The sequence below is a fragment of the Saccharopolyspora shandongensis genome, assembly GCF_900106995.1.
Taxonomy (GTDB): Bacteria; Actinomycetota; Actinomycetes; order Mycobacteriales; family Pseudonocardiaceae; genus Saccharopolyspora; species Saccharopolyspora shandongensis.
Genome location: NZ_FNOK01000015.1, coordinates 1 through 55,854, shown reverse-complemented (window position 1 = coordinate 55,854; position 55,854 = coordinate 1). Strand labels below are relative to the sequence as shown.

The window sequence follows — 55,854 nt, the reverse complement described above, 5'->3', positions numbered from 1 at the left end:
AGTTCCGGCGCCAGCCGCATCGAGTCGCGCAGCCGGAAGCCGAGCACGTCGCGGTAGAACCGCAGCGCCGCCTCGTCGTCGTGGGTGGACAGCACCACGTGTCCGAGGCCCTGCTCCTCGGTGACGAACCGGTGCCCGTACGGGCTGACCACGCGGCGGTGCTGCAGCGCCACCCCGTGGAAGACCTCCAGCCCGTTGCCGGACGGGTCGTTGAAGCTGATCAGCCCGTTGACCCGGCGGTCGGCGAGCTCGTCGGCCGTGCCTTCCTTGTACGGCACGCCCGCGCTCTCCAGCCGGGCCCGGATCTCGTCCAGCTCCCCGGAGTTGGCGACCTCCCAGCCGGACGCGGCGAGCCGGTCCTGCTCGCCGGGCAGGATCACCAGGCGTGCCGGGAAGTCGTCCATCCGCAGGTACAGCGCTTCCGGGTCGCCTCCGGTGCCTTCGATCATGCCGAGCACCTTCAGGCCGAACACCCGCCACGCCTCGACGTCGGTCGCCTCGATGCGCAAGTAGCCGAGCGAACGAATGCCCACGGCGGGCCTCCTATTGATCGTCTTGATCTTGGCTTGCGTAGCAGTGCAGGTGGCGGCCCCCTGCGGGAATTACGGCCGCCTTCTCACATGAACCAGGTCCCTCAAGTCAGTCGAGCAGGAAATCCTTGGCGATCCGGTTGAATTCGGCGAACTTCTCCAGCTGCGCCCAGTGCCCGCAGCGGCCGAACACGTGCAGCTGCGCGCGCGGGATCAGCTTCAGCGCGACCAGCGCGCCGTCCAGCGGGTTGACCCGGTCCTCGCGACCCCAGATCAGCAGGACGCGCTGCCGCAGGCGGTACGCCTCGCGCCACAGCATGCCTTCCTCGAAGGTGTCCGGGTGCATGAACGACGCGCCCATCGCCCGCATCGCGGCCAGCGATTCGGGGGTCGAGGCGGCGGCGTAGCGCTCGTCGATGAGCTCGTCGGTGATCAGCGACTGGTCGTAGACCATGATCCGCAGGAAGTCGGCGAGCTTCTCCTTGCTGGGGCCCGGCGGCGCGCCGAAGGCGCTGAGCTTGCGGACGCCTTCGGTCGGGTCCGGCGCGAACGCGTTCAGGCTCAGCCCGCCGGGGCCCATCAGCACCAACCGCCCGGCGCGGTCCGGGTGGTTCAGCGCGAAGCGCACCGCCGTGCCGCCGCCCAGCGAGTTGCCCAGCAGGTGGGCGCGCTCGATGCCGAGCTCGTCGAGCAGCTCCAGCAGCGCGGTCGCGCTGTGCGTGAAGTACTGGCCGTGCTCGGTCGGCTTGTCGGAGCGGCCGAAACCTGGCTGGTCGACGGCGATGGCGTGGAAGTCCTCGGCGAAGACACCGATGTTGCGGGAGAAGTTGCTCCACGAGGATGCCCCCGGTCCCCCGCCGTGCAACATGACCACTGTGGACGCCGAAGGATCGCCGGCCTCGTGGTAGTGCAGGGTCAGCCCGGACGGCAGCTTCGCGGTCCGGCTCGTCGTGTCGAAATCGACCGTCATACCATGGAGTCCTTCACTGGGATGCCGAATTCTCCGGAACCGAACATCAGGTAGGCGCGCTCCAGGTCGTTGGCGGCGTGCACCCGGCCCGCGTGCGCGTCGCGCCAGAACCGCTGGATCGGCGTGCCCGACCACAGCGCCCGCCCACCGGAGTTCTCGAAGAGCCTGTCGATCGCCGAGATCGAACGCGCTGTGCCGCGCACCTGGTCGCGCCGCGCCCGCAGCCGCAGCGACATCGGGACCTCCTCACCTGCCTGCACCAGCGCGTACTCCTCGGCGAGGTTGGTCGTCAGCTGCAGCCACGCCGCGTCGATCTCGCTGGCCGCCTCCGCGATCCGCACCTTCGCGAACGGGTCCTCCTTGGCCTTCTCCCCCGCGTACGCCGCCCGCACCCGCTTGGCCTGGTGCGCCACGTGCGCGTCGTAGGCGCCTTGGGCCATGCCGATGATCGGGGCGGTGATGGTCGACGGATGCACCGTGCCCCAGGGGAGCTTGTACAGCGGCGCGGTGTTGACCTCGTGTCCCGGGCATTGCGTCTTGGACATCGACACGAAGCTCAGCGCCCGGTGCCGCGGGACGAAGACGTCCTCCACGACGATGTCGTTGCTGCCGGTGCCGCGCAGGCCGACGGTGTCCCACACGTCTTCGATCCGGTAGTCGCCGAGCGGCAGCAGGTACGTGCAGAAGTCCACCGGCTTGCCGTCATCGCCCAGCACCGGCCCGCCGAGGAACACCCACGACGCGTGGTCGCAGCCGGAGGAGAAGCTCCACTTCCCGCTGAGCCGGTAGCCGCCGTCGACGATGGTCGCCCGGCCCATCGGCGCGTACGACGAGGAGACCCGCGTCGCCGGGTCGTCGCCCCAGACTTCGTCCTGGGCCTGCTCCGGGAACAGCGCGAGGTGCCACGGGTGCACGCCGAGGATCGACGCCACCCAGCCAGTCGAGCCGCACGCGCTGCCGATGAGCCGGACCGCGCCGTAGAAGTCCAGCGGATCGGCCTCGTATCCGCCGTAGCGCTCCGGTTGCAGCAGCGCGAAGAAACCCGCCTCCTGCAGGGCCGCGATGGTCTCGTCCGGGATCTTCCGGCCGTCCTCGGCCTTCTGCGCGCGGTCCCGCAGGACCGGCAGGAGTTCCCGCACCCGTTCGACGACTGCTCGACTGTCCTTCATCGGCCGCTCCCGTTTCCCGAGTAACCACAGGCTAGAACATGTTCTTATTCGTGTCGATCACGCTGGAGTTCGAGCGCGATGTCGATGAGCTGGTCCTCCTGACCGCCGACGAGCTTGCGCTCGCCCGCGCGCACCAGCAGCGCCGCCTCGCTGACGCCGTAGCGCTCGGCCTGCCGGGCGGCGTGCTTGAGGAAGCTGGAGTACACCCCGGCGTAGCCCATCATCAGCGCGGAGCGGTCCAGCAGGCATTCCTCGGGCATCGCCGGGCGCACCACGTCCTCGGCCGCGTCGGCGATGGCGAAGAAGTCGATCCCGGTGCGGATGCCGAGCTTGTCGCACACGCCGACGAACGCCTCCACCGGAGTGTTCCCCGCCCCGGCGCCGAAACGCCTTGCGCTGCCGTCGATCTGCACCGCGCCGGCCCGCGCCGCGGCGACGGAGTTGGCGACGGCGACGCCGAGGTTCTCGTGCCCGTGGAAGCCGACCTGCGCCTCGCCGCCGACCTCCGCGACGAGCGCCGACACCCGCTCGGCCACCTGCTCCAGCACCAGCGCGCCCGCCGAGTCGACGACGTAGACGCACTGGCAGCCCGCGTCGACCATGATCCGCGCCTGCTTCGCCAGCGACTCCGGCGGCTGGGAGTGCGCCATCATCAGGAATCCGACGGTCTCCAGGCCCAGCTCGCGCGCCAGGCCGAAGTGCTGCTCCGACACGTCGGCTTCGGTGCAGTGCGTGGCGATCCGGCACACCGAGGCGCCGTTGTCGCGGGCGATGACGATGTCGTCGGTGACGCCGACGCCCGGCAGCATCAGCACGGCGATCTTGGCGTTGCGCGCCGTCTCGGCGGCGATGGTGATGAGTTCCTGTTCGGGCGTATGGGAAAACCCGTAGTTGAACGACGAGCCGCCCAGCCCGTCGCCATGGGTCACCTCGATGACCGGCACGCCCGCGCCGTCCAGCGCGGTGACGATGTCGCGCACCTCCGCCTTGGTGAACTGGTGGCGCTTGTGGTGCGATCCGTCGCGCAGCGAGGTGTCGGTGATCCGCACGTCCAGGGCGTCGGAGTAGGTGTTCGGCAGGCCGGTCATGCCAGTTCCGCCTCTCCGCGTTTCACAGTTGTGGTTGCGTCCGGCTCGATCTCGCGTTTCGCGGTTTCTTGTGGCCGGTTTGCGTCACGTTCCCCTGAGGTGCGGTTGAGGAGGACTGGGGTTGACACAGGACTACTCATGCCACTGCCTCCTTGCTGACCAATTGCTCGCCCACCCGCACCGCGGCGGCGGTCATGATGTCCAGGTTCCCGGAGTAGGGCGGCAGGAAGTCGCCCGCGCCCTCGACTTCGACGAAGATCGCCGCGCGCGCCATGCCACCGGTGGCCGGCGACGGCGGGTCGAACTGCGGCTCGGCCAGCAGCCGGTAGCCGGGCACGTACTCGGCGATCTCGGCGGCCATCTTGGTGATCGACGCGCCGATCGCGTCGGTGTCGGCATCGGCCGGGATGGCGCAGAAGATCGTGTCGCGCATGATCACCGGCGGGTCGGCCGGGTTCAGCACGATGATCGCCTTGCCGCGCTCCGCGCCGCCCAGCACCTCGATGCCGGTGCTGGTGGTGCGGGTGAACTCGTCGATGTTGGCGCGGGTGCCCGGCCCGGCCGACACCGACGCGACCGACGCGACGATCTCGGCGTAGGCGACCGGCACCACGCGCGACACCGCGTGCACCATCGGGATGGTGGCCTGGCCGCCGCAGGTGATCAGGTTCAGGTTCGGCGCGTCCAGGTGCTCGTCGAGGTTCACCGGCGGCACCACGTAGGGCCCGACGGCGGCGGGCGTGAGGTCGATGGCCCGGATGCCCGCCTCGGCGTAGCGGGGCGCGTTGGCCCGGTGCACCTTCGCCGAGGTGGCTTCGAAGACCACGTCCGGGCGGTGGTTCTCCAGCAGCCAGTCCACGCCGTCCGCGCTCGCCGCGACCCCGAGGTCCGCCGCCCGGCGCAGCCCCGCGCTGGCCGGGTCGATGCCGATCATCCACCGGGGTTCGAGGTGCGCGGAGCGGCTCAGCTTGTGCAGCAAGTCGGTGCCGATGTTGCCGGATCCGACGATCGCCGCGGTCGCCTTGCGCATTCCGCCTCCTTTCTGCAGGTCAGTTGCCGTGAGTGCACGATCCGGTTCTTACCGGTCTTCGCGCTCACGACCCGAACGACACCGACACGGAGCCCAGCTCGGCTCCGCCGCACCGGAAGTCGGCACGGAACTCGTCACCGGGTGACACGTCGATCGCGCGGGTGCAGGAGCCGGGCAGCACGACGTTCCCGGCCCGCAGCCGCACCCCGAAGGCGGCGACCTTCCGCGCCAGCCAGGCGACGGCGGTGGCGGGGTTGCCCAGCACCGCGTCGGACCGGCCGTGCTCGATGGCCTCGCCGTTGCGCCACAGCACTGCGCCGATCCGTTTCAGGTCAACGGAATTCGGGTCGATCCGCGCCGCGCCGAGCGCGAAGCCCGCCGAGGACGCGTTGTCCGCGATCGTGTCCACGAGGCTGATCCGCCAGTCCGCGATCCGGCTGTCGATCAGCTCGATCGCCGGCACCAGCGCCTCGGTCCCGGCCAGCACGTCGGCCTCGGTGCACGCCGCGGGCAGGTCCGCGCCCAGCAGGAACCCGACCTCCACCTCCACCCGCGGCACGCAGTACCGCCGCGGGTCGACCGGTTCGCCCTCGGGCAGCCGCATGCTCGCCAGCAGGTGCCCGTAGTCGGGCTCGGACACGCCCATCATCTGCTGCATGACCGGCGAGGTCAGCCCGACCTTGTGGCCGATGACCGGCTCGTCGCGCCGGCGCACGTTCAGCAGCTGGATCTCGTAGGCATCGACGGCGTCCAGCCGCGGGATCGTCTCCACCAGCGGCGGTATCGGCGCGCGATCGCGCTCGGCGTCCCAAAGCCGCTGCGCCACCTCGGCGCGCGCGTCAGCTGCCAGCATCCGTTCACCCCTTCGCCGAGTTGAGTCCGGCCCGGCGGCCGGAGAACACGCAGTCGGCCAGCGACAGCCCGCTGATGTAGGACTCCGAGCACACGCCGACCGCCGAGCGACCGGCCGCGTACAGGCCGGGAACGGTGCCGCCGTGCTCGTCCCGCACCTGCCCGGTGCCCTCGTCGACGAGCAGCCCGCCGAGGGTGAGCATCGGGCACGGATAGGCCAGGCTCGGCCGGATCGAGACGTCCAGCAGCGCGAACGGCGGCCGGTCCAGGACCCGGACGAACTCCGCTGGCTTACCCGCCGGATCGGGTTTCCCTTCGCTCGCGGCCATGTTGTGGCTGTCCACTGTGTCCCGGAGTCCCGCCGCGTCGACACCGGCCGCGCGGGCGGCCGATTCGAGCGTGTCGCCGGTCGCAGCGGTCGAGAGCAGGTAGTGCGCTTGCAGCCGCTGGAACCACACCGTCTGGCTGCGCAGCTGCTGCTTGGCGAGCCGGCTCAACCGCTGGTCGATCAGCAGCCAGCCGCGCCCGCCGTGCCGCTCGACGAGCGCCTGCCCGTGCGCGGCGCCGTAACGGGATTCGTCGCCGATCCGCCGGCCGTCCTGGTCGACGAGGACGCCGCTGAGCATCGCGCTGGGCGGGCTGATGAACCGCCACGCCGACACTCGGTCCAGCTTGCCGAGCGCGCCGCCGACGTCCTGCCCGAGCCGGATGCCGCTGCCGTCGTCGCCCTGCGTGCCCAGCGGCAGTCCGCCCCGGTACGCGGGCGCGAAACGCCGCATCATCTCCCGGTTGGCCACGAATCCGCCCGCGGCCAGCACCACCGCCCGGTCCGCGTGGATCCGCACGGCTTCGCCGCGCCGCTCCAGCCGCTCGACCCGGCCGTGCAGCAGCCGCGCCAGTTTCGGCACGTACAGCCCGGGTTTCGCCGCCACGCGGCTCAACGCCCGGTGCACGCGGCGAGCACCTCCGCCGACGCGCTCGCAGTCGACAGCGCAGACCCGGCCATCGGCGTCCAGCACCAGCCTGCGCGCACGGGTCTCGGTGAGCACCTGGACCCCGGCCCGGCGCACGGCTTCCGCCAGCGCCGCGAACAGCACTTTCCCCGACGTGCCGCGGCCTTTCGTGCGGTGACCGCGCGGGGCGGGCGCGGCGACGTCCCGGAAACCGCCCGCCGCCTCGCTGCCGGAGTAGTAGAGGTAGTGCCGGTTGCTCGGGTACGACGTCTTGTACGGGCAGAGGCTTCCCTCGAACGGGACGCCCTGCTGCTCCAACCAGGTGATCATGTCGGCGCTGGACTCGCAGAAGCGGCGGAGCGTGTCCGCGCCGACCGCGTCGCCGACCTCTTCCCGCAGGTATGCGTACATCGCCTCGGGCGTGTCCGGCACACCGGCCGCGCGCTGCTGCCGGGTGCCGCCGCCGGCGTAGACGACGCCGCCGGACAGGGCGCTCGCACCGCCGCCGCCGAACCGGTCGATCAGCACGACGCGGGCGCCCGCGCGGGCCGCTTCGAGCGCGGCGCAGGCCCCGGCGACGCCGAAGCCGACGATCACCACATCGGCGTGCAACGCGCTGCGCTGGACCATCGCACCCCTCACCAGTTTGAAACAGGTTCTCTTCGCTACTTCATCGAGGCAAGTGCTCGTTTTCTGGCTACACCATAGCGCCACTGGCGCAGAAATCTATAACATGTTTCAGTATTGACCGCGAGGTTGGCGCGAGGGAGGTGCGATGACCGCAGGGACACCCGATGGCCGCTCCGAGTTCGACGTCGTCGTGGTCGGCAGCGGCGCCGCCGGGATGACGGCGGCGCTCACGGCGGCCCGGCAGGGACTCGACACCGTGCTGGTCGAGAAGGCGGCGAAGTTCGGCGGCTCCACAGCCCGCTCCGGCGGCGGCGTGTGGGTGCCGAACAACCACGTGCTCGCCGAGGCGGGCATCACCGACACCCCAGAAGCCGCAAGCACCTACCTCGCCCACATCGTCGGCGACGCGGTCGACGCCGAACGGCAGGCCGCCTTCCTGGCGGCCGGGCCGCGGATGCTCGCCGAGGTCCTGCCGAGCACGCCGTTGCGCATGCGGTGGGTGCCCGAATACGCGGACTACTACCCGGAAGCCCCCGGCGGCCGGGTGCGCGGGCGATCCATCGAGGCCGCGCCGCTGGACGGCCGAGTCCTCGGCGATCTGCTCGCCGATCTCGAACCCGGCTACGGCAAGGCCCCGGCGAACCTGGTCATCACGCAGGCCGACTTCCGGTGGCTGAACCTGCTCGCCCGCCACCCGCGCGGCCCGCTGCGCGCCCTGCGGGTGGGCACGCGCTGGCTGCTCGCCCGGATCCGCGGGCAGCGCCTGCTCGCGCTCGGCCAAGCGCTGTCCGCGGGCCTGCGGGTCGCGCTGCGCGACGCCGGCGTGCCGGTGTGGCTGAACACCCCGCTGATCGACCTGGAGCACGACGGCGGCCGGGTCACCGGCGTCGTCGTCGAGCACGACGGCCAGCGCCGGACGCTGGTGGCGCGGCGCGGAGTCGTGCTGGCCGCAGGCGGTTTCGAGCACAACGAGCAACTGCGCAAACAGCACCAGCGCGAGCCGATCGGTACGCAGTGGACCGTCGGCGCGAAGGCCAACACCGGCGACGCGATCACCGCCGCCCAGCGGCTCGGCGCCGCGACGGAGCTGATGGACGACGCGTGGTGGGGGCCGTCGATCCCGCTGCCCGGCGGGCCGTGGTTCTGCCTCGCCGAACGAACCCTGCCCGGCTGCATCCTGGTCAACGGCGACGGCGAGCGATTCGGCAACGAAGCCGCGCCGTACGTCGACGCGGTGCACGCCATGTACGGCCCCGGCGACGGGCCCGGGCGGCACATGCCGACCTGGCTGATCGCCGACCAGCGCTACCGCAACCGGTACATGTTCGCGGGCCTGGGCCCGCGGCAGCCGTTCCCGGGCCGCTGGTACAAAACCGGGGCCGTTCAGCGGGCGGCGACGGTCGAAGCGCTGGCCGAGCGCATCGACGTGCCCGCCGCCGCGCTGCGCCGCACGATCGAGCGGTTCAACGGCTTCGCGCGCAACGGCGTGGACGCCGACTTCCGGCGCGGCGACTCCGGATACGACCGCTACTACGGCGATCCGCGCAACAAACCGAACCCGAGCCTGGGCGCGCTGGAGGTAGCGCCGTTCTACGCCGTGAAGATCGTGCCGGGCGACCTCGGCACCAAGGGCGGCCTGCGCACCGACGTGCACGCTCGGGTGCTGCGCGAAGACGGCACGCCCATCGAAGGCCTGTACGCGGCAGGCAACACCAGCGCCGCCGTGATGGGCCGAACCTACGCCGGGCCCGGAGCGACCCTCGGCCCAGCGATGACCTTCGGATATCTCGCCGCGCAGCACCTGGCAACCGAGGAGTGATTTCGGCAATGGATTTGAGTAGCGGCGCAGGTAGCGGCCCCCCTGCGGGAGTTACAGACGCCGTCTGGACTCCGGGATCCCCGACTTGTGTATGTCCAATACACGGCGCTGGGGCTGTCCTCGCCAGACGACGTCTGAGAACCCGCGGCGGTGCAAGTTGAGTCCCCCACCGCATGCGGCTGACGCCGCATTCTCAAAAGACTTCTGAGGCGGTACGAGCGAAAGGGACGAGATGACGGCGGCAAACAACGACGAGGTGCGCACCATCGACGTCGGGACCCCACCGACCCGGTTCGCGCGCGGCTGGCACTGCCTCGGCCCCGTCGAGCAGTTCAAGGACGGTCGGCCGCACGCCGTGGAGGCCTTCGGCACCAAGCTCGTCGTGTTCCAGGGCGAGGACGGCGGCCTCAACGTGCTCGACGGCTACTGCAGGCACATGGGCGGCGACCTCACACAGGGCACCATCAAGGGCAACGCGGTCGCCTGCCCGTTCCACGACTGGCGCTGGGCGGGCAACGGCCGCTGCACCGGAATCCCCTACGCCAAGCGGATCCCGCTGCGCGCCCGCACCAAGGCGTGGCCCGCGATGGAGGAGAACAAGCAGCTGTTCGTGTGGAACGACCCGCAGGGCAACCCGCCCCCGGCGGACGTGACGATCCCGCACCTGCCGGAGGCGTTCTCCGACGAGTGGAGCAACTGGACCTGGGACACCGTGCGCATCGAGGGCTCGAACTGCCGCGAGATCGTCGACAACGTGGTGGACATGGCGCACTTCTACTACATCCACTTCGCGTTCCCGACGTACTTCAAGAACGTCTTCGAGGGCCACGTCGCCAGCCAGTACCTGACCACCAAGGGCCGCCCGGACATCGGCGCGGGCACCTACTCCGGCAGCGACAACCAGGTGCGCTCGGAGGCGTCGTACTACGGGCCGTCGTACATGATCGACCGGCTGTGGAACGAATACCACGGCTACACCATCGAAACGATCCTGATCAACTGCCACTACCCGATCACCGCCGACTCGTTCGTGCTGCAGTGGGGCGTGCTGGTCAAGAAGCTGCCGGGGCTCTCCGACGAGCAGGCGGACAAGCTGGCGGGCAAGATCGCCAAGAACACCGGCGTCGGGTTCCTGCAGGACGTGGAGATCTGGCGGAACAAGACGCGGATCGACAACCCGCTGCTGTGCGAGGAGGACGGCCCGGTCTACCAGCTGCGCCGCTGGTACGAGCAGTTCTACGTGGACGTCGAGGACGTCAGCGAGGACATGGTGGCGAGGTTCGAGTTCGAAGTGGACACCAGCCGCGCGAACGAGGTGTGGGAGCGGGAAGTCGCGGAGAACCTGGCGCGCAAGCAGGCGGAGAGCTCATGACCTGGGCGAAGGCACCGGACCTGGCCGACCGGCCCGCGGCGCTGGCCCGGGTGCGCGAGAGCACGGCCGCCGACCGGGACGACTACCTGCGCTCGGGGCTGTGCCCGGTGGCGTGCGGGCGCTGCGGCGTCCGGGTGCTGGCGAAGAAGAACAGCCCGCAACACACCAGCATCCAGTGGACCGCCGAAGGCGCTCGCCGGTGCGCGACGTTCGCCGGCCGCCCGGCGGGCGAGGTCGCCGAGTCCTGCGCCGACGTGCTGGCGAGCATCGACGCCGCCGCCCGCGACGGTCTGATCGAGACCCCGCCGCACGATCCCGACGGAGATCCCAGGAGCCTGTGATGCCCGAACCCGCCCGACTGCGGGTCGCCGCGGTCATCGACGAGACCCGGGACAGCCGGTCGCTGGTGTTCGAGCCGCCGCCGGAGTGGTCCTACCGGCCCGGCCAGTTCCTCACCCTGCGAATCCCCAGCGACCGCACCGGTTCGGTGGCGCGCAGCTACTCGCTGTCCAGCTCGCCGCACGTCGACGAGGCGTGGCAGGTCACGGTGAAGCGAGCCGGCTTCGGCTCGAACTGGTTGTGCGACAACGTCGCCGCCGGGACCACTGTGGACGTTCTGCCGCCCGGCGGCGCCTTCACGCCGAGTTCGCTCGACGAGGACTTCCTGCTGCTCGCGGCGGGCAGCGGGATCACGCCGGTGATGTCGATCGCGAAGTCGGTGCTGGCGGCCGGGACCGGGCGCGTGGTGATCGTCTACGCCAACCAGGACGAGGACTCGGTCATCTTCGCCGCCGAGCTCCGGGATCTGATCGCCCGGCACCCCGACCGGCTCGTCGTGGTGCACTGGCTGCAATCGGTGCAGGGCCTCCCGACGGTGCCCGCGCTTCGCGAGCTGATCAGGCCGTTCGCGGACCGCGAGTGCTTCGTGTGCGGCCCGGGCGGTTTCATGGACGCCGCCGCGGAAGCGCTGAAGGACCTGGAAGTCCCGCGCGCTCGGACCCACGTCGAACGCTTCGTCTCCCTGAAGCGCAACCCCTTCGAGAAGCGGAAGCCGAAAGCGCCCGAGCCGCCCGAGGACACCGCGACCATCGCGGTCGAGCTCGACGGCGAGAACCACCGGTTCGCGTGGCCGCGCCAGAAGCGCCTGCTGGACCTGCTCCTGGAAAAGGGCCTGGACGCGCCGTTCTCCTGCCGCGAAGGCGCGTGCAGCGCATGCGCCTGCCGGATCCGGAGCGGCGAGGTGAAGATGCTCCAGAACTCGGTCCTCGACCAGGAGGACCTCGACGACGGGATCATCCTGGCCTGCCAGTCGCTCCCGATCACCGACGAGGTCCACATCACCTACGATTGAGGGCTCCAGCGAGCACGTCCGAGGCGAAGTCCGCCGCCGAGCGGGGCGGCCGCCCGAGGACCGCCTGGACACCGGCGCCCAGCTCGGACTCCGCTTCCACGCGGTAGTTTCGGTAGAGCGCGGCCAACCCGGCGACGTACTCGGCCGACAATCCGGTGCGCACCAGCCGCGCCTGCCAGCCGGCGTCGGGCACGATGTCTCGGTATCGGACCGGATTCCCCAGGACGGCACCGAACGCAATGGAGCCGGTCACGTGCCGTGAGTGTTTTGTGTTGCTATAGCAGCACAAAGCACTCACGGGCTCACACCTGCAGGAACACTTCTCAGCGCGCCGGCGGGATGTTGTGGTTCAGGCGGAAGAGGTTCTTCGGGTCGCGGGCTTTCTTCAGAGCGCCGAGACGCTCGTAGTCGGCCGGGTCGTAGGCCGCGCGGACGCCTTCCGGATTGGCGCTGCCGCCCGCCAGGAAGTTCAGGTTCCGGCCGCCCGTCGACCACGGGGCCATCTCGCGCATGACGCGGCTCTGCAGCTCGCGAGCCGCGTCGACGGTGGCTTCGTCGACCTTGGAGTTGACGCCGAAGACGTACGGCGCGTCGCGGTGCCCGACGCAGTTGTCCACCGGCCGGGACAGCGCGCCACCGAGGTGGCGGACCTCGACCACGCACCGCTGCGGCGCGTCCGGGCCGACCAGGCCGAGCAGCGTCTTGATCGCCGCGTCGTCGAAGTCGCGCAGCATCGCGTTGTCCGTGACGTAGCCCATCGGCTGGACCGGGTCGTTGTTGATCGAGCCGACCTCCCGGTACGGCATCTCGCGCACCGAGTCGATCAGCCGCGGCCCGACCGCCCGCAACGGCTCGGTCAGCCGCTCCCCCTCCGCCGGATCACCGGCGTACGCGATGCGCACGTGCACGACGTGGCGGCCGCGCAGCGGCTCCGGCAAGGCCGGAACGTCCGGGAACGGGACCAGCGCGACCGAGGAGGTCATCTCCTCCGGCAGGTCGCGGGTCCACTGCTGCCAGGTCCGCAGCACGTCACCGATCAGGTGCGAGTCGAAGTACAGCCCGCCGCCGTAGAGGCTCGCGACCGGCATCAGGTCCACCTCCATTCCGGTCACCACGCCGAAGTTGCCGCCCGCGCCGCGCAGCGCCCAGAACAGCTCGGCGTCGGATTCGGCGGTGACGCGGCGGAACCGCCCGTCGGCGGTGACGATCTCGATGGCGCGCACGTGGTCGGCGGCGTAGCCGTAGCGCCGCCCGAGGTGCCCGAGGCCGCCGCCGAGGGTGTAGGACACCGCGCCGACGTGCGGCGCGCTGCCGGACAGCGGCGCCAGCCCGGACTCCGCCGCCGCCTCGACCACCTGGCCCCAGCGCACGCCCGCGGCGAACCACGCGGTGCGCCGCTCGGCGTCGATCCGGACCTCCGACATGCGGCCGGTCGTGATCAGCAGCCCGCCCTCGACCTCGGACGCGATGCCGTGACCGGTGCTGAGCACCGCCACCGGCAGGTCGCGCTCCGCCGCGAACTCGACCGCCGCCCGCACGTCCGCCGCGTCGACCGCGCCCACCACGACCTGCGGTCGGCGCTGGTCGAAGGCCAGGAACCCGGAGCGTTCGGCGCCGTAGTCGGCTTCTCCCGGCAGGAACACCGGTCCCTGCACGCGGTCGGTCAGTGCGGCGAATTCGTTTGGTGCCATGGCAGGAACGCTAACCCACCTTGAGGACAGCTTTTGTCCTAAGGGGTGTGCGATCCTGAAAAACATGACGACGACGCTGCCCGCCCGGTTGCTCCGTCTGCTGTCGCTGCTGCAGAGCCGCCGCGAGTGGTCCGGCGGCGAGCTGGCCGACCGGCTGGAGGTCACCGGCCGCACCGTGCGCCGCGACATCGACCGGCTCCGCGAGCTCGGCTACCCGGTCGAGAGCACCACCGGCACCGCGGGCGGCTACCGGCTGGCCTCGGGCAAGAACCTGCCACCGCTGCTGCTCGACGACGACGAAGCCGTGGCGGTGGCGGCCGGGCTGCTCACCGCCGCCAGCGGCAGCGTGACCGGCATCGAGGAGAGCTCGATCCGCGCGCTGGCCAAGCTGGAGCAGGTGCTCCCGACCCGACTGCGCGGTCGGGTGGGGGCCCTCGCGTGCGCGACGGTGCCGGTGGTGGTGCGCGACGGCCCACAGGTCGACGCCGGGACGCTGGCGCTCATCGGGGCGGCCTGCCGTGATCACGAGGTGCTGTCCTTCGACTACGAGAAGCGCGGCGGCGCGGCGGAATCCCGTCGGGTCGAACCGCACAGCCTGGTCGCGGTGCGGGGCCTGTGGTACCTGATCGCCTTCGACCGCGACCGCGAGGACTGGCGCACCTTCCGCGTCGACCGCCTGATTCGGCCGCTGGCCACCGGACGCCGCTTCGAACCGCGCGCCCTCCCCGCGGAAAGCCCGGCCGCGCACATCCGCCGCTCGATCATCGACGCGCCCTACCGCTACTCCGCCCGGGTCACGGTGCAAGCCCCGGCCGAGACCGTGCGCGAGCACCTGCACCCGTTGCTGCCGGACCGGGTCGCCCCGATCGACGAGCACAGCTGCACCGTGCGGCTCGGTGAGGACGCGCTGCCCGCGATCACCCGGCGCGTCCTCGACCTGGCGGTCCTCGACGCGGCCTTCACCATCGACGCCCCGGACGACCTGCGCGATCACCTGCGATCACGCCTCGGGCGATTGCTCGACGTGCTGTCCGGGTAGCCGACCGGGGCGCGACGCGATCACCGGCGACCACAGCGCGTGTCCAAATTTCCCCCGAGGAACCGACCGTTTGCACCTTTTCCTCGAAGCGATCTCGGCCGACGTGAAGTCCGAGGGCACGAAGATCAGGAGCGAACCATGGGAGCCGGCGGCGCAATCCGAGCCAACCACGCGCAGTACCGAGGCCGGATCGCACTCCGCTGGAGACCCCTGCACATCCCGAACATGGACGAATGCCCGGCGGGCGGCGGCCACGCCCCGGTTCCGAAGCAGGGCGGCGGCGGCCGGATCTGCCTCAAGTGCGGCGAATCCTGCTGACCCGCGTCCCACCGCCCGGGCAGCACGCGTAGCGGCCTGCGCCGTCGGCAAGGTGAAGCGAACGGCCTGTTCACCTCACCCACCGAGACGAACGGTCCGTTCACTCCACTCCACCAGCGGGTATCCACCGCCGCTGCGCCGGACGAGTTCTCGAACAGCCTCTGCCGCGGCCGAAAGCGCTCACGACAGTCACGCCCGGGACAGCACCAGGCCGCTGGTCGGGACGCCGGTTCCGGCCGTGACCACGACGTGCCCGACGTCGTCGACCTGGTTCACCGCCGAGCCCCGGACCTGCCGGACCGCCTCGGCGATGCCGTTCATCCCGTGGATGTAGGCCTCGCCGAGCTGGCCGCCGTGGGTGTTCAGCGGCAGCCGTCCGCCGAGTTCGATCGCGCCGTCGGCGATGAAGTCCTTCGCCTCGCCGCGCCCGCAGAAGCCCAGTTCCTCCAGCTGCACCAGCACGAACGGCGTGAAGTGGTCGTAGAGGATGCCGACCTGGACGTCCTGCGGCCCGATGCCCGCCTGCCGCCACAGCTGGCGGGCCACCACGCCCATCTCCGGCAGCGCCGCCAGGTCGTCGCGGTAGTAGCTGGTCATGGTGAACTGGTCGGCGCCGCTGCCCTGCGCGGCCGCCGCCACGACGGCCGGCGGGTGCGGCAGGTCCGCGGCCCGCGCCCGGCTCGTCACCACGATCGCCACCCCGCCGTCGCTCTCCTGGCAGCAGTCCAGCAGCCGCAGCGGCTCGGTGATCCAGCGCGACGCCTGGTGATCGGCCAGGGTGATCGGCCGCTGGTAGAACCAGGCGTGCGGGTTGGTCGCCGCGTGCTTGCGGTCGGCCACCGCGACGCGGCCGAAGTCCTCGCTGGTGGCGCCGTAGTCGTGCATGTAGCGGCGGGCGAACATCGCGACCTGCGCACCGGGCGTGGCCACGCCGACCGGATACGACCAGCTGTTGTCCAGCCCCGACGAGGTCGGTGCCGCGGCGGCCGCGGCCTGCACCTGCCCGAACCGGCTCCCGGAGCGCTCGTTGAACGCCCGGTAGCAGACCACGACCTCCGCCACTCCGGTGGCGACGGCCATCGCGGCCTGCTGCACCGTGGCGCACGCCGCACCGCCGCCGTAGTGGATGCGGCTGAAGAAGCTCAGCTCCGGGATGCCCAGTTCCCGGGCGACGGCCGTCTCGGTGTTGTTGTCCATGGTGAAACTCACCAGACCATCCACATCGGACGGTTCCAGCCCGGCGTCCGCGAGGGCGGCCCGGACCGCCTCGGCGGCCAGCTGCAGCTCGCTGCGCCCGGAGTCCTTGGAGAACTCCGTCGCGCCGATCCCGACGATCGCTGCTTCACCCGTGATCACCGCGCCACCTCCGGAAGTGCCACCCGGACCGTGCCGGTGACGTGCGTGCCGAGGCTGTTGCGGCCCAGCACCTCCACGACGAGCACGTCCCCGTCCCGCTCCAGCACCTGGCCGTGCATGGTCAGGGCGTCGTAGGCGTAGCACGGCACGCCGAGCTTGATCGCCACTCCGCGCACCAGGGCCTCCGGCCCGGCCCAGTCGGTGACGTAGCGCTGCACCAGGCCGGTGGTGGTGAGGATGTTGACGAAGATGTCCTTGGAGCCCTTGGCCACCGCGAGGTCGCGATCGTGGTGCACGTCCTGGAAGTCGCGGGTGGCGATGGCGGTGCTGACCACGAAGGTCGGCGAGACCTCGATGCGTTCCTCCGGCAGCGCGTCGCCGATGGTCACCTCGGCGAGCGACCGCGTTCGAGCCAGTGTCATGACGCCTTCGGCCTCCATCCGGGTAGCACCAGTTCGTCGTCGATCCGCTGGAAGTCGGCCACGACCCGCTGGCCGATCTCGACCGCCGCCGGGTCGACGCCGCGCAGCTCGCCGAGCATCCGCACGCCCTCGTCGAGCTCGACCAGCGCGACGACCAGCGGCAGTTCCTTGCCCGGCACCGGCGGATGGTGGTGCACGATGTAGCTGTAGACCTCGCCGATGCCCTCGGAGACCAGGTAGGTCCGCTTGGTGGCGCCGCATTCGGGGCACATCGGCCCCGGCGGATGCCGCAGCAGGCCGCACTGGCCGCAGCGCTGGATGCGCAGCTCACCGGCCGCCGTGCCTTCCCAGAAGTACGCGGTGTCCCGGTTGATGGCCGGCCGGATCACATCGACAACGGCTCGTTGTTGCGGCGCTTCGGGTTTCTGCTCCGGCGGGCGGAACTTCAGGACCCGGAACAGCATCTCGGCCACCGGCTCGTCGCCGACGTACCAGGTGTTGCGGGTGGTGACGAACCAGCCCTCGCCGAGCCCGGTGCGCTTCGGCCCGACCACGCCGTCCAGCCTGGTGGTGACGGTGAGCTGCTCGCCGTGCCGCAGGTACCGGTGGTAGGTCTGCTCGCAGTTGGTCGCGACGACCGAGGTGTACCCGGCATCGTCGAGCGCGGCCATCATCGCGTACAGCGGGTCGTCGGTGTCGCGGTCCGGGTGCAGGCCGCCCATCGTCCAGACCTGCGCCATCGCCGGGGGCGCGACCAGTCCACCATGGACCGATGCGGCCGCGTCGGTCGCCGAGGTGTAGACGGGGTTGGCGTCGCCGATCGCCTCCACCCAGTTGTTGATCATCGGGAGGTTCACGGGATCGCGCGCGGCTCGCGGGGCGCTGGGCCCGCGCTGCTGGATGCGTTGGGCGGCGGCCAGGATGGCGTCCGCCGCGGTGGCAGTGCTGGTCATGTTCCCTCCGGCTCAGCGCGGCACGCGTGGCAGGTCGAGTCCGGCAGTGGCGATCAGTTCGCGCTGCACCTCGTTGACGCCACCGCCGAAGGTGAGCACGAGGTTGCGCTTGTACTGCACGTCGAGCCAGGCGAGCAGGTCCGCGGTGTCCACATCGGACGGATCGCCGTGGTGGCCGACGACCTCGGCCAGCAGCCGGCCCAGGTGCTGGATGCGCTCCGAGGAGAACACCTTGGTCGCCGAGGCGTCCGCGACGGCCACCGGCCCGCGCGCGGCCGCCGCCGCGACCTGCCAGTTGAGCAGCTCGTTGACCCGCTCGCAGGCGCGCACCCGCGCGAGGACCCGGCGCACGTCGGGCAGTTCGAGCAGCGGGGTGCCGTCCGGTGCGGCCCGGCCCCGCGCCCACTCGCGCACCCGGTCGCGCATGCCGGCGATGCGCCCGGCCGGGCCGAGCATGACGCGCTCGTGGTTGAGCTGGGTGGTGATCAGCTTCCAGCCCCGGTCCTGCTCCCCCACCAGCATGTCCGCCGGCACCCGAACGTCCTGGTAGTAGCTGGCGTTGACGTGGTGGGCGCCGTCGCAGGTGATGATCGGCGTCCACGAGTAGCCGGGATCGCGGGTGTCCACGATGAGGATCGAGATTCCCTTGTGCTTCGGCGCCTCTGGGTCGGTCCGGCAAGCCAGCCAGATGTAGTCGGCGTCGTGCGCGCCGGTGGTGAAGATCTTCTGCCCGTTGACCACGTAGGAATCGCCGTCGCGGACCGCCGCGGTGCGCAGCGAGGCCAGGTCCGTGCCCGCGTCGGGCTCGGTGTAGCCGATCGCGAAGTGGATCTCGCCGGCGAGGATCTTGGGCAGGAAGAACGCCTTCTGCTCGGGCGTGCCGTAGGCCTGCAGGGTCGGCCCGACCGTTTGCAGCGTCACGGCGGGCAGCTGCACATCCGCCCGCGCGGCCTCGTTGGCGAAGATCAGCTGTTCGACGTCGCCGAAGCCGCGGCCGCCGTACTCGACGGGCCAGCCGACGCCGAGCCAGCCGTCCCGCCCCATCCGGCGCACCACGTCGCGGTGCGCCGAGCAGTGCCGGTCCACCGCCATCCGCTCGCGCTCGTCGCGCGTCACGAGATCGCCGAAGTAGGCCCGCAGTTCGTCCTGCAGGGCGCGTTGCTCGGCGGTGAGTTCGATGAACATGCCCCTCCTCAGGCTCGTGCCGCGAGCACGTCCAGGCGGTGCTGCGCGCCGCCTGCCAGCCGGGCGAGGTCGGTGATCAGCGACGAATAGCGGTGCAGCGGGTAGGTGATGTCCAGGCCGAGGCCGCCGTGCAGGTGGTGGCAGGTCTGCAACACGGCCGGCGCCTCCTCGGCGAGCCACCACGCGGCGACCGCCAGGTCCTCGACGGCGTCGAGCCCGGCGGCCAGCCGCCAGGACGCGGACTGCGCGGCCAGGTGCAGGGTGCGGGCCGCGATGTAGACGTCGGCGATCTGCTGTGCGACGGCCTGGAAGGCGGCCAGCGGCTTGCCGAACTGGTGCCGGGTGCGCAGGTGTTCCGCGGTGTGGCCGAGCGCGCCGGCCACACCGCCGTCACCCACGGCGCAGATGCCCGCGACCGCGCATGCGTGCAGGTCGGCGAGCACTGCTCGGTCCGGCGCGCCGCCGAGGAACTCGCCGGGCGCGCCATCGAGGCGGACCGCCCATTCGATGCCAGAAGACGACCGCACCTGGTGCAGCGTCACGCCCCGCGCGGCCGGGTCGACCAAGACGACTCCGGGGCCGTCCGGCGTGCTCGCGGAGACCAGGATCCGGTGCGCGAGGTCGGCGTGCAGAACACCGGTCTTCGCGCCGGAAACGCGGCCGTCCACCGCCTCGGTGCGCGGCTCGTCCGGCAGCGGCGACGACGGCTCGTTCAGCGCGGCGGTGAGGATCTTGCCGTCCAGCAGCTCGTCCTGCTGGGCTGGCGTGCCGTGGCGCGCGACCGGCAGGACGCCGAAGGCCAGCGTGCTCAGGGCGGGGACGTCGGCCGCGGCGCGCCCGATCTCGGTGAGGACGATCGCCGTCTCCAGCACGCCGAGCCCCGCCCCGCCCAGCCGCTCCGGCACCGCCAGGGATCGCAGCCCCGCGTCGCCCAACGCCTTCCAGATCGCCTCGTCGTAACGGGTTCCATCGCCTGGTGCGCCGCGACCGGATTCGCGTCGCAGCACCTCGGCGGCCAGATCTTGCACGGATTGCTGCGTTTCCCCGAAGGCGAACTCCATCCGACCCGCCTCATCCATTGCCCGGTACTGAAACTTGTTCTAGTAGTACCGGCGGGCGGACCGCAATGCAAGCGGTCGACTGCCACGACAACGTTGACGACCGCACCCCCGGCCCGACGAACGACAACAGGTTCTACCGGAACTGTGCAGTTCAGGAGGTAGGATTCCGGCGGCACCGAACCGGACCAGACGGAGGACCCACGTGACGCAGGGATCGGCCACCGACCGCGAGCAGCACCCCCCGATCCCGGCGGATCTGCGCGAGCTCGCCGAGCAGGCCACCGGATTCATGCCGCCGGACGAGGGCCAGGCGCTCTACGAGGCGGCGCTGGAGCACCTCGGCACCGGCGTGGCGGTCGAAATCGGGACCTACTGCGGCAAATCGGCCATCTACCTCGGCGCCGCGGCCCGCCGCACCGGTGGCCGCGTCGTCACCGTCGACCACCACCGAGGCTCCGAAGAGCACCAGCCGGGCTGGGAGTACCACGACCCGAACCTGGTCGACCCGGTCGTCGGGAAGCTGGACACGCTGGGCGAATTCCGCCGGACGATCGCCGCGGCCGACCTGGAGGACGAGGTCACGGCCATCGTCGGCCGCTCCGGAGCGGTCGCGGAGTTCTGGCGAACGCCGCTGTCGCTGCTGTTCATCGACGGCGGCCACACCGACGCGGCGGCGAGCACGGACTACGAGGGCTGGGCGCACTGGCTGGCGCCGGGCGGCGCCCTGGTCATCCACGACGTCTTCCCGAACCCGGAAGACGGAGGCCAAGCGCCCTACCGCATCTACTGCCGAGCCATGGAAACGGGAGCCTTCAGCGAAACCCGCGTCGTCGGCTCCCTCCGGGTCCTCCAACGCACAACGGGCGAACCCGGCACCCGCCCCTGAACCGAGCCCCTGAAACCCACCAGATCCCACCGACCCCGGTCCCCGGGCATGCACCGACCCCAACCCCAGCCATCTCCGGCCCCAAGCGCCTTCAGTCCCAAGCTGGCACCGGCCCCGAGGCGTCTCCGGTCCCGAGGTCCACAGTTTCAATTGAAACCTGAGGTCCAGTTTCAATTGAAACTGGACTCCTTCGGCGTGTCGGACCACGACACGCCGAAGACTGTGGACAACTTCCGCAATTTCAATGAGCGTTTTTCATCCTGGTCGGCCCGCAGTCGCGGGTCGCAAAGCTGCACGTCGATGGGCTGTCGCATGCGCCGCAGGCGCATAGCCCACCTACGACACCTGCACCGCCGCGGGTTCACGGCGCCCACCCCTTCGGGGTTCCCTCGGCGAGGACGGCCCCTCCGCCGTGTACCGGACATACATCAGGAGGGGCACCCACAGACCAGGGAGCCTCTGAGGTTCCGCCACCCGCACCGCCACGCAAACTGAGGTTGAAAAAACCTCATTGAAACTGGCGGACACACGTGGTCGGCGACGGCGCGGGGAGGGTGGATCAGGTGCCGGGGACGTTCTCGAGTTCGCAGCAGGGGACGTTCTCGACCGGCAGGCCAGTCGGGAGCTTCTCGCCCCGGAAGATGCCGTTGCCCGGCGTCGTGCGGGACAGCGCGTCCGCCGCCAGGACAACCGCCGCACCGGTCCAGGTCGAGCGCTCCTCCGGCCAGCGCTTGCCGTCCGCGAAGACCAGGCCCGTCCAGTACGAGCCGTCCGGGTCGCGCAGGTGCTGCATCGCCGCGAGCAGGTCGCGGGCCCGGTCGTGCTCGTCCAGCGCATCCAGGCTCAGCACCAGTTCGCAGGTTTCCGCGCCGGTGACCCACGGGTGGTCGTCGACGCAGCGCACCCCGAGCCCGTCCACGACGAAGTCAGACCAGCGCGCGAACAACCGCTGCCGCCCGGCCTCGCCGCGCAACGCCCCGCCGAGGATCGGGTAGTACCAGTCCATCGAGTACCGGTGCTTCGGCGTGAACGCTTCCGGGTGGTGGCGCAGCGCGTGCCCGAGCCGGCCCAGCGCCACCTCCCAGTCCGGCTGCGGCTGATCCAGGTACTCGGCCAGCGCGAGGGCGCAGCGCAGGCTGTGGTGGATGCTGGAGCAGCCCGACAGCAGCGCCTCGCCGGTAGGGATGCCCGACTCCCCCACCGCCCAGTCGATCTCGCCCCGCTCCCGCTGCGCGGTGAGCACGAAGTCGATCGCGGCCCGCACCACCGGCCACATCCGCTCCGCGAACCGGTCATCACCGCTGATCAGGAAGTAGTGCCACACGCCGACGGCCGGATACGCGCAGAAGTTGGTGTCCGACCCGGCGTCCTCGATCCGCCCGTCGCGGACCTGCAACGGCCACGAGCCGTCCGGACGCTGGGTCGCGCGCAGCCACTCGTAGGCGTGCTCCGCCTCGGCGAGCAGCCCGGTCGCGGCCATCGCCATCGCCGACTCGACGTGGTCCCACGGGTCCACGTGCCCGCCCGGGAACCACGGCACCGCGCCCGATTCCAGCTGCGTCGCGGCGATGGCCTTGCCGGTCTGGGCGGCCGCCTCGGCGGACAGCACGCCCGGAACCTCAGGCCCCGGCACGGGCCGACCCCGGCTTGCCCAGGTAGACCGCGATGCTCTTGCCCATCACCGGGTCCAGCAGGCGCTCGGCGGTGCGGGTGATCCAGGGCCCCTTCATCAGGTCCCACACCAGCATCCGGTGGTAGAGCTTGGGCAGCGGGTGGTCGTCGTTGTCGGTGCCGACCGCGCACTTCAGCCACCAGTACGGCGAGTGCAGCGCGTGCGCGTAGTGGCGGAACGCCGGGCGCAGGCCCGCGTCGCGAAGCTTGCCGATCAGCTCGTCGGCGGAGTAGATCCGCACGTGGCCGCCCTCGACCTGGTGGTACTCGTCCGACAGCGCCCAGCAGATCTTCTCCGGCCACGCGCGCGGAACCGTCACGACCACCCGGCCGCCGGGCTTGACGACGCGCACCAGCTCGCGCATCGCCTTCTCGTCCTCGGGGACGTGCTCCATGATCTCCGAGGCGATCACGCAGTCGAAGTGCTCGTCCGGGAAGGGCAGCGCGAGCGCGTCACCGGAGACGGTCTGCGCGGCGGCGCCGTCGGGCACCTGGTTCTCGGCCTTCATCGCGGCGAACATCGCCGCCACGTTCTCCAGCTCCGCGACGTCCTGGTCGAACGCGATCACGTCCGCCCCGCGCCGGTAGAGCTCGAAGGCGTGCCGCCCCGCGCCGCAGCCCAGGTCCAGCACGCGCTGGCCCGGCTGCACACCGAGCTTGTCGAAGTCCACCGTCAGCAAGTTGCTCCCTCCCCGGCGCGCGCCCTCCGCGCGATCGCCTCGGCGTAGCAGTCGACCGTCGCCGCTGCCACCGATTTCCAGCTGTACTTCGCCAAAACCCGAGCCCGGCCGGCCGCGCCGAGCCGCTGCCGCCGATCGGCCGAGTCGAGCAGCCCGGCCAGCGCCTTCGCCAGCGCCTCGGCGTCGCCGGGCGGGACGAGGTCGGCGCACTCGCCGTCCGGCCCGGCCACCTCCGGGATCGCCCCGGCGCGACTGGCCACCAGCGGCGTCGCGCAGGCCATCGCCTCGACCGTCGGCAGCGAGAACCCCTCGTAGAGCGACGGCACACAGGCCACCTCGGCGGAACCGAGCAGCTCCGCCAGCTCGGCGTCGCTGATGCCGCTGACGGTGCGCACCACGTCGCCGATGGCCAGCTCCTCGATGCGCTGCTCGGTCGGCCCGCCGGGCGTCGGCTTCGCGACCAGCACCAGCTCCACGGCGCGTTCGGTGCGCAGCTTCGCGACCGCCTCCAGCAGCGTGCCGATGCCCTTCATCGGGGTGTCCGCGCTGGCCATCGCCACGATGCGGCCGGGCACCCGGGGCGCGGTCGGCGGCTTGAACACCTCGGCGTCCACGCCCAGCGGCACCACCTGCAGCTGCTTCGCGGCCACGCCGAAGTCGCGCCGGATGTCGGCGGCCGAGGACTCCGAAACGGTCAGCAGCTGCGGAATCCGGCGCGCCACCCGCGCCTGCATGCGGGTGAACCCGTACCAGCGGCGCACCCCGACCCGCCGCCAGCCGGTGGTCCCGGCCAGGTCGACCCGGCGGTCGTGCGTGATCGGGTGGTGCACGGTCGCGACCAGCGGAATCCCGGCGCGCTGCAAGGCAAGCAGGCCGTAGCCCAGGCATTGGTTGTCGTGGATCACGTCGAACTCGTGGCGCCGGGCGCGCAGCAGCTTCGCCGCCCGCAGGCTGAAGGTCAGCGGTTCGGGGAAGCCGGCGGTCCACATGGTGCCGACCTCCAGCAGGTCGACGGCGTCACGCAGTTCCCGCCAGTTCGGGGTGCGGAACGGGTCCGCATCGTCGTAGAGGTCGAGGCTGTCCACCGCGGTCAGATCCACCCCGGGATCCAGCTCCGGGTACGGCTTGCCGGAGAACACCTCGACGTGATGGCCCAGTTCCGCCAGCCCTCGGCTGAGGTGCCGGACGTAGACGCCTTGCCCGCCGCAGTGCGGCTTGCTCCGGTAGGACAGCAACGCGATCCGCACGACTCACCTCACACAGCCAGCGCCCGGCGGGCTGGGTAGACTGGAACATGTTTCGATCGAACCACGTCGATCACCTTAACCCGTCAGGGTGGTGCGGCGACGAGCCGCGTGGTGACCACCACGCGTTTCGACCAACGAGTCTTCGAGGGGACCGACGCTGCATGGCAAGCACCTCGCGGAATGTGCTGCAGGCGCTCCGGGACGACGAGACCGGTTCCACTGCTCAGCACGAACGCCGCAAGCGAATCATCGACGCCACCATCGCGCTGGCCACCAAAGGTGGCTACGACGCGGTCCAGATGCGCACCGTCGCGGAGAAGGCCGACGTGGCGCTGGGGACGCTGTACCGGTACTTCCCGTCCAAGATCCACCTGCTGGTGACCGGCCTGGCCAGGGAGTTCGAGCGGGCCCAGGAGAAGATGGACCGCACGAAGATCCCCGGCGAAACGCCTTACGAGCGGGTCATGGTCGTGCTCAACCGCACCACCAAGACGCTGCAGCGCAACCCGCAGCTGACCGAGGCGATGACCCGCGCGTTCATGTTCGCCGACACCTCGGCGGCGGCCGAGGTCGACACCGTCGCGGCGCTGGTCGAGCGGTTCTTCACCAACGCCATGACCGTCGACGATCCCACCGACGAGGAGAAGGCGATCGCCCGGGTGATCGGCGACGTGTGGCTGTCCAACCTGGTCGCCTGGGTGACCCGCCGCGCATCCGCGTCCGACGTCTCCAACCGGCTGGAGCTCACCGTCCGCCTGCTGCTGGCGTGAGTCTTCCGGGGCCTGCCCCGGAAGACCCGCGCCGGCGGTCGCGTCAGGCCTGGCCGGGCACCGCGTACTCGACGATGCCGTCCGTCGCGGACGAGGTCAGGATTCCGCGGGTGACAAGGACATCCAGGTGTGCGTTGGTCTCGCCGACGGCCAGCACCTGGTTGAACAGGTCGAGGTCGGGCAGCTTGCGGTTGCGGCGGGTCCAGCCCAGCTTCAGCGCGGCCTCGTAGGCGGTGCCCGCCCCGTCCCGGATCGCCTCGGCCGTCTGGTCCAGCCGTTCCTCGTGGTGCTGCAGCAGTTCCGCGGCCCGGGTGTGCGAGCTCCCGCCCGTCGGGCCGTGCGCCGGCAGCAGCCGCATGTCCGGGTAGGACTGCATCAGGCGCAGCGAATCCAGGTACTCGCCCAGCGGGAGGTCGGCGCGCGCCGGTTCGACGCCGATGGACGGCGTGATGTGCGGCAGGATGTGGTCGCCGGAGAACATCAGCGACGACTCGGAGTCCAGGAACACCACGTGGCCCCGGGTGTGCCCCGGCGTCGGTACGGCGAGCAGGGTCCGGGACTGCAGGGGGATCTCGACCTTGCCCTCCAGCCACTCGTCCGGGAGTTCGTAGCTGCTGCTGGACTTCGGCGCCTTGCCGCCGTACGCCTCGGCGAGCTTGACGAGCAGCTCATCCGCGCCCCAGCGCCGCAGCCGCTCGGCTTCCGCCTCCTGCCGGTTGGCCAGCAGCGCCTCCACGGAGGGCTGTTCGCCCGCGCCGAGGCTGATCCGGGAGCCGAAGTTGCGGCGCAGCGCGACGGCGAGCGTGTAGTGGTCGCGGTGGGCGTGGGTCACCAGGAAGCGCTGCACGTCCTCGAAGCCGTAGCCGAGCTCGCCGAGCGCCGATTCGAGCTGGTCGCGGGCCTCGTCCAGGGCCCAGCCGGAGTCGACGAGCACCAGTCCGTCGCCGTCTTCGATGGCGTAGACGTTGACCGCGCGCAGCCCGTCGTTGGGCAGCGGCAGCGGAATCCGGTGCACGCCCGGCGCCACCTCGAACACCCCCGAGTTGATCCAGGCGTGCCGCGCTTCTGCCGCACCGTCGTTCACCGTTGACCTCCAGCCGTCCGCAGAACACTGCTCTCGCGAGGATAACCCGGCGCTCCGCGATGCGGAGAAGCTTCCCCGTTCCTGGAAAACGAGGCGAAACAGTTCGTTCTGACCATGACGGTGAGTGCTTGGGTGCTATAGCACACCAAAGCACTCACGGGAGGTGACCTGCGGGACCAATGCCGCATCATCCACAGGGGACGGTCCAGGTGCCGCGCGGCAGCGGCGAGTGGACTCTCGGCCTCCGTCCGACCTTCCGCAATCGGCCGCGCGGCTGGACGTCCTATTTGGACGTTCTGATGGCGGGATAGCGGCCTCCCGGGTACGCGAAGCGCCGCTCGTCGACCGCGCCGTCACTCCCGCGACACGATGCCGTCGCAGAGGATCTCGATGTACTGGTCCGCGATGGCGTCCGCGGTGAGATTTCCGCGCGGGTCGTACCAATGCACCGCCGTCCACACCATGTCGCGCATGAATCGGTAGGTCACCTTGGGGTCGAGGTCCTCGCGGAACACCCCGGCGCGCCGGCCGTCCTGCAGCAGGCTCGTCCAGGTCCGCTCGAAGTCCTCGGCCGCCTGCTGCAGGTAGCCGAACCGCTCGAACCCGCCGAGGTAATTCGACTCGTTCTGGAAGATCGCGATCGCCGCCCGGTACCGCCGCATCGCGCCGAAGGACCGCCGGATGAGCTCGGCGATCGCGGCGCGTGGGTCACTCGCCTCCCGCAGCACCTGCTCGTTGGTCTCGCGCTGGGCGTCGAGGAACTCGCGCAGGATCTCGTCGACCATCGACTCCTTGGAGTCGAAGTGGTGGTACAGGCTGCCGGAGAGGATGCCGGCGGCGTCGGCGATGTCCCGCACGGTGGTGGCGAGGAAACCGCGAGTGGCGAACAACTCGCCGGCGATGGCCAGCAATTCAGCCCGCCGCCCGGAGCCGCGGTTGGACAAGCGCTTGGTCGAAGCAACGGCACCATCTTCCCAGAACACCCCCGATCGCACCGCCGGAGGTCACGGATCTCGCGGTTCACCCGGCGACGGCCGGTCTCTCGCGAAATCGTCTCCCCCACGTTTCCCGCGCGCCCGATGACCCTGGCCGAATGACGCAGAGGTGCCTGTTCTCGTTCCGGGACAACGGGAACAGGCACCGCTCCGGGTCAGGCGAGTTGGACGACGGCCCTGGCCTTGGCCAGGACGTCGATTCCCCCGGAAGTGGCCGCGAGCTCGATCACAGCCTGCTTGTCGCCGAGCTTCTCCGCCACCCGGCCCGCGACCACGACCTCGACTCCTTCGTCGTCGTCCGGGACCACGACCGGCTTCGCGAAGCGGACGCCGTACTCCACCACCGCGCCCGGGTCTCCCACCCAGTCCGTGACCAGCCGCGCCGCCTCGGCCATGGTGAGCATGCCGTGCGCGATCACATCCGGCAGCCCCGCCTGCTTGGCGATCCGCTCGTTCCAGTGGATCACGTTGAAATCACCGGAAGCCCCGCAGTACTTCACCAGCGTCAGCCGGTGGATCGGATAGCGCTCGGGGCCGATCTCGGTGCCGACCTCGACGTCGTCGTAGCGCACGCTCGCCGGCATGCCTCACTCCCCTCCGGCCGCGGTGCCCCGCGACACGATGACGTTCACCGCGGTGCACACCAGCTCGCCGGCGCTGTCGCGGATGTCGGTCTCGATGCGCACCAGCTCGTTGCGCCCGGCGTCGCGGATCTCCGCGATCCGGCCCGTGGCGGTGAGCACGTCACCGGCCCGGATCGGCCGCCGGTAGCGGAACTGCTGCTCGCCGTGCACGACCATCCGGTAGTCGAGGCCGAACTCGGGGCGCCGGATCGGATTGTTCGACGACGCCGCACCGGCCGCGACGATGCCGAAGGTCGGCGGCGCGATCACGTCCGGATGCCCGAGCTCGCGAGCGGCGTCCGGGCTGCGGTAGGCCGGGTTGGCATCGCCGATGGCGTCGGCGAACTCGCGGATCTTGCCGCGCGTCACCTCGTACGGTTCGCCGGAACCGAAGGTATGCCCGACGAATTCCCGGTTGATGGCCATGAAACTCCTCTCACACCGCCGAAATCCGCTCGCTCGCGGCACCCGTCAGCCGAGGCGCTCGATGATCGTCACGTTCGCCGTGCCGCCGCCTTCGCACATCGTCTGCAGGCCGTAGCGGCCGCCCGTGCGCTCCAGTTCCGCCAGCATCGTCGTCATCAGCTTGGTCCCGGTCGCACCCAGGGGATGGCCCAGGGCGATGGCGCCGCCGTTGGGGTTGACCCGGGCCGGGTCGATGTCGATGTCCTTCAGCCAGGCCAGCACCACGCTCGCGAAGGCCTCGTTGATCTCCACCACGTCGATGTCCGAGGCGCTCAGCCCGGCCTTCGCCAGCGCGTGCCGGGTCGCCGGGATCGGCGCCGACAGCATGAAGACCGGGTCGTCGCCGCGCACGCTCATGTGGTGGATGCGCGCCCGCGGTGTCAGGTCGTGGTCGGCGACGGCCCGCTCGGAGGCGACCAGCAGCGCCGAGGCCCCGTCGGAGATCTGGCTGGCCAACCCGGCGGTGATGCGGCCGCCCTCGCGCAGCACCTTGAGCCCTTCGAGCTTCTCCTTGCTGGTGTCGCGGCGCGGCCCTTCGTCGCGCTCGACACCCGCGATCGGCGCGAGTTCCTCGTCGAACCGGCCCGCGTCGATCGCCTCGATCGCCCGCCGGTGGCTGGTCAGCGCGAACTCCTCCATGTCCGACCGGGAGATGTCCCACTTCTCGGCGATCAGCTCGGCACCGCGGAACTGCGTCACCTCGACGTCGCCGTAGCGGTCCTGCCAGCCCGCCGAACCGGAGTTCGGGCCGTAGGCGACGGGGAATCCGAGCTCCGCACCGCCCAGCAGCGCGCTGCCGATCGGGATGGCGCTCATGTTCTGCACACCGCCGGCGATCACCAGTTCGGCCGTGCCGCTGAGCACCGCCTGGGCGGCGAAGTGCACCGCCTGCTGGGAAGAACCGCACTGGCGGTCGATCGTCACGCCCGGGACGTGCTCCGGGAACCCGGCCGCCAGCCACCCGGTGCGGCCGATGTTGCCCGCCTGCGCGCCGACCGCGTCGACGCATCCCCACACCACGTCGTCGACCGCCGACGGGTCGATCCCGGTGCGGGCCACCACGTTTCGGAGCACGTGCGCGGACAGGTCGGCCGGATGGATTCCGCTGAGCCCACCGCCGCGCCGGCCCACCGGGGTCCGCGCCGCGTCGATGATGTACGCCTCCGCCATGACCGTCCCTCCGTCGCAGGCACCGGTCGGCTGATCCGGGCGAGGCACCGGCCGGGCAGGCTCGATCCGCTGGACACCAGCGGCAGCCGGAGTCTAGCCGAACAAGCAAGTGTTTGGTAGATTGCAAGGGTCGTTGCGCCGTCTCAGGGTTTGCGGGCTACCGCTCCTGCGATGCAGTGCTGCACCGGGTAGAGGGTGTCGAGCCGCGGGCCGGTCGGCCACCAGTCCGCACACTTCACCAGGCCCGGGTCGATGAGCTCCAGGCCCGGGAACATCGCCTCGATCTCGGTGCGGGTGCGGAACACCCCGGTTCCCATCGGGCTGTGCAGGAACGCCTGTTCCATCCGCCGGGCCAGCTCGCTGTACTCGTCGGTCTCCGGGTCGAGGAAGTGGCTGATGGCCACATAGGACCCCGATGGCAGCGCGCCGATGTACTCCCGCATGATGTCGGCCAGCGGCCGCTCGCCGTCGTAGTGGTGCAGCGTGCCCATTTGGAACAGCGCGACCGGTTCCGAGAAGTCCAGGTGCCGCTTGACGACCTCGTCCTGCAGGATCCGCGCCGGCTCGAAGATGTCGGCGGGGCTGAAGTGGGTCTGCGAGTTCTCCTCCAGCAACGCGCGGCCATGAGCGAGGACGACCGGGTCGTTGTCCACGTAGACCACCCGCGACTCCGGCTTGATCCGCTGCACCACCTGGTGGGTGTTTTCCGCAGTGGGCAGACCCGATCCGCAGTCGAGATACTGCGTGATCCCCGTTTCCGCGGCGAGGAACCGGCTGACCCGGATCAGGAACTGGCGGTTGTCCCAGGCCAGTTGCGCGGCCTCCGGCGTGACCTCCCGAACGCGCCGGAAGACCTCGCGGTCCACCTCGTAGTTGTCCTTCCCCCCGAGGAAAGCGTCGTAGACGCGGGCGATGCTGGCCTTGCTGGTGTCGATGTGAACCGGGGTCGCTTCATCATCGGACGCGGTGAGGTCGGCTGCCATGGTGTCCTCGCTTACGGGTGGGGTCGGGCGCCTCGGGGATTGCACAGAGTACGAGCTTCGTTTCAGGGAGTAAACGCCCGCCGCGCTTAGAATGTGAGCTCGCGCAAGTCGATCTTGAGCCGAACGAGTGGATCGATCGGTGCGGGTGCATCCACCGCGGCAGTGCGAGAATCGGGCGAAATTCGACCAGGAGGTGCGGCGATGGCTCGGGAACCGGGTGCGGGATCCGCCGATGGCGACGCGTCCGGGCCGGACGGCAGTCCGACCGCCCGCCGCATCATCCTGGGCGCGCAGCTGCGCCGGCTGCGGGAGGCCGCGGAGATCGCTCCGGCTGACGCCGCCTACGCGATCCGCGGCTCGGAATCCAAGATCAGCCGGATGGAACTGGGCCGGGTCGGCTTCAAGGAACGCGACGTCGCGGACCTGCTCACGATGTACGGCGTGAACGATCCGGCGGAGCGGGAGCACTTCCTCCGGCTGGTCGCCGAGTCCAAGCAGCCCGGCTGGTGGAACCGGTACGCGGAGGCCATGCCGCCGTGGTTCCAGGACTACGTCGGGCTCGAAGGGGTCGCCTCCCGGATCCAGACCTACGAGCTGCAGTTCGTGCCGGGCCTGCTGCAGACCGAGGCCTACGCGATGGCGGTCGCGAGCTCGGGGCATCCGAAGCTGGCCGATGACGAGACCCGGCGCCGGGTCTCGCTGCGCATGAAGCGGCAGCGGCTGCTCGCCCGCCCGGACGCGCCCCGGCTCTGGGCGGTCATCGACGAATCCGTGCTGCACCGGCCGATCGGCGGCGCCGCGGTGCTCCGCGCGCAGATCGACCACCTGCTGGAGATGACCAAGCTGCCGAACATCGCGCTGCAGGTGGTGCCGTTCTCGCTCAGCGGCTACGCGGCGGAGGGTTCGTTCACCATGCTCCGCTTCAACGAGCCCGAACTGCCGGACGTGGTCTACCTGGAGCACCTGGGCGGCGCGCTGTACCTGGACAAGCGGGAGGAGATCGAGTGGTACGGCAGAACACTCGATCGACTGATGGTGGACGCCCGTACTCCGGAACAAACCCGCCAATTGCTGCGAAAAGCCCGCGAAATCCTCTGACGCCGAAATCGTTCGAGTACGCACAGTGATCGCACATGTACGCAGAGCTGTGGTACGGTCCGGCGCAATGGCGAATGCAATTGCATGTGCAGTCGGCCGAGGGAGATCCGATGAACGGTCAGTTCGAGGTCCCGGTCTCCGCGCTGGGCGATGTGACCTGGCAGAAGTCGCGCCACAGCGGTAAGTGGGGCAACTGCGTAGAGGTCGCGGCCCTGGACGACGGCACCATCGCGATGCGCCAGTCTCGCCAGGCACAAGGCACCGCGCTGATCTATACCCGAGCCGAGCTGGCCGCTTTCGTGCGCGGCGCCAAGGATGGTGAGTTCGATGACCTCGTCAGTTGAAGTTGAGGACCAGGACGCTTCCAGTATCCGCTTGCGCAAGCTGGTGGCGCGGGGCTTCCGGCTGATGCCGCCGGTGCGCGACACCGACGGCGAGCTCATGGCGTTGATCTACGTGCGCCCGCACGGCGACATCGTCGACGTGGTCGAGCTCCGCGGCGAGGACGACGTGCGCGCTGCGCGGGTTTCCCGCGGGGCCGACTTCCGGGACGACCGGGCCGAGGCTCAGTGGCGCACGGCGGGTTCGGCGTGCGACGTGCTCGACCAGGTCCTCTCGCTCCCGGAGCGCCTCATCACGGTGCACGCCTGACCTCCGGTTTCCCGCGCTCGTGAGCGTTTTGGTCCGCCATGGCGGACCAAAACGCTCACGAGTCCGCTACGCGCCCAGCTCGGCCAGGAGCTTCGTCGCCTGGTGCGCGAAGGACGGGTCCTCGGTGCGCACCGCCCGGTTCAGGAGTTCGCGCGCCTGCTGGACTTCCCCGCGCCGGTAGCGGATCTCACCGACCCGGTAGGCGGCCTCCGCGATGAGTTCCGGGTCTTCGGTGTTCGCCAGCGTGTACTCGTAGTGCCGGGCCGCCTCGGCGTGGTCTTCGCGCCAGTAGTGCATTTCCGCGAGGTGGGCGGCGGCGAGCGCGGCGTTGGGATGTGCCAGGTCGATCAGCGCCTGGAACCACGGCGCCGCGGCGGCGATGTCGCGGCGGCGCTTGGCGATCACCCCGAGGTTCATCGCCGCCTTCGCGGACAGCTCCGCGTCGTCGGATTCCCACGCCCGGAGGCTCCAGTCGTGGGCCTCCGCGTAATCCTCGACGTGGAAGGCCATCGACGCCAGCTCCAGCAGCGCTTCCCCGGCGTAGCGGTCCTCCGGCGCGGACTCGATCAGCCGCAGGTAGGTCTGCCGGGCCTGGTCGAGATCGCCGTCCTGGCGCAGGGATTGCGCCAGCGCGTAGGTGGCCATCGGCGAGAACCGGTCGTCGGCGCTGCCCGCCGCTTCGCGGAACGCCTCGATCGCCCCGGCCGTGTCGCCCTCCTCGCGCCGCTTGAGCCCGAGCATCGCCTTCATCGCCGGAGCCAGGACGCCGTCCTGGCTCTGCATGAGTTCCTCGGCGGCGGCCGGGTCGTCGTCCTTCAGCAGCTCGACCAGCCGGTATTTCGCGATCGCGGCGCGGTTTTCGTCGCCGGTGGCGAGCACCCGCTCGTAGGCCTGCCGCGCGCCCGCCGAATCGCCGCGCAGCTGCAGCGCCTCGCCCAGCCCCAGCACCGCCTCCGGCGCGGGATCCGGAGCTCCGATCTCCACCGCGCACCGCAGGTAGATCAGCGCGGCGTCGTGGTCCCCGGCCTCCAGGAACTCCACGCCCGTCTCGTGCGCCCACTCCGCGACGTGGGATTCGGTCACCACTTCGGCGAGCCGGCGCAGGGTGTTCGCGGCGCCGAGGTGATCGCCCGCGGCGCGCTGCCCGTCGAGCACGACGCGGACGTTGTTCAGCGCGTCCTCGGCCATGTCGTCGTCGGAGGTGTAGGACGCGGTCTTGACGAAAGCGGCTACGGCACCGGCGAGATCGTCCGATTCGTAGCGGATCAGGCCCAGCCCGAACTCGCCGCGCGCCGCGACATCGGGCTCGTCGCTGCGGCTGACCCGCTCGAACTGGATCCGCGCCGCGTCCCGGTCTCCCTGCGACAGCAGCAGTTCGCCGAGCCGTCCGCGCACGGCGTCGGAATGCCCGGGCACCCCGAGCTCGGCGGCCGCACCGAACCAGCGGATGGCCTCGGCCAGGTCTTCGGCGCGCTCGCCGAGCAGGCCCATCGCGATGATCGCCGTCTTCGGATCGGCCGAATCCGCGGCCCGGCGCAGCAGCTCTAACGCCTCGTCGCTCGTCTCGCCGAGCTGCTCGATGCGGTGGTGCAGCACGGTCCCGAACTGCTCGGGGGTTTCGGCAGCTTCCTCGGTCCGGTCCCAGATCTCGCGCGCCTCGGCGACCTCGCCGGCGACGAGGTGCAGGTGGCCGAGCAGCACGCCCGCGTCCACCGCCCAGATGCCGGAGCCCGCGGCGATCGCGTGCCGGCACGCGGATTTCGCGCCTTCCTGATCGTGCAGCCGGGTCAGCAGCTGGGCCAGCAGCACACCGGCCTTCGCGGTGGACTCCGGTTCGTCGGCGGAGCTCGCGCGGCGGTACCAGGCCAGCGCCATCGCGTGCTCCCGCTCGCCTTCGGCGAGTTCCCCGAGCGCGATCTGCGCCTTCGGCACCAGTTCGGGATGCCCGTGGTCCACGACCATCCGGAAGAACTCCCGGGCCGCCGGGGCGTCGTTGTTCGCCAGCGCCCGGCCGAAGTCCAGTCCGAGCTCGGAGCAGGTCTGCAGATCGTCGCCGAAGGCGCCGGACAGGATCGACGCCGCGGCCGCCGGGTCGGTCCAGGACGCGCACCAGTAGTCGGCGACGCGCGCCGAGCCGAAGTGCTCGCGGATCGCCGCCCGGGCGCCCTCGACGTCGCCGTCCTGGATCAGCCGGAATCCCCGCTGCTCCGCGGTTTCGACGCCCATCTGCTGGTACACGTACGGCGTGACGTCGGGATCGCCGAACTCCAGCGCCCGCTCGTAGGCGTCCTTCGCGCCCGCCTCGTCGCCGTTGTCCCGGAGCATGTTGCCCAAGTCCAGCGCGGCCTGGGCCTGCACGTCGGGCACGCCCGAGGCGATCACGCGCTCGAAGGTTTCCCGCGCGCGCTCGATTTCTCCGCGCCGGGAAAGCAGAACAGCGATGCTGGCGGTGGCGTGAGCTGCTTCGACGCGGGTGCCCACCGACTCCGCGCGGCGAAACGCCTCCATCGCGCCGTCGGTGTCGTCCCGCCCGAAGCGGAAGGCGCCCAGCTTCAGGGCGGCGTTCACGACGCTGGCGGTGTCGCCCGCGGCGACCTCGTCCAGCAGTGCATCGGCGCGGTCGAGTTCTCCCCTGTCCTGCAGCAGATCCGCCAGGCTGCACTTCGCGACCGCTGCTTCGTCGTCGTCCGTGCTCCGTGCCGCGTGCTCCCACGCCTCGATCGCGCCGTCGATGTCGCCGCTCTCGTTGCGCAGTGCGCCGAGGAAGAGCCAGCCCTGCTGGACCCGTTCCGGGTGGCCGGCCTCGACCACCAGCCGCAACGCCCAGTCGGTGAACTCGGCGACGCCCCGGCCCTGGTACCGGTGCGCCAGGTTCAGGCAGAGCTGCGTGGCCGTGTAGTGCGGCTTCTCGTCGTCGGTCAGCGCGAGGAAGCTCGCCCGCGCGGCATCCAGCTCCAGCCGGATGGCGTGCATGCCGAAGGCCGCGACCGGCGCGGCGGCGGAGGTGGAGTCGGCCGCCTTGGTGAACAGCTCCAGCGCCGACTCCAGGTCGTCGGCCTCGACGAGCTCCTCGCCGAGCAGGAACGCCGCCCGCGGGCCGAACTCGGGGTGGCCGCCGGCCGCGGTGCGGCGGTAGAGGTCCAGCAGCTCGTCGTGCCGGTCCCAGGTGCGGTACAACAGTGCGAGCTTCCCGAACACCTCGCCCAGCACGATGGGGTGCCCGGTGGCCGCCGCGGTCTCGAACGCCGCGATGGTGCCTTCGAGATCTCCCTGGTCCAGCAGCAGATCGCCGAGCTCGGACGCCGCCCACGGCCGCAGCGCGGGATGTCCTTCGCCGACGACCCGGTGCAGCATCCGCAGCCCGTCCTCCAGCCGCTGCTCCCGCATCAGCCAGCGGGCCAGCAGGTGACCGGCCTTCGTCCAGACCAGCCGGTTCGGCGATTCGGCGAGCCCGGTGAGCATCTCCACCGCTCTCGGCACATCGGTGGTCATCACGTGCTCGGCCTTGATCACCGCCGCCAGGTCGCGGGCTTCCGGCTCCGCGCCGACGATGAGCGCGTCGATCGTGCTGCCGTCGCCGTGCTCGAACTTCAGAAGTGCTTGCAGCACCGGCTGCGCGGCCGGTTCGTCGAGCAGCGCGTGGCGGAACGCGCCGTCCTGCGCCAGCGATCCCTCGTCGGAAGTCGCGGCCCAGCGCAGCGCCCGCCGGGCCCGGTCGGGCTCGCCCGCGGTCGCCTCCACCAGGCCGAGCGAGTTGGCCGCCATCACCGACCAGATGCGCACGTCCATCTCGATGACCTGCTGGTACGCGGCTCGCGCGGCGGCGACGTCGCCCGCCGCAGCCGCCTCTCGGGCGTGCTGCGCGAGTTGCTTGGCGTCGCCGCCTTCCGGGGCTTCCTGCGCGTCGATCACGTCCATCATGGACAGTGCCAGCTCGGCCTGGTGCGCGACGTGCGGGTCCTCGGCGTCGGCGGCCTTCCGGAACGCCTCGGCGGCGGCCGCCTGGTCGCCGTGCTCGTAGAGCAGGACGCCCATGTTGTACGCGGCGAGCGGCCCCTTCTCCGGATGCCCGGAATCGGCCACCTTGCCGAACGTCTCGACGGCGCCGGCGATGTCGCCCTCGTCGCGCTGCAGCTCGGCGAGCACGCCGAGCGCCTCGGTCGAGTAGCGCGGGTGGCGGGTGTTGATCACCCGCTGGTAGGTCTCGCGGGCCTGGTCGGCCCGGCCGAGTTCGCGGTGCACCATGCCCAGGTGGATCAGCGCGTGCAGCCGCACGTCGGGGCGCGGGTCGTCGGCGGCCTGCCGGAACGCGTCGGCCGCACCGGGCAGGTCGGCCACGTCCTCCAGCACGCCGCCGAGCAGCACGTAGCCCCAGCCGAGGTGCTCGGGATGGCGGTAGGCGATCATCCGCTCGGCCATCCGGCGCGCCGTCGCGGAGTCATCGACGTGCAGCGCGTACAGCTTCGCCGCGCCCAGCGATCCGTACTTCGGGTGCCCGCTGTCCAGCAGCCGCAGCAGGATCGGCTCGGCGTCGTGGTCCCGGCCCTGGTCCAGCAGCCGGCACGCCTGCTCGTAGGCGACCTGGAGGTACTCGTCGGCGGACCGCTCGCCGGGGCCCGGCAGGTCCAGCCCCTGAGCGAGCTCGACCACGGCGGGATCGCCGCAGTTCAGGGCGCTGTCGCGGGCCTCGCGCGCGCCTTCGGTGTCGCCGAGCATGTGCAGCACCTGCGCCAGCAGGGCGTTGGCGCGCCCAGCCGCGTCCGGGTCGGCGCCGTCGGCGGCGAAGTGCAGCACCGCCTGGGCGGCGGTCAGGTCGTCGGCGTCGAAGAGCAGCAGACCCAGCGAGATCGCGGCCGTCTGGGCGTAGATCGGGTGCCCGGAGTCCAGCGCCCGCTGGTACATCGCGCGGGCCCCGGCGGCGTCGTCGCGCTCATCGAGCAGGCCGCCGAGCAGGCACGCCGCGTGCACGGCGCCGTCGAAGTCGCCGTCGCCGAGCACGGTTCGCAGTTCGTGCTCGGCAGCGGCTCGATCACCGCTGATCCACAGCTGCCGAGCCCGGGTGACCCGCTGTTCCCAGAGTGACATGCCGTGCCTCCGATCAGGTGATCATCGATCGCGGCGAGGATATCGGTCCGGCCCCCGGGGCTTCGGGCGAATCCCCTCCATCCGGGGCACGACGAAGATCACCCATCGCGGTAGCAACCCGAGGCCGGGCTCATGCGTCCCACTACGCCGCACTTCCGTCCAAACAGGACTCGGGGCGCCGGCCGCCCGAAGCGAACGGCCCGTTCACCCCGATAGACGAGACAAACGGTCCGTTCACCTCAACCGCCCAACACCAGCACGCACGACCGGCGACGAGCGAACGGCCCGTTCACCTCAATAGGCGAGACGAACAGGCCGTTCACTCGAGGCCACGTCGCCGTGCCGGGCGCGCGAAAAGGAGCGGGCCGCCCGCTTGCGCGGACGGCCCGCTCCCGTCGAAACTCCGGCGAACGCCGGGGGTCAGCGTGCCAGCTGCTTGAGCCGCTCGAAGCCCTGCTGGTACTGGTTCAGGTCGGTGTTGCCGCCGATGCCGGCGACGCTGCCCTTGTCGGTGTACTGCCAGAAGTCCCAGTCGGAGAAGCCGCCGGGAACGGCCGGGCTGTCCACTTCGTAGGAGGCCAGCCACAGCGGGTGGCCGTCGAAGGTGTCGGTGCCGCCCATGCACTGCCGCCAGAACGACGGGTTGGCGTAGATGATCGGCTCCTTGCCGGTGCGCTCCTTGACCTTGTCGTTGAAGGTCTTGGTCCACAGGTGCATGTCGGAGACGGACAGGCCGTAGCAGCCGCCGGAGTTCGGGTCCACTTCCAGGTCCAGCACGGGCGGCAGGGTCTTGCCGTCGGACTGGTAGTCGGCGGTGTTCAGGAACCGCTCGGCCTGCACCTCGGCCGAAGAGGAGCCCGGCCGCGCGAAGTGGTAGGCGCCCGCGATCAGGCCGGCATCCTTGGCGCCGTGGTACTGCTCGCTGTAGCGCGGGTTGGTGAAGCTGGTGCCGTCGGTGGCCAGCACGAAGGTGAACTTCTTGCCGTCGGCCGCGACCTGGCGCCAGTCGATGTCGCCGTTGTGGTTGGACACGTCGATGCCCTCGACCGGCGGGCCCAGCGGGGCCTCCGGGGCCGGCTGCGCCTGCGGGGCGGGCTGTGCCTGCGGGGCGGGCTGCGCCTGCGGGGCGGGCTGTGCCTGCGGGGCGGGCGCGGCCTGGGGAGCCTGGGCGGCCTGCTCGGGAGCGATCTGCGCCTGCGGCTGCTGGATCGGGGCTTCCATCGCGGCTTCGTGGACCTCGGCCTGGGTCGGGCCGGAGGTCGCGCTGCCGATCACGAGGCCCACCACGCCGACCGCGGCGACGGCGGCGCCCACCTGCATGGACCGGGTCCGCGGCGCCCGCCGGACGGACTCGGGGAGCTTCTCGACGTGCGGCGCAACCCTCTCCCGGAGACGCCGCACCACGGGTGCTTCCTGAATTCGCTGCAGCAGCGGTGCGAGCCACTGCAGGACGCGCTGGATCAGCGGGGCGAGCCACTCGCCGACGCGGTGCGCCGCCGGCCGCACGCGATCCACTGCCGTGCGCAGGGCCTGGTCGGCACGCAGCGCAGCGGAACGCAACCCGCGGTCAGTCGCCTCGTTCGGGGTGGAGGCGTGATCGTTGTTTTCGGGGGATCTTGGTTGGTCGGAGGATTCGGGGTTCACGAGTCACCACACTCCAGCACGGAGCGTGTGCATGCATCGCGGTTTGTACGTGCCCGAGTACCTAGATTAACCCCATCAGGCTACGTCCGATGCTTGATCCGTCACGATTTGTGACCGCGCAGCGTTGAGCGGCGGCAGCTTAGCGGCTCAGCTCACAAGCCCCGCGCCTCGGGGTCGACAACGCGAGGGACAGCCGTTGCAGGTGGGGATGCCGGTGGCCTTGTGGCCACGGCACCGGTGCTCGGAGCTACGTTCGTGCGCGTTTTGGGCCGTCAGAGCGACCCAGAACACTCACGACGCCGTGGCCAGCCGTGCGCTAGACCCGGTACAGGCTCCGCGACACGTAGCTCGACGCCTGCTTCGCGCGCAGCTCGCACAGCTCCGCCTTCAGCTCGCGGGCCTCGACGATCTCCGGCTCGTCCCCTGGCGCCAGCGCGAGCAGGTCGATCACGTGCAGCGCCTGCTGCACCTCCCCCGCGTCGCGCAGCTCGCGGGCCCGGGCCAGCACCGCCGCCTGGTCCGCGATCGCGCCCGCGACGGCCGCCGCGGCGACGTCGGGGTGGGACGGGTGCAGGTTGGTCGGGTTGAAGTCCCACCAACCGGTCTCGGCGCGCACGATGTCGCAGACCACGAAGTCGCGGTGCCCGTAGGTCTCGGCCATCCACGGCTCGTCGAACAGCTCCGCCGGGTAGTCGAGGTCGTGCAGGATCTCGCCGACGACCATGCCCTTGTTCAGCCGCGCCACCACTTCGGCGCGCAGCCAGCGCAGGGCCCGCGCGGTCCCGGTGAGCATCTCCCTGACCTGCTCGCGCCGCGGCTTGCCCCACTCCGGCACCACCACGGCGGGGTCCAGCGCGGCGAACCGGTCGAGGGTGTCGGCCCAGCGCACGGGGTCGCGGAGGGTGCGCAGCGGCGTGCCGATGTTCGGGAGGGATTCGATCACCGCCGCGCTGCCGTAGAGGATGCGTTCCTGCGGCAGCCACACCGCCGTCACGTCGTCGGTCTCCGACGGCGCCCAGAGGAGCTGCACCACGCGGCCGGTGGTGCCGAGCGTCAGCGACTCGGCGTAGGTCTGGTCCGGGAACGTCTGCGGGGGCACCGCCGGGAAGGCCGCCTTGGCGCGGCGGAACTGCATCGAGTTGAGGTGGGCCTGCAGGCCGCCCGTCTCGGCGTACCGGCGGTAGCGGCGGACCACGTTCTCGTGCGCGATGATCGTCGGCCGCGGGTCGCCGCGGCGTTCGGCGTCGGCGAGGAACCCCGGCACGCCGTAGTTGTAGCCCATGTGCCCGTGGCTGTAGACGATCCAGCGGATCGGGGCGTCGGTGTGCTGCCGCAGGTCGGCGAGCGCGTCCGGCACTAGGTCGGGGCTCGGCCCGGTGTCGACCACCAGCAGCCCCTGCTCGGTTTCGACGATGAAGCTGTTGCCCTGCAATCCCAGCTGGTAGATCCCCGGGGCGACGACCTGGGTCGGCCGGCGCTTGTCGAGCGGGTTGTGTTCGGCGGTGTCGGTCTTGCTTCCTCCGATACGACGATGAGCGAGTCGACGGCGACGGGCGCGCCGTCGGCCGTCAGCAGCAGCGGGTTGATGTCGAGTTCGGCGAGCGCCGGTACCCCCACGACGAGCTCGCCGAGCCGGGCCGGCACCGCAGCGAACTCCACTGTGGACAGCTGCGGGGCGCGTCGGCGAGGGCTCGCGCGATCGCCCCGGGACGCGCGAGCCGCCGGGCCCGATCAGCAGTGCGGGCCCGTAGGGCGGATCGCGCACCGCCCCGACGGCGATCTCGCCCTGGTGCGCGAGCTGCGGCTGGATCACCGCGCGTGCCCCGGTGAGTTCCAGTTCTCCTGCCCTGGCAAGCAGTTCCGCGCAGGTCTCGACGACGTCCGCCGCCGCAACGCCCAGCTTGACCAGGCCGAGGCGAGCGCGGTGCGGCGCATCCGGCGAGTCGATCTTCACGACATACCGATCGGCGGGCGGTAGGTCCTCGCCCGCGACGGCGGTGTCGACGTAGCGCACGCCGATCGCCTTGGGGAAGAGCAACGACTCCAGCGGCATGCTGCCTCCTCGCGAACTCAGCGCTCCGGCTCGTGCGTGCTTCCTTGCTCGGCAGAGGTCGTCTTGGCGCGGTGGCGATTTCGCGCGAAGTCGCCGCGCAGAACCGCTCACGGGCGGTCGGCTCCGGCCGGTAGCAGGCCGAGGCGGCGGGCGTCGCGCTCGGGGTTCACGACCAGCGCCGCGAGCAGCCCGCCGACGATCATCAGCCCGGCGCACAGGCCGAACGCGGTCTGGAATCCCGCCCCGCCCGAACCGGCGGCCTGGACGAGCGCGCCGGTCACGGCAGGCGCGAACACCCCGGCCAAGGTCACCAGCGCCGTCTTCGACGCGATCACCGCCCCGCGCTTGCGGACCGGCGCGATCTGCGCGGCGGTCAGATAGCCCAGCGGGAACGCCACGCTCGGCAGCCCGAACGCCAGCGTCATCAGCACCAAAGCGGCGGCGCCGCCGGCGTGCGGCAGGATCAGCATGCAGCCGCCCGCGAAGGCGACGGTCAGCCCGGCGACGACACCGCGGGCCACCCGGCCGGTGGCACCGCGCCGCATCCAGCGCCCGGAGAGCCACGGGACGACCAGGATCGCCAGCGCGTTCAGCACGTTCGGGATCACCACGACGACGCCGATCTGGTGCGGCTCGTACCCGAGCGCCTTCTCCAGGTACATCGGCAGCCAGGCGGTGTTCATCGCCAGCGCCCAGTACGCGCCGACGCCGGCCAGCAGGCCGCCGAGGAAGGTCCCGTTGAAGAACAGCTTCCGGTACGGCACGTCCGGCTCGCCGCCCGCCTGCACGACGCCGTGCTGCCCGGCGTCGTAGGTGGTCAGCGGCCCTTCGCGGCCGATGAACGCCCACAGCACCACCCACACCACGCCGGCCAGCGCCAACGCGACGAACGCCGCGCGCCAGCCGTGGTTGGTGATCAGGTAGACCAGCGTCGGCGCCGCGATGACCAGGCCCAGCGCGCCGCCCATCTGCGTCAGCGCCGTCGGCACCGACCGGCGGTCCTCCGGGAACCACTTCTGCACGGCGTGCACGACCATCGGCGCGGTCGGTCCTTCGGCCGCGCCGAGCGCGATCCGGCTGAGGTACAGGGTCGATGCGCTGGCCGCGAGCAGCAGCGGCACCGAGGTCAGCGACCACAGCACCGCCAGGGTGCCCAGGATCCAGGTGGTCTTGACCCGGTTCGACAGGAATCCGACCAGCACCGCGGACACGCTGAACAACAGGTAGAAGCTGCTGGCCACGGCGCCGTACTCGGCGGCGCTGAGCCCGAGCTCCCGCATGATCGGCCCGGCCGCGAGCCCGAGCACCGCCTTGTCGCCGAAGTTGATCACCATCAGGGCGACGACCATCGCCACGACCAGCCAGGCCCGCACGCTCCCGGGCTGCGTCTGACTCGTGCCACTGCCGGCCAACTCGGTGGTCTGGGGAACAGCCAATCGACTCGCCTCCTCGCGGCGGCGGCCTCAACGGCGAGGCCGCACCGACCCACAGAGGGAAGCGCGTGTTTAACGTTTCGTCAATCCTGCGGAGCCAGATTTCTCCCCAGCAGCAACCTCTTTCACGAACCAATCGAACATCCTGAACAGGTAGTTCAGGGCTTCTCGGGGCCTAGCCGCTCGGCGAGCGCGAACATCCGCTCGTCCAGTTCGCGCACGCCGAGGCCGAACTCCTTGGCCAGCTGCGTGCGTGCCATCGGGTACCCCAGCGACAGCGAAACCATCATCGCGTGCAGCGCCACCGGATCGATCTCCGGATCCAGGGCGCCCTCGGCCTGGTCCTGCTTCAACCGCTGCTGGGTGCGCGGCAGGTCGGGCATCAACCGCAGCGTCGAGTCGCCGTCCAGTACCAGCAGCGCGACCAGCCGGTACATCGACACGTACCGGATGCAGCCGCGCAGCGCGTGCTTCATCCGGTCGCCGAAACCCAGCGGCTCGTCCTGCATCCGCACGCTCATGATCCGCTGCCGCACGTTGTGCCGCAGCGCCGCGCGCAGCAGGTCGCGCCGCGAGCCGAAGTAGTGGTACACCAGCGCCCGGTTCACGCCGGCGTGATCGGCGACCTCGCGCAGGTTGAGCCCCTTGAGCACGCCGTCCCGGGCCAGCAGTTCCAGCGCCGCTCGTTCCAGGGAGCGCGCGGTCTGCTCGCTGTCCATCGATGGGCCGCCCGGTGTCCGCGACTTAGCCATCCGCGTACCGTACTCAAACCGGATCACCGCACGGGATCAGGCGGCAAGCGGCGGGCCCGCGAGAACTGCGCGGACCCGCCGATGCAGCCGGGGGCTGATCACCACCACACGTTGCCGCCACCCATGCCGCCGATGCCGCCACCGCCCCAGCCGTTGCCGCCGATGCCGGGACCGCCGGGACCACCCGGACCGCCGATGCCGCCGGCACCGTTGTCGGGTGCGCCGTCGCCGCCATCGCCGCCATCGCCGCCGCCGGTACCGCCACCGGTACCGCCGCCATCGCCGCCATCGCCGCCGTTGATCACGATGGGTCCGCCGGTGGGCGCGAACGCGGACATGACCGTGCGCGCGGGCAGGAACTCCACGCGCTGCTCTCCGAGCTCCTCCGAGCTCAACACTTCATCTTTGTCGAACACCTGACCCTCCTCGGTTCGGAAAGGGCTCGGAATCCAGTGGAGATCGATGCCCGAACAAGGTCCAACCCCCCAGATCCCCGTTCCAATGCCCCAGATTAGTCGGCATCAGCACGGAGGGTATGGGCAGCCACAATGCCCCGCAGCCCGAAAACCTCCGCCAGCCCGGACAACCATGCCGTAAAACCCCGACCAATATCCATGAACATACCCAACCACCTGCACCAACACCGGCTGCGATCTCCGGGCAATATCAAATGGAAGCGAGTCGAGATCCTTTTCATCGGACAATGCCGCCGCACTCCCGTTTGCCGCCTTCCGCCGAAATCAAAATCCGAAAACACCGCGTCGCGTAATATCCGGCGGCCGATCTCGTCGGGCGAAATCCGGTTGCACAAACCCGCCGGAACGAAATTGTTCGCATTCCGCGCGAAGCGAAGATCACCGCTCGCACCAAGATCAGATATGCGCGCGCCGAACCACCGACGGCACGAGAACGGATCTCGCGCAACTCGAAATCACCCTTTCGAATTCAGCGAGTCAGTAGTTCTTTCACCCCGAACTCTGCGACCGTTTGACCCAGCCATGATCACACCCGGTTAGGAGTTGCGTCGATGAGTAACCGTCCACGTCGGGCCGTTCCCGCCGAGGTTCCGAGCGCCTTCAAGCCCGGAACGCGATGGCCGCTGCCCGGCGCCGCCGTGCTCGCCGCGGCGTTCAGCCTCATCGCGGTCCAGCCGGCCGACGCCGCCGCCCCCTCCTGCACCCGGGCCGACAACGGTTCCGGGGTGAACATCTTCTGCAGCCGAGGAATCCCGGCCGGGATGACGGTCGACGGCACCGAGGGCAACGACCGGATCGTGCTCACCGGGGCACTGGTGGGCACCATCAACGCCGGCGGTGGCGACGACACGATCATCATCACCGGCCGCCGCGGCGGCAACGGCGGCAAGGGCGGCAACGGCTACCTCGGCGAGGCCCGCAGCGATCGCGACATCGACGGCTCCGACGGCGGCAAGAACGGCGGCGGCAACGGCGGGGACGCAGGCCAGAACGGCGCCGACGCGAGGACCAGCGCGCGAGCGGGCGGCAGCGCAGGCACGGGCGGTCCCGGCGGCGCCGGCGGTCCTGCCGTGGCGGAGACCGGCGTGATCAACGCCGGGCAGGGCGACGACACGATCACCATCACCGGCGGCAACGGCGGCAACGGTGGTGAAGGCGGCAACGGCGGCCCAGGCAGCACCAACCCGGCCGACGCGCGCGGTGGCGCGGGTGGCAACGGCGGCCAAGGCGGCATCGGCAACCTCGGCCGCATCAACCCCGGCGAGGGCAGCAACACGATCACCATCACCGGCGGGAACAACGGCGACGGCGGCACCGGCGGCCGCGGCGGGCCCGGCACCGCGGAGACGCGCAGCGGCAACGGCGGTGTCGGAGGCAACGGCGGCGGTGGCGCCTTTGACGCCAACGGACCTGGCGGTGTCGGCAACGGTCCCACCGGCACGATCGTCAGCACCGGCGACGACGACATCACCGTGCAGGGCGGCAAGGGTGGCCGGGGCGGTGTCGGCGGCAAGGGCGGCGACGGCCAGCCGAGCGCCACCAGCTCCCGCGAGGGCGTCGACGTTGAGGGCGACGGTGGGGCCGGCGGAATCGGCGGCAGCGGCGGAGTCGCCAACGTCGGCAACATCATGTCCGAGAACGGTGGCCGGTCCGCGGTCCACGTCGTTGAAGGCCCCGGCGGTGACGGCGGCAGCGGTGGCGATGGCGGCGACGGCAGCGGCATGGGCAGCACGTCCGGGCTGCAAGGCCAGGGCGGCCTCAACGCCATCGCGGGCACCGGCGGAACGGGCGGCACCGGCGGGGCCGGCGGCCACATCGGCACCGAAGAGGCGGCCCGCCGGGACTCCTGATGAGCGCCCCGAGCCGACAGCGGCGAATCAGATCACCGCCCGCCCCGACGAGCTGCGCGCACCCGTGGGAGTGAATCAAAGTGCAGCGGACGTCCGGTGCTCCTAGGTTCTGGCCCGTGCGCCGGGATCGTGCCGCAGCGGCGCTCCAGCGGGGCGACCGAACTCCGGTTTTCCCCTGTGAATCCCCTCGAATTGCGAAGGAGCACCAGATGCCACAGACCACTCGGTCTCTGAGCGCTACCGAACTGGACGACCAGCGCGTCGAGTTCCTGCCGGCGCGCACGGTCATGTCGACGTTCTGGCTCCCCTGGAGCGGCACCGACGTCCTGGCCCCGTACGACCCGCCCACGCACACCCAAACGGTGACCGGCGACGCCAACGTCATCACCACCGGTGACATCCACGGCGGCAACGGCGGCACCGGCGGCGGCAACGGTGGCGGCCAGGGCGGCGGCAACGGCGGTGCCGGCGGCGCAGGTGGCCTCGGCGGCGACGGCGGTGACGGCGGCAACGGCGGTAACGGCATCGGCGGCAACGGCATCGGCGGCAACGGCATGGGCGGCAACGGCGGCGGCAACGTGGGCTGACGCCGCGGATCGTTCGACAGCACCACCACCGGCGGGCGCGACCTCCCCCACCAGCGAGGATGTCGCGCCCGTCGGCCACGTTCGGACCTGATCAGGAGTCGCAATGGCCGCCCCGCACCAGGCCGGGTCGCACCCGGCGGACGAGGACGTCGCGCACCTGCCGGTGCCCGCGCTCGTGGCAGGCACCGAGCTGATCGGCCGCTACCAGGGCTCCGGGCATCGCGAAGCGCCGTACCTGGTGCGCCGCCGCGACGGGCAGATACTCCAGCTCTCGCACCTGCTGTACCTGGCGGCGGCGGGGCTCGACGGGCGCCGCAGCTTCGCGGAACTCGCCGCGCGCCTCAGCGGCGAGTCGGCGCGCACCCTCACCGCCGGGCAGGCGTTCTTCCTCGTCGAGAACCGGTTGCGGCCCGCCGGGATCGTGGCCGTGTCGGAGTCCGGTGCGCCGCCGGAGAAGGTCCCGAAGAGCCGGGATCGGTTGCTGGCGCTGAAGTTCCGCGTCGCGCTGGTGCCGGAGCACACCGTGGCGGTCATCGCCCGGATCTTCCGGCCGCTGTTCTGGCCGCCGGTGGTGATCGCCGTCCTCGCGGCCTTCGTCTTCGCCGATGTCTGGCTGGCCGTCAACGGCGGCGCCGAGCAGGTCGTCGCGGGCGCGAAGGAGCTGCTGAATCGGCCGGAGCAGATGCTGCTGGTGCTGGGCGTGCTGATCGTCTCCGGGATGTTCCACGAGTGCGGCCACGTCGCCGCCTGCCGCTACGGCGGCGCGCGGCCGGGCGCGATGGGCGTGGGCATCTACCTGGTGTGGCCCGCGATGTACAGCACGGTCACCGATTCCTACCGGCTCAGCCGCGGCGGCCGGCTGCGCACGGATCTCGGCGGCATCTACTTCAACGTGATCGCGATGCTCGTCATGATCGCCGCCTACGCGCCGACCGGTTCGGCGTGGCTGCTGGCCGCGTTCCTGGCGTGGCAGGCGACCACCTTCTGGCAGCTCCTGCCGTCGGTCCGCTTCGACGGCTACTACATCCTGAGCGACCTGGTGGGCGTGCCCGACCTGTTCGACCGGATGGGGCCGGTCCTGCGCAGCCTGCTCCCGGGCCGTCGCCCGCATCCCCGCGTGCAGGAGCTCAAGCCGTGGGTCCGCCGGGTGATCACGGTGTGGGTCGTGCTGGTGATCCCGTTCATGGCGTACTGGATCATCGCCTTCCTGCTCCTCGCGCCGCACGTGCTGCCCACCGTGTGGCAAGCGCTGGCCCTGCAGTGGGACGCCGTGGGCGCCTCGCTTCAGACGGGCGACGCCGCCGCGGCGGCGGTCGGCGTGCTCCGGCTCGCGCTGCTGGTGCTGCCGTGGGCGGGCCTCGCGCTGGTGCTGACCAACCTGACCCGCCAGCTGGTGCGTGCCCTCCGCAGGCGACGGGCCCGCCGCGCGCTCGAATCGCGGTAGGTCCCGGCGCCGGAGGACGCCGTTTTCGCGCGAAAACGGCGTTTCCCCTGAGGCGAGGCGCCGTTTTCGCGCGAAAACGCCACCATCACCCAGACGTGTACCCCGGGTGATCGCGCGGTCTCGGTGAGCGACGTTCCGACACGCCGACGCGAGTGCCGACGTTGCGCGCGGACGGTGTCCGGCAGAATGCTCGGTCGGATCTGGCGAAGACCGCAGAGAAGGCGGAATCAGCAACGTGACGACTGTTCATCAGAAGATCGCCGAGGAGCTCGGCGTCCGCGAGCGCCAGGTGCAGTCCGCCGTCGACTTGCTCGACGGCGGGGCGACTGTGCCGTTCATCGCGCGCTACCGAAAGGAAGCGACCGGCGCCCTCGACGACGCCCAGCTGCGCACGCTCGAAGAGCGGTTGCGCTACCTGCGCGAGCTCGAAGAGCGGCGCGCGACGGTGCTGGAATCGATCCGCTCGCAGGGCAAGCTGACCGACGAGCTGGAAGCGCAGGTCAACGCGGCGGACTCGAAGGCGCGGCTGGAGGACATCTACCTGCCGTACAAACCCAAGCGCCGCACGAAGGCCCAGATCGCCATCGAGGCGGGCCTGGAACCGCTGGCGGACCGGCTGCTGTCGGACCCGAGCCACGACCCGCAGGAGACCGCGGCAGGTTTCGTGGACGCCGAGAAGGGCGTCGCCGACGCCCAGGCCGCGCTGGACGGCGCGCGCTCGATCCTGGTCGAGCGGTTCTCCGAGGACGCCGACCTGATCGGCGAGCTGCGCGAACAGGTCTGGACGCGCGGCCGGATGGTCTCCAAGGTGCGCGAGGGCAAGGAGGAGGACGGCGCGAAGTTCGCCGACTACTTCGAGTTCTCCGAGGGCTTCGCGGACCTGCCGTCGCACCGCATCCTGGCGCTGTTCCGCGGCGAGAACGAGGAAGCCCTGGAGCTGGCGCTGGAGCCGGACGACGGCGCGGAGCAGGTGGGCCCGACCGACTACGAGATGCGGATCGCGCAGCAGTTCGGCATCTCCGCGCAGGGCCGCCCGGCCGACAAGTGGCTGTCCGATGTGGTCCGCTGGGCGTGGCGCACCCGCGTCCTGACGCGGCTGAGCGTGGACCTGCGGCTGCGGCTGCGGCAGAACGCCGAGGACGAGGCGGTCCGGGTGTTCGCGGCGAACCTGCGCGACCTGCTGCTGGCCGCACCGGCCGGTTCGCGCGCCACCATGGGCCTGGACCCGGGCTTCCGGACCGGTGTGAAGGTCGCGATCGTCGACGGCACCGGCAAGGTCGTCGCGACCGACACGATCTACCCGCACCAGCCGCAGCGGCAGTGGGACCAGGCGCTGGCGAAGCTGGCGACGTTGGCCAAGGCGCACAACGTGGACCTGATCGCGATCGGCAACGGCACGGCGTCGCGCGAGACGGACAAGCTGGCGGCCGACCTGATCAGCCAGAACCCGGACCTGAAGCTCACCAAGATCTCGGTGTCGGAGGCGGGCGCGTCGGTGTACTCGGCGTCGGCCTACGCGTCGCGGGAGCTGCCGGAGCTGGACGTGTCGCTGCGCGGCGCGGTGTCGATCGCCCGGCGCCTGCAGGACCCGCTGGCGGAGCTGGTGAAGATCGACCCGAAGTCGATCGGCGTCGGCCAGTACCAGCACGACATCTCGGAGACGAAGCTGTCGCGTTCGCTGGACGCGGTGGTCGAGGACTGCGTGAACGCGGTCGGCGTGGACGTGAACACGGCGTCGGCGCCGCTGCTGACCCGCGTGTCGGGCATCAGCGAGGGCCTGGCGGACAACATCGTCCACCACCGCGACACCAACGGCCCGTTCCGGACCCGCAAGGCGCTCAAGGACGTGGCGCGGCTGGGGCCGAAGGCGTTCGAGCAGTGCGCGGGCTTCCTGCGGATCCCGGACGGCGACGACCCGCTGGACTCCTCGGCGGTGCACCCGGAGGCATACCCGGTGGTGCACCGGATCCTGGGCAGCACCGGCGGTGAGATGACCGGGCTGATCGGCAACGCGAAGCTGCTGAAGTCGTTGCGGCCGCAGGACTTCGTGGACGACAGCTTCGGCCTGCCGACGGTCACGGACATCCTGGCGGAGCTGGACAAGCCGGGCCGCGACCCGCGGCCGGAGTTCAAGACGGCGACGTTCGCGGACGGCGTGGAGAAGATCGCCGACCTGAAGCCGGGCATGACGCTGGAGGGCGTGGTCACGAACGTGGCGGCGTTCGGCGCGTTCGTGGACGTGGGAGTGCACCAGGACGGCCTGGTGCACGTGTCGGCGATGTCGAAGAACTTCGTCAACGACCCGCACGACGTGGTGAAGTCGGGCGACATCGTGCGCGTGAAGGTCCTGGACGTGGACATCCCGCGCAAGCGGATCTCGCTGACGCTGCGCCTGGACGACGAGCCGGGCGCCGGCGGCCGCCAGGACCGCGACTCCGGCCGGGGCCAGGGCAGCGGACGCGGCCAGGGCGGCGGCGGCCGCAACGGCGGCGGTCGTGGTCAGAGCGGCGGCGGCCGCGGCGGTCAGGGCCGAGGCGGTCAGGGCCAAGGCGGTCAGGGCGGTCAGGGACGCGGCGGACGCGGTCAGCGCAACGACGCCCCGTCCGGATCGATGGCCGACGCCCTCCGCAAGGCGGGCTTCGGCAAGTAGGGATCTCTGCTGGACAGGGCTCGTGAGTGTTTTGGAGTGCTGCAGCGCTCCAAAACACTCACGAGCCCCAAGCGCTCAGCGCTGGAACCGCCCGGCCTTGACGGCGGTGACGAATAACCGCCACTGCTGACCGGTCGTCGTGAAGTACCCGGCATCCCGGTCCTTCGAGTCCCGAACCGCCGCACCAACGGCGGTCGGCGCGACCTCGATGCAGGTCTCGTGCTGGGTAGATCGGCTGGACTTCCGCCAGCTTCCTTCAATGCGCCCGACCTCGACACACGCGCTTACCTGGTGGGAGCGAGAAGACTTTCGCCAGCCCGTGGGGGTCCTGTTCATGCGGTTACCTCCTCCAACTCACGAGCCAAATGCGCTCAGCGCTGGAACCGCCCGGCCTTGACGGCGGCGACGAATAACCGCCACTGCTGACCGGTCGTCGTGAAGTACCCGGCATCCCGGTCCTTCGAGTCCCGAACCGCCGCACCAACGGCGGCGCGCCCGACCTCGACGCAGTTGTCGGTGTTTGCACTGCGGCTGGACTTGCGCCAGTTGCTCGTGCTGTCGTGCCGTGAGTTCACTTCGTCATCTCCATCCTCGTCAGCGCTTCCGTGATGAGCTCCGAGGACTCCGTCGAGCTCATCGCCTCCTCTGCAACCTTATCCACGGCATGTTCGTAGGCTGCTACTTCGCCTGGTTCGTGCAGGAACAGTGCAGAGATGCGATTCTCCAGCTGCACAACAGGAGTCCGGTCTTCGAAACGATCCAGGGAGAACGGCCCTTCCAAGCCGGGGTGCCAACCGCTGCTCATCGGGATCACTCGCAGGTCGACGTTCTCCATGTCGCTGTACTTCAACAGCGCGCGGAGTTGCTCCGCCATGACGGCCGCGCCGCCGATGAGTTGATGCAGGACCGATTCTCCGATGAAGGCGCGGAGCTCAGCCGCATCCTTCCGGATGATTGCCTCTCGTCGGCCGAGCCGCACAGCTACCCGCATGTCAACTTCGTCATTGGGTACCTCTGCCGCAATCATGATCGTCCGCGCGTAGTCGGCGGTCTGCAGCAGTCCTGGCACCAGCAACGGCGAGACAGTCGTGATGTGCGTGGCTTCGCGTTCGATCTCGAGAAGCGCTGCCAGCTGGCGATGCTGATCTGGCATCCCGACGGACAGCCAATGGGATCCGTCCGGGTCTCGCGCCAGTTCGACGAGCTCCGCACGAAGCTCGGCGGACGCATCGACCTTGGCCAGGTATGCCGCAACATCTTCCGGTTTCGGAGAACGCGCTCCGTTCTCCCAACGGGAGACGGTCGCGTGCGAGGTACCGAGCTGCGCTGCGAGTTGTCGCAGCCCCAAGCCCGCCTCTTCACGCGCTCGACGTAGTTCAGCACCAAGCGCTCGCGCTTTCGGGGTGGTACCAGCCATGCACCACAGCCTAACGGTGCATTACCGCAGGTGAAGATCCCTCGAAAGGTTAATTGCGGATCACCCGGTTCCTCTTGTCCAATTTGGTTCAGAACCACTGGTACCAACGGAACCGTTGATGGGCGGGGGTCGTGGATGTATCCGTTTCATTGGGTGCCTGCTGCTGGGCAGTGGCATGCGAGCTTGGCCGAAAGGCCTTGTGGCTGCTCGTATCCGACCGGGACGCAGGTGCTGACGCTGTGCCTTCAGCAGCTTTCCGCCGATGACAGCGAGCCGGCCTGGTTCTGGGACACCTGCTCCGAGTGCAACCGCGAGGCTCGGCGGCTCGCCGGTATCGGTCCTTGAGCGCGAAAACCGCAGTCCTGGAAGAAGTCGGTCACCTGCTTGGGAAAGGAATCGCGATGCACCCGTTCTGGACCGCCCTGTCCTGCCTCGGCTCGGTGCTGCTCGGCATGTCCCTGATGTACACCTACCGCAGGCGCCTTCCCCAGCACGCAGGAGCGGGCGAAGGCGCGACGAACGTCTGGCAGCTCATCGACCACGTGGAAGCCGAAGCGAAGCGGAACGCCGCCCCGACCGGCAGGCATCACCTGCGGGAGCCTCGGGAGCCCACCGATCATTCCACTCTGGACACGGTACCGATCCACGAGCCATCGTCGTTCGAGCTCCACCACCGGGTTCTGGAAGCCCTGCAACGCCTCTGACCACCTGGCCCGGCTCGATGCCACCTCCCCCGACCCCGAGGCATCGAGCCGACGCGGCCGGGCGGCGCACCGCCCCCTCCCCCGGCGCCGCCCGGCCGCACCCCACTCGGAATCCACAGTGGATGCTGCGATCCGGTATTACTAGCCGTTGGTCATCGTCGCGGTCAGGGCACGACGCGGAAGTGGGTGGTCAGGCGCGCATCGTCGGCCAGCACGTGGAAGGCGATGCCGGGAGGTGCGTCGCGATCGTCCGGGCGGTCGCCTTCCCAAGCCATGCGCAGGTTCCAGTTGACCGCCGGCCCGACGTGCAGCGGCCGCCCGGCGAAGGTCGAGGCGGCCGCGGTGTGGGCATGCCCGGCCAGCACGGCGGCGACCTGCGGGTGCGCTTCGAGCACGGCCGCCAGTTCTTCCGGCCGTTCCAGCAGGATTCCGTCGATGAACGGGTGGCGGAGCCCGACCGGCGGGTGGTGGAACGCGATCAGCGCCCGGACATCGGGCGGCAGTTCGTCGAGCGCGGTGCCGATCCAGTCGAGCGTCTGCGCGTCGAGCCGCCCCTCGTCGCGGCCCGGGATCGTGGAGTCGCACATCAGGATCGCGGTTCCGGCGACGTGGTGGACCTGGTTGACGGGCTCGCCGCCGGAGTCCCCGCCGAGCAGCACCTTCCGGAACTCCGGGCGCGCGTCGTGGTTGCCCGGGCACATGAGCACCGGGAACGGAGCGGCCAGAATCCGCGCCGCCTCCTCGTATTCGGCCTCCTCGCCGTGATCGGCGATGTCCCCGGTCACCAGCAGCGCATCCACCGGGCGGGGCAAGGCCCGGAGGTGGTCCATCACGCGGGTGGCGCGCTGCGCCGCCCACTGGCTGCCATCCAGGTGCAGATCGCTGATCTGAGCGAGCAGAACGGTCATCACTCCTCCAAGACGTGAGCTTCAAGCGCAGAACTTCCCAATTTTAGGCAAAATCGGAAACCACTCGGCGCTACTCGACCGCCCCTGAGCACGTGTCCAGCCGGAACGGGCGCTGGGCGAGCCATTCGCACCGCGCCGCGGTCTCGCGCAGCGACAACGTTCCGACCCGTTCCGCCGCCGCGAGCTTCGCGGGCCGGTCGGTCGGCAGCCCGCAGCCGGACCCACTGCCGCGCGTTGAGGATCAGCACCCGGGGGCCTGGGAGGTCCGTGATGACCAGGGGCGGCGACGACGTCCACCGCCGACAGGTCGAGGCGGGTCAGCGACGGCAAGGTGCGCAGCACGTCGATGTCGATCGGGTCGGTGGTCCCGGTCAGTTTCAGGTCCCAGCGCAGCGGATTCCCGGCCAGGCCGGTGAGGTCGATGCGCTCGGCCTCGATCGCCGCGCGATCCGATGGCGGTGATCAGCACTCGCACCGGCCCAGTACGTCCAACCGGCGGCAGGCACGTCCGGCTGCTAGGCGAACTGGTCGATCAGCATGTCGAGACGCGCCTTCTGGTGGCTGGCGCGGAGCCGTTCGCCGCGGGTCAGGATGGCCTGGCCGTGCAAGGCGCTCCAGAAAACCTCGGCGAGGGTTTCCAGATCGCGGTCGCCGGCCAGCGGTTCGAGCACCGCGGTGAGCTCGCCGAACGCCTCCCGAAGCGCGGCGGGCGAATCCTCGGTGCCGAACGGGATGTCGATGGGCCGCACGAACATCGCCTCGTAGAGCGCGGGCCGATCCCGGGCGAAGGTCAGGTAGGCGTCGGCCAGCGCGCGCAGCGTCGCCTTGGGGGCACGGCGGCCTTGGCGAGCCCGGCGGAATTCGGTGGTGATTTCGACGATGCCCTCGATGGCGACGGCGGCGATGATCGCGTCCTTGCCGTTGAAGTGGCTGTACAGGACCGGCTGGCTGTACTCGACGCGCTCCGCCAGCCGCCGCGTCGTAACGGCCTCCCAGCCCTCCGCCTCGGCGAGCTCGCGCGCCGACTCGATGATCAGCCGGTGCCGTTCGGCCCGCTCCCGTTCCTTGCGCTCCCTCACGGACATGACCGAATTCTAGCATCGCTAGACAATCAAGCAGAGCTACTGCTAGCGTCGCTAGAGAACAGATCGTCGATAGAAAATTCAGGAGCCAGCCATGACGCTGCGACGCTTCAACACCGGCCTGATGATCGCGCTCGCCCTCTTCGTGGTCTCTTTCGGAACGAGGTTCGTGATCGACCCGAACGGAGCGGCGGAGGGCTTCGGCTTCCCCAGCTGGCCGCAGGGCGACGCGGCGGGCTACCTCATCATCAAGGGAGTGCGCGACCTGGCCTGCGCGCTGACCATCTTCATCCTGTTGGCGCTGCGCCAACGACGAGCCCTGGGCTGGGTTGCACTGGCGGACGCAATGATCGCGTTCGGCGACGCGATCGCGGTCCTCACCCATGGCGGCGCCCCGGCGACGGCCTTCGGCGTCCACGCGGCGACGGGAGTGGTCGTGGTCGTGGCGGGAATCCTCCTGCTCTGCGAACGACCGCTGCCCACCACCACGACGACGGCACCTGCCCACCAGGTCGCGGCGGCGTAGCGATCAGCGCACTCGCGCCGGTCGCCCCGGAGTGAACGGCCTGTTCGCCTCGATAGACGAGGCAAACAGGCCGTTCACTTCACCTCGCGAACGCACGAGTGCCGTTCCACGACCCGCCGGGGCCGCGATCCACTAGCGTGCGGGCGGAGATCGCGAACGATGCGGAGGCCGAACTTTGGAAGCGCGGATCGCGCTGAAGAACGAGACCAGCCGGGCCGACGTCAGCGCCTTCGCGTGGCATCGGAATTGGGACATCGAAGGCCCCGGCCGAGAGGGCGACGAGCCCTTCCGGCAGGTGTGGTCGACCTTGCCGGACATGCGGACGGTGGTCACCTACCTCGAAGATCCCTTCGTCGACCTGCGCTACCTCGCCGTCCACGGCCCGGATGCCGAGGCGACGTGCGCGGCGATCCACCGGGGGCTGCAGACCTGGCACCTCGACGAGGCGCTGGACTTCCTCGCCAGCGCCGGCGACCGGGACGAGAAGGTCCACGGGGTCTACGTCACCGCCGTGACGGCTCCGCCCGGCGAGGAGGACGAACGGATCCTGGCCGCATTCCGGGCCGTTTCGGGCGACGACGAGGTGGATGCCCGGCACGCCCTGCTGATCGGCATCGCATACCTCGGCCACTGGGGCTCGCTACGGGCATTGGCGACGGAGCTGCACCGGGACGACGACACTGCGAGCGCCCGCCGCGATGCCGGGTTCCTCCTGGAAGGGCTCGATCTGCCCGAATATTCGTAGCCAGCAGACCTGGTGCCAGGCAGGGCACGGATCGACGTGCGACCCGTGCGCCGCCTGGCACACCCCCAGGCCCCGCCCCCCGTTACCTTTTTCGTAGCTCCTGATCTAGGAGTTGTGGTCGCCAGGTCCGGCATGACTGACGCCCCCAGTCGTAGGCATGATCCGGGGGGTGGTGTCACCGGGCCTGGTGGCATCGACCGACCGCTGATAGGGACACGGCCGCCTGCTGGGCAGGTCTCGTCGTAACGTGGGTGCCGGCGCTCGATGCTCGACCGGCGACCACCCGAGACAAACGAACGGCACGGTGGATGAGCAGCGATTTCGGTGTGTTCCTCGGCCTGGACGTAGGGAAAGGCGAGCATCACGCAGTGGGCGTGGCTCCGGAC

At 70.6% G+C, this 55,854-nt stretch carries 53 protein-coding genes (1 of these 53 only partly in view); 19 read left to right on the top strand and 34 right to left on the bottom strand.

Going from position 1 to position 55,854, the window contains the following annotated elements; all coding sequences use genetic code 11:
• From hsaC to BLW84_RS17855, 7 genes are all read right to left on the bottom strand, one after another.
• Positions 1-533: the 5' portion of an iron-dependent extradiol dioxygenase HsaC gene (hsaC, locus tag BLW84_RS17885; RefSeq protein ID WP_093266728.1), read on the bottom strand. It extends 370 nt beyond the left edge of the window; only the first 533 of its 903 coding nucleotides appear in the window; it begins with the start codon at positions 531-533; its stop codon lies beyond the left edge, outside the window.
• A gap of 106 nt (positions 534-639) precedes the next feature.
• Entirely contained in the window at positions 640-1,500 is an 861-nt protein-coding gene (gene hsaD, locus BLW84_RS17880) for a 4,5:9,10-diseco-3-hydroxy-5,9,17-trioxoandrosta-1(10),2-diene-4-oate hydrolase (RefSeq protein ID WP_093266726.1), read from the bottom strand.
• A complete protein-coding gene (gene hsaA, locus BLW84_RS17875; protein WP_093266725.1) occupies positions 1,497-2,669 on the bottom strand; it encodes a 3-hydroxy-9,10-secoandrosta-1,3,5(10)-triene-9,17-dione monooxygenase oxygenase subunit in 1,173 nt (390 codons plus the stop codon). Before hsaA ends, hsaD begins: the two co-directional genes overlap by 4 nt.
• A gap of 44 nt (positions 2,670-2,713) precedes the next feature.
• Positions 2,714-3,757 carry a 4-hydroxy-2-oxovalerate aldolase gene (gene dmpG, locus BLW84_RS17870; RefSeq protein ID WP_093266723.1) on the bottom strand — a complete coding sequence of 348 codons (1,044 nt, stop codon included), beginning with the start codon at positions 3,755-3,757 and terminating at the stop codon, positions 2,714-2,716.
• A 136-nt stretch (positions 3,758-3,893) separates the two neighbouring features.
• Positions 3,894-4,787 carry an acetaldehyde dehydrogenase (acetylating) gene (locus tag BLW84_RS17865; RefSeq protein ID WP_093266722.1) on the bottom strand — a complete coding sequence of 298 codons (894 nt, stop codon included), beginning with the start codon at positions 4,785-4,787 and terminating at the stop codon, positions 3,894-3,896.
• Between the two features lie 64 nt (positions 4,788-4,851).
• Positions 4,852-5,640, bottom strand: a complete 789-nt coding sequence (locus tag BLW84_RS17860) for a 2-keto-4-pentenoate hydratase (RefSeq protein ID WP_093266720.1) — start codon at positions 5,638-5,640, stop codon at positions 4,852-4,854.
• A gap of 4 nt (positions 5,641-5,644) precedes the next feature.
• The gene (locus BLW84_RS17855; RefSeq protein WP_093266719.1) at positions 5,645-7,222 is read right to left on the bottom strand and encodes an FAD-binding protein; all 1,578 of its coding nucleotides are present in this window, start codon (positions 7,220-7,222) and stop codon (positions 5,645-5,647) included.
• A gap of 145 nt (positions 7,223-7,367) precedes the next feature.
• On the opposite strand from BLW84_RS17855, the gene kstD reads away from it, so the two are divergent.
• The 4 genes from kstD (at position 7,368) to BLW84_RS17835 (ending at position 11,764) form a co-directional block, all read left to right on the top strand.
• A complete protein-coding gene (gene kstD, locus BLW84_RS17850; RefSeq protein ID WP_093266717.1) occupies positions 7,368-9,041 on the top strand; it encodes a 3-oxosteroid 1-dehydrogenase in 1,674 nt (557 codons plus the stop codon).
• A 232-nt stretch (positions 9,042-9,273) separates the two neighbouring features.
• The gene (locus BLW84_RS17845; protein ID WP_093266716.1) at positions 9,274-10,413 is read left to right on the top strand and encodes a 3-ketosteroid-9-alpha-monooxygenase, oxygenase component; all 1,140 of its coding nucleotides are present in this window, start codon (positions 9,274-9,276) and stop codon (positions 10,411-10,413) included.
• Positions 10,410-10,754: a hypothetical protein gene (locus BLW84_RS17840; RefSeq protein ID WP_093266714.1), complete on the top strand. Its 345-nt coding sequence runs from the start codon at positions 10,410-10,412 to the stop codon at positions 10,752-10,754. The genes BLW84_RS17845 and BLW84_RS17840 overlap by 4 nt, the downstream gene beginning before the upstream one ends.
• Positions 10,754-11,764: a ferredoxin--NADP reductase gene (locus BLW84_RS17835; protein WP_093266713.1), complete on the top strand. Its 1,011-nt coding sequence runs from the start codon at positions 10,754-10,756 to the stop codon at positions 11,762-11,764. Before BLW84_RS17840 ends, BLW84_RS17835 begins: the two co-directional genes overlap by 1 nt.
• Here the strand turns inward: BLW84_RS17835 and BLW84_RS17830 are convergent.
• Both BLW84_RS17830 and BLW84_RS17825 read right to left on the bottom strand, forming a co-directional pair.
• Positions 11,751-12,017, bottom strand: coding sequence for a Rossmann-fold NAD(P)-binding domain-containing protein (locus BLW84_RS17830; RefSeq protein WP_093266711.1), 267 nt, complete (start codon positions 12,015-12,017; stop codon positions 11,751-11,753). The two genes, BLW84_RS17835 and BLW84_RS17830, sit on opposite strands and share 14 nt — an antisense overlap.
• Positions 12,018-12,087: 70 nt before the next feature.
• A complete protein-coding gene (locus BLW84_RS17825; RefSeq protein ID WP_093266710.1) occupies positions 12,088-13,455 on the bottom strand; it encodes an FAD-binding oxidoreductase in 1,368 nt (455 codons plus the stop codon).
• 64 nt (positions 13,456-13,519) lie between these two features.
• On the opposite strand from BLW84_RS17825, the gene BLW84_RS17820 reads away from it, so the two are divergent.
• A complete protein-coding gene (locus tag BLW84_RS17820) occupies positions 13,520-14,494 on the top strand; it encodes a helix-turn-helix transcriptional regulator (RefSeq protein WP_093266708.1) in 975 nt (324 codons plus the stop codon).
• A 138-nt stretch (positions 14,495-14,632) separates the two neighbouring features.
• Positions 14,633-14,812, top strand: a complete 180-nt coding sequence (locus tag BLW84_RS17815; protein WP_093266707.1) for a hypothetical protein — start codon at positions 14,633-14,635, stop codon at positions 14,810-14,812.
• A 189-nt stretch (positions 14,813-15,001) separates the two neighbouring features.
• On the opposite strand, the gene BLW84_RS17810 is transcribed toward BLW84_RS17815, so the two are convergent.
• The 5 genes from BLW84_RS17810 to BLW84_RS17790 are packed head-to-tail and all read right to left on the bottom strand — an operon-like array spanning position 15,002 to position 19,789.
• Entirely contained in the window at positions 15,002-16,168 is a 1,167-nt protein-coding gene (locus tag BLW84_RS17810; protein ID WP_093266705.1) for a lipid-transfer protein, read from the bottom strand.
• On the bottom strand, positions 16,165-16,590 hold the full coding sequence (locus BLW84_RS17805; RefSeq protein WP_245761218.1) for a MaoC family dehydratase: 426 nt from the start codon (positions 16,588-16,590) through the stop codon (positions 16,165-16,167). Before BLW84_RS17805 ends, BLW84_RS17810 begins: the two co-directional genes overlap by 4 nt.
• Positions 16,587-17,543, bottom strand: coding sequence for a bifunctional MaoC family dehydratase N-terminal/OB-fold nucleic acid binding domain-containing protein (locus tag BLW84_RS17800; protein WP_093266704.1), 957 nt, complete (start codon positions 17,541-17,543; stop codon positions 16,587-16,589). Before BLW84_RS17800 ends, BLW84_RS17805 begins: the two co-directional genes overlap by 4 nt.
• Before the next feature lie 12 nt (positions 17,544-17,555).
• On the bottom strand, positions 17,556-18,728 hold the full coding sequence (locus tag BLW84_RS17795) for an acyl-CoA dehydrogenase family protein (RefSeq protein WP_093266702.1): 1,173 nt from the start codon (positions 18,726-18,728) through the stop codon (positions 17,556-17,558).
• 8 nt (positions 18,729-18,736) lie between these two features.
• Entirely contained in the window at positions 18,737-19,789 is a 1,053-nt protein-coding gene (locus BLW84_RS17790) for an acyl-CoA dehydrogenase family protein (RefSeq protein ID WP_093266701.1), read from the bottom strand.
• A gap of 202 nt (positions 19,790-19,991) precedes the next feature.
• Between BLW84_RS17790 and BLW84_RS17785 the strand changes: the two genes are divergently transcribed.
• Positions 19,992-20,675 carry a class I SAM-dependent methyltransferase gene (locus tag BLW84_RS17785; RefSeq protein WP_218157364.1) on the top strand — a complete coding sequence of 228 codons (684 nt, stop codon included), beginning with the start codon at positions 19,992-19,994 and terminating at the stop codon, positions 20,673-20,675.
• 559 nt (positions 20,676-21,234) lie between these two features.
• Here BLW84_RS17785 and BLW84_RS17780 read toward each other — a convergent pair.
• The 3 genes from BLW84_RS17780 to BLW84_RS17770 are packed head-to-tail and all read right to left on the bottom strand — an operon-like array spanning position 21,235 to position 24,273.
• Entirely contained in the window at positions 21,235-22,284 is a 1,050-nt protein-coding gene (locus BLW84_RS17780; protein ID WP_245761217.1) for a prenyltransferase, read from the bottom strand.
• Positions 22,285-22,294: 10 nt separating this feature from the next.
• Positions 22,295-23,017, bottom strand: a complete 723-nt coding sequence (locus tag BLW84_RS17775) for a class I SAM-dependent methyltransferase (protein ID WP_245761225.1) — start codon at positions 23,015-23,017, stop codon at positions 22,295-22,297.
• 2 nt (positions 23,018-23,019) lie between these two features.
• Complete coding sequence (locus BLW84_RS17770) at positions 23,020-24,273, bottom strand: glycosyltransferase family 4 protein (RefSeq protein ID WP_093266696.1); 1,254 nt, start codon at positions 24,271-24,273, stop codon at positions 23,020-23,022.
• A gap of 161 nt (positions 24,274-24,434) precedes the next feature.
• On the opposite strand from BLW84_RS17770, the gene kstR reads away from it, so the two are divergent.
• On the top strand, positions 24,435-25,043 hold the full coding sequence (gene kstR / locus BLW84_RS17765; RefSeq protein ID WP_093266695.1) for a cholesterol catabolism transcriptional regulator KstR: 609 nt from the start codon (positions 24,435-24,437) through the stop codon (positions 25,041-25,043).
• Between the two features lie 43 nt (positions 25,044-25,086).
• On the opposite strand, the gene BLW84_RS17760 is transcribed toward kstR, so the two are convergent.
• From BLW84_RS17760 to BLW84_RS17735, 6 genes are all read right to left on the bottom strand, one after another.
• On the bottom strand, positions 25,087-26,127 hold the full coding sequence (locus tag BLW84_RS17760) for an MBL fold metallo-hydrolase (protein ID WP_093266693.1): 1,041 nt from the start codon (positions 26,125-26,127) through the stop codon (positions 25,087-25,089).
• Between the two features lie 353 nt (positions 26,128-26,480).
• Positions 26,481-27,110 (bottom strand): TetR/AcrR family transcriptional regulator, encoded by a 630-nt coding sequence (locus tag BLW84_RS17755; protein WP_245761216.1) that lies wholly within the window; start codon positions 27,108-27,110, stop codon positions 26,481-26,483.
• Positions 27,111-27,277: 167 nt separating this feature from the next.
• Positions 27,278-27,706: a MaoC family dehydratase gene (locus tag BLW84_RS17750; RefSeq protein WP_093266692.1), complete on the bottom strand. Its 429-nt coding sequence runs from the start codon at positions 27,704-27,706 to the stop codon at positions 27,278-27,280.
• A gap of 3 nt (positions 27,707-27,709) precedes the next feature.
• A complete protein-coding gene (locus BLW84_RS17745; RefSeq protein ID WP_093266690.1) occupies positions 27,710-28,171 on the bottom strand; it encodes a MaoC family dehydratase N-terminal domain-containing protein in 462 nt (153 codons plus the stop codon).
• Positions 28,172-28,216: 45 nt separating this feature from the next.
• The gene (locus tag BLW84_RS17740) at positions 28,217-29,380 is read right to left on the bottom strand and encodes an acetyl-CoA C-acetyltransferase (RefSeq protein ID WP_093266689.1); all 1,164 of its coding nucleotides are present in this window, start codon (positions 29,378-29,380) and stop codon (positions 28,217-28,219) included.
• A gap of 143 nt (positions 29,381-29,523) precedes the next feature.
• A complete protein-coding gene (locus tag BLW84_RS17735; RefSeq protein ID WP_093266687.1) occupies positions 29,524-30,363 on the bottom strand; it encodes an SAM-dependent methyltransferase in 840 nt (279 codons plus the stop codon).
• A 201-nt stretch (positions 30,364-30,564) separates the two neighbouring features.
• Between BLW84_RS17735 and BLW84_RS17730 the strand changes: the two genes are divergently transcribed.
• From BLW84_RS17730 to BLW84_RS17720, 3 genes are all read left to right on the top strand, one after another.
• Positions 30,565-31,461: a helix-turn-helix domain-containing protein gene (locus BLW84_RS17730; protein ID WP_093266686.1), complete on the top strand. Its 897-nt coding sequence runs from the start codon at positions 30,565-30,567 to the stop codon at positions 31,459-31,461.
• Positions 31,462-31,571: 110 nt separating this feature from the next.
• A complete protein-coding gene (locus BLW84_RS17725; protein WP_245761224.1) occupies positions 31,572-31,805 on the top strand; it encodes a DUF397 domain-containing protein in 234 nt (77 codons plus the stop codon).
• 31 nt (positions 31,806-31,836) lie between these two features.
• Positions 31,837-32,112, top strand: coding sequence for a hypothetical protein (locus BLW84_RS17720; RefSeq protein ID WP_093266684.1), 276 nt, complete (start codon positions 31,837-31,839; stop codon positions 32,110-32,112).
• Positions 32,113-32,178: 66 nt separating this feature from the next.
• Here BLW84_RS17720 and BLW84_RS17715 read toward each other — a convergent pair whose 3' ends face one another.
• From BLW84_RS17715 to BLW84_RS17690, 6 genes are all read right to left on the bottom strand, one after another.
• Positions 32,179-37,197 (bottom strand): tetratricopeptide repeat protein, encoded by a 5,019-nt coding sequence (locus tag BLW84_RS17715; RefSeq protein ID WP_093266683.1) that lies wholly within the window; start codon positions 37,195-37,197, stop codon positions 32,179-32,181.
• A 420-nt stretch (positions 37,198-37,617) separates the two neighbouring features.
• On the bottom strand, positions 37,618-38,757 hold the full coding sequence (locus tag BLW84_RS17710) for a lysozyme (protein WP_245761215.1): 1,140 nt from the start codon (positions 38,755-38,757) through the stop codon (positions 37,618-37,620).
• A 400-nt stretch (positions 38,758-39,157) separates the two neighbouring features.
• Positions 39,158-40,894, bottom strand: a complete 1,737-nt coding sequence (locus BLW84_RS17705; protein ID WP_093266680.1) for an alkyl sulfatase dimerization domain-containing protein — start codon at positions 40,892-40,894, stop codon at positions 39,158-39,160.
• 107 nt (positions 40,895-41,001) lie between these two features.
• On the bottom strand, positions 41,002-42,330 hold the full coding sequence (locus tag BLW84_RS17700; protein WP_143060987.1) for an MFS transporter: 1,329 nt from the start codon (positions 42,328-42,330) through the stop codon (positions 41,002-41,004).
• A 155-nt stretch (positions 42,331-42,485) separates the two neighbouring features.
• On the bottom strand, positions 42,486-43,079 hold the full coding sequence (locus tag BLW84_RS17695; RefSeq protein WP_093266677.1) for a TetR/AcrR family transcriptional regulator: 594 nt from the start codon (positions 43,077-43,079) through the stop codon (positions 42,486-42,488).
• A gap of 98 nt (positions 43,080-43,177) precedes the next feature.
• Positions 43,178-43,495 (bottom strand): hypothetical protein, encoded by a 318-nt coding sequence (locus BLW84_RS17690; protein WP_245761214.1) that lies wholly within the window; start codon positions 43,493-43,495, stop codon positions 43,178-43,180.
• Between the two features lie 611 nt (positions 43,496-44,106).
• Here BLW84_RS17690 and BLW84_RS49905 point away from each other — a divergent pair.
• From BLW84_RS49905 to BLW84_RS17670, 4 genes are all read left to right on the top strand, one after another.
• Positions 44,107-45,405 carry a hypothetical protein gene (locus BLW84_RS49905; RefSeq protein ID WP_177226529.1) on the top strand — a complete coding sequence of 433 codons (1,299 nt, stop codon included), beginning with the start codon at positions 44,107-44,109 and terminating at the stop codon, positions 45,403-45,405.
• A gap of 209 nt (positions 45,406-45,614) precedes the next feature.
• Entirely contained in the window at positions 45,615-45,992 is a 378-nt protein-coding gene (locus BLW84_RS17680; protein ID WP_177226528.1) for a hypothetical protein, read from the top strand.
• 103 nt (positions 45,993-46,095) lie between these two features.
• Positions 46,096-47,436: a hypothetical protein gene (locus tag BLW84_RS17675; protein ID WP_093266676.1), complete on the top strand. Its 1,341-nt coding sequence runs from the start codon at positions 46,096-46,098 to the stop codon at positions 47,434-47,436.
• Positions 47,437-47,671: 235 nt separating this feature from the next.
• Positions 47,672-50,086, top strand: a complete 2,415-nt coding sequence (locus BLW84_RS17670; RefSeq protein ID WP_093266674.1) for a Tex family protein — start codon at positions 47,672-47,674, stop codon at positions 50,084-50,086.
• Positions 50,087-50,161: 75 nt separating this feature from the next.
• Here BLW84_RS17670 and BLW84_RS17665 read toward each other — a convergent pair whose 3' ends face one another.
• Genes BLW84_RS17665 through BLW84_RS17655 form a run of 3 tightly spaced genes read right to left on the bottom strand, consistent with a single transcriptional unit; the run spans position 50,162 to position 51,503 of the window.
• Positions 50,162-50,422, bottom strand: coding sequence for a DUF397 domain-containing protein (locus tag BLW84_RS17665; protein WP_093266673.1), 261 nt, complete (start codon positions 50,420-50,422; stop codon positions 50,162-50,164).
• A gap of 35 nt (positions 50,423-50,457) precedes the next feature.
• A complete protein-coding gene (locus tag BLW84_RS17660; protein ID WP_093266671.1) occupies positions 50,458-50,661 on the bottom strand; it encodes a DUF397 domain-containing protein in 204 nt (67 codons plus the stop codon).
• Entirely contained in the window at positions 50,658-51,503 is an 846-nt protein-coding gene (locus BLW84_RS17655) for a helix-turn-helix domain-containing protein (protein ID WP_093266670.1), read from the bottom strand. Before BLW84_RS17655 ends, BLW84_RS17660 begins: the two co-directional genes overlap by 4 nt.
• Before the next feature lie 401 nt (positions 51,504-51,904).
• On the opposite strand from BLW84_RS17655, the gene BLW84_RS47505 reads away from it, so the two are divergent.
• Entirely contained in the window at positions 51,905-52,207 is a 303-nt protein-coding gene (locus BLW84_RS47505) for a hypothetical protein (protein WP_177226527.1), read from the top strand.
• Positions 52,208-52,371: 164 nt separating this feature from the next.
• Here the strand turns inward: BLW84_RS47505 and BLW84_RS17640 are convergent, their stop codons facing one another.
• Positions 52,372-53,115, bottom strand: coding sequence for a metallophosphoesterase (locus tag BLW84_RS17640; protein ID WP_093266667.1), 744 nt, complete (start codon positions 53,113-53,115; stop codon positions 52,372-52,374).
• Between the two features lie 270 nt (positions 53,116-53,385).
• Between BLW84_RS17640 and BLW84_RS17635 the strand changes: the two genes are divergently transcribed.
• Complete coding sequence (locus BLW84_RS17635; protein WP_093266666.1) at positions 53,386-53,577, top strand: hypothetical protein; 192 nt, start codon at positions 53,386-53,388, stop codon at positions 53,575-53,577.
• Between the two features lie 53 nt (positions 53,578-53,630).
• On the opposite strand, the gene BLW84_RS17630 is transcribed toward BLW84_RS17635, so the two are convergent.
• Positions 53,631-54,200 (bottom strand): TetR/AcrR family transcriptional regulator, encoded by a 570-nt coding sequence (locus tag BLW84_RS17630; protein ID WP_093266665.1) that lies wholly within the window; start codon positions 54,198-54,200, stop codon positions 53,631-53,633.
• A 91-nt stretch (positions 54,201-54,291) separates the two neighbouring features.
• Here BLW84_RS17630 and BLW84_RS17625 point away from each other — a divergent pair, with 91 nt between their 5' ends.
• Both BLW84_RS17625 and BLW84_RS17620 read left to right on the top strand, forming a co-directional pair.
• Positions 54,292-54,723 (top strand): DUF4267 domain-containing protein, encoded by a 432-nt coding sequence (locus BLW84_RS17625; RefSeq protein WP_093266664.1) that lies wholly within the window; start codon positions 54,292-54,294, stop codon positions 54,721-54,723.
• Positions 54,724-54,898: 175 nt separating this feature from the next.
• Positions 54,899-55,468 (top strand): hypothetical protein, encoded by a 570-nt coding sequence (locus tag BLW84_RS17620; RefSeq protein ID WP_093266662.1) that lies wholly within the window; start codon positions 54,899-54,901, stop codon positions 55,466-55,468.
• The last annotated feature ends 386 nt before the right edge of the window (positions 55,469-55,854 follow it).

What these genes read in the sequence shown, in the direction of transcription:
- BLW84_RS17655 (WP_093266670.1), bottom strand. Translation starts at nt 51,503, where the DNA reads ATGGCTGGTACCACCCCGAAAGCGCGAGCGCTTGGTGCTGAACTACGT.
- BLW84_RS17820 (WP_093266708.1), top strand. Translation starts at nt 13,520, where the DNA reads ATGACGACGACGCTGCCCGCCCGGTTGCTCCGTCTGCTGTCGCTGCTG.
- BLW84_RS17840 (WP_093266714.1), top strand. Translation starts at nt 10,410, where the DNA reads ATGACCTGGGCGAAGGCACCGGACCTGGCCGACCGGCCCGCGGCGCTG.
- BLW84_RS17730 (WP_093266686.1), top strand. Translation starts at nt 30,565, where the DNA reads ATGGCTCGGGAACCGGGTGCGGGATCCGCCGATGGCGACGCGTCCGGG.
- BLW84_RS17865 (WP_093266722.1), bottom strand. Translation starts at nt 4,787, where the DNA reads ATGCGCAAGGCGACCGCGGCGATCGTCGGATCCGGCAACATCGGCACC.
- kstD (WP_093266717.1), top strand. Translation starts at nt 7,368, where the DNA reads ATGACCGCAGGGACACCCGATGGCCGCTCCGAGTTCGACGTCGTCGTG.
- BLW84_RS17860 (WP_093266720.1), bottom strand. Translation starts at nt 5,640, where the DNA reads ATGCTGGCAGCTGACGCGCGCGCCGAGGTGGCGCAGCGGCTTTGGGAC.
- BLW84_RS17675 (WP_093266676.1), top strand. Translation starts at nt 46,096, where the DNA reads ATGGCCGCCCCGCACCAGGCCGGGTCGCACCCGGCGGACGAGGACGTC.
- BLW84_RS49905 (WP_177226529.1), top strand. Translation starts at nt 44,107, where the DNA reads ATGAGTAACCGTCCACGTCGGGCCGTTCCCGCCGAGGTTCCGAGCGCC.
- BLW84_RS17665 (WP_093266673.1), bottom strand. Translation starts at nt 50,422, where the DNA reads ATGAACAGGACCCCCACGGGCTGGCGAAAGTCTTCTCGCTCCCACCAG.
- BLW84_RS17680 (WP_177226528.1), top strand. Translation starts at nt 45,615, where the DNA reads ATGCCACAGACCACTCGGTCTCTGAGCGCTACCGAACTGGACGACCAG.
- BLW84_RS17715 (WP_093266683.1), bottom strand. Translation starts at nt 37,197, where the DNA reads ATGTCACTCTGGGAACAGCGGGTCACCCGGGCTCGGCAGCTGTGGATC.
- dmpG (WP_093266723.1), bottom strand. Translation starts at nt 3,757, where the DNA reads ATGACCGGCCTGCCGAACACCTACTCCGACGCCCTGGACGTGCGGATC.
- BLW84_RS17740 (WP_093266689.1), bottom strand. Translation starts at nt 29,380, where the DNA reads ATGGCGGAGGCGTACATCATCGACGCGGCGCGGACCCCGGTGGGCCGG.
- BLW84_RS17640 (WP_093266667.1), bottom strand. Translation starts at nt 53,115, where the DNA reads ATGACCGTTCTGCTCGCTCAGATCAGCGATCTGCACCTGGATGGCAGC.
- BLW84_RS17825 (WP_093266710.1), bottom strand. Translation starts at nt 13,455, where the DNA reads ATGGCACCAAACGAATTCGCCGCACTGACCGACCGCGTGCAGGGACCG.
- BLW84_RS17745 (WP_093266690.1), bottom strand. Translation starts at nt 28,171, where the DNA reads ATGGCCATCAACCGGGAATTCGTCGGGCATACCTTCGGTTCCGGCGAA.
- BLW84_RS17795 (WP_093266702.1), bottom strand. Translation starts at nt 18,728, where the DNA reads ATGTTCATCGAACTCACCGCCGAGCAACGCGCCCTGCAGGACGAACTG.
- BLW84_RS17630 (WP_093266665.1), bottom strand. Translation starts at nt 54,200, where the DNA reads ATGTCCGTGAGGGAGCGCAAGGAACGGGAGCGGGCCGAACGGCACCGG.
- BLW84_RS17725 (WP_245761224.1), top strand. Translation starts at nt 31,572, where the DNA reads ATGAACGGTCAGTTCGAGGTCCCGGTCTCCGCGCTGGGCGATGTGACC.
- BLW84_RS17845 (WP_093266716.1), top strand. Translation starts at nt 9,274, where the DNA reads ATGACGGCGGCAAACAACGACGAGGTGCGCACCATCGACGTCGGGACC.
- BLW84_RS17705 (WP_093266680.1), bottom strand. Translation starts at nt 40,894, where the DNA reads ATGCCGCTGGAGTCGTTGCTCTTCCCCAAGGCGATCGGCGTGCGCTAC.
- BLW84_RS17855 (WP_093266719.1), bottom strand. Translation starts at nt 7,222, where the DNA reads ATGGTCCAGCGCAGCGCGTTGCACGCCGATGTGGTGATCGTCGGCTTC.
- hsaD (WP_093266726.1), bottom strand. Translation starts at nt 1,500, where the DNA reads ATGACGGTCGATTTCGACACGACGAGCCGGACCGCGAAGCTGCCGTCC.
- BLW84_RS17735 (WP_093266687.1), bottom strand. Translation starts at nt 30,363, where the DNA reads ATGGCAGCCGACCTCACCGCGTCCGATGATGAAGCGACCCCGGTTCAC.
- BLW84_RS17790 (WP_093266701.1), bottom strand. Translation starts at nt 19,789, where the DNA reads ATGGAGTTCGCCTTCGGGGAAACGCAGCAATCCGTGCAAGATCTGGCC.
- BLW84_RS17800 (WP_093266704.1), bottom strand. Translation starts at nt 17,543, where the DNA reads ATGACCAGCACTGCCACCGCGGCGGACGCCATCCTGGCCGCCGCCCAA.
- BLW84_RS17750 (WP_093266692.1), bottom strand. Translation starts at nt 27,706, where the DNA reads ATGCCGGCGAGCGTGCGCTACGACGACGTCGAGGTCGGCACCGAGATC.
- hsaA (WP_093266725.1), bottom strand. Translation starts at nt 2,669, where the DNA reads ATGAAGGACAGTCGAGCAGTCGTCGAACGGGTGCGGGAACTCCTGCCG.
- BLW84_RS17695 (WP_093266677.1), bottom strand. Translation starts at nt 43,079, where the DNA reads ATGGCTAAGTCGCGGACACCGGGCGGCCCATCGATGGACAGCGAGCAG.
- BLW84_RS47505 (WP_177226527.1), top strand. Translation starts at nt 51,905, where the DNA reads ATGCACCCGTTCTGGACCGCCCTGTCCTGCCTCGGCTCGGTGCTGCTC.
- BLW84_RS17805 (WP_245761218.1), bottom strand. Translation starts at nt 16,590, where the DNA reads ATGACACTGGCTCGAACGCGGTCGCTCGCCGAGGTGACCATCGGCGAC.
- BLW84_RS17625 (WP_093266664.1), top strand. Translation starts at nt 54,292, where the DNA reads ATGACGCTGCGACGCTTCAACACCGGCCTGATGATCGCGCTCGCCCTC.
- kstR (WP_093266695.1), top strand. Translation starts at nt 24,435, where the DNA reads ATGGCAAGCACCTCGCGGAATGTGCTGCAGGCGCTCCGGGACGACGAG.
- BLW84_RS17635 (WP_093266666.1), top strand. Translation starts at nt 53,386, where the DNA reads ATGACCAGGGGCGGCGACGACGTCCACCGCCGACAGGTCGAGGCGGGT.
- BLW84_RS17815 (WP_093266707.1), top strand. Translation starts at nt 14,633, where the DNA reads ATGGGAGCCGGCGGCGCAATCCGAGCCAACCACGCGCAGTACCGAGGC.
- BLW84_RS17835 (WP_093266713.1), top strand. Translation starts at nt 10,754, where the DNA reads ATGCCCGAACCCGCCCGACTGCGGGTCGCCGCGGTCATCGACGAGACC.